This window comes from Flavobacterium sp. 1355 (assembly GCF_017833415.1).
GTDB lineage: Bacteria > Bacteroidota > Bacteroidia > Flavobacteriales > Flavobacteriaceae > Flavobacterium.
Genome location: NZ_JAFICC010000013.1, coordinates 115,344 through 171,337, shown reverse-complemented (window position 1 = coordinate 171,337; position 55,994 = coordinate 115,344). Strand labels below are relative to the sequence as shown.

The 55,994-nt window shown below is 33.6% G+C and carries 43 protein-coding genes and 4 pseudogenes (1 of these 47 only partly in view); 23 read left to right on the top strand and 24 right to left on the bottom strand.

Annotated elements, in window-relative coordinates; genetic code table 11:
* Positions 1 to 879: 879 nt before the first annotated feature.
* From JOD96_RS17625 to JOD96_RS17615, 3 genes are all read left to right on the top strand, one after another.
* On the top strand, positions 880 to 7,032 hold the full coding sequence (locus JOD96_RS17625) for a fibronectin type III domain-containing protein (protein ID WP_209565544.1): 6,153 nt from the start codon (positions 880 to 882) through the stop codon (positions 7,030 to 7,032).
* Between the two features lie 64 nt (positions 7,033 to 7,096).
* Positions 7,097 to 11,149 carry a DUF6443 domain-containing protein gene (locus tag JOD96_RS17620; RefSeq protein WP_209565543.1) on the top strand — a complete coding sequence of 1,351 codons (4,053 nt, stop codon included), beginning with the start codon at positions 7,097 to 7,099 and terminating at the stop codon, positions 11,147 to 11,149.
* A gap of 3 nt (positions 11,150 to 11,152) precedes the next feature.
* Positions 11,153 to 11,551 (top strand): hypothetical protein, encoded by a 399-nt coding sequence (locus tag JOD96_RS17615; protein WP_209565542.1) that lies wholly within the window; start codon positions 11,153 to 11,155, stop codon positions 11,549 to 11,551.
* Positions 11,552 to 12,358: 807 nt separating this feature from the next.
* Here the strand turns inward: JOD96_RS17615 and JOD96_RS17610 are convergent.
* Complete coding sequence (locus JOD96_RS17610) at positions 12,359 to 13,009, bottom strand: endonuclease III domain-containing protein (protein WP_209565541.1); 651 nt, start codon at positions 13,007 to 13,009, stop codon at positions 12,359 to 12,361.
* A 272-nt stretch (positions 13,010 to 13,281) separates the two neighbouring features.
* Between JOD96_RS17610 and bcp the strand changes: the two genes are divergently transcribed.
* Entirely contained in the window at positions 13,282 to 13,734 is a 453-nt protein-coding gene (gene bcp / locus JOD96_RS17605) for a thioredoxin-dependent thiol peroxidase (RefSeq protein WP_209565540.1), read from the top strand.
* A 208-nt stretch (positions 13,735 to 13,942) separates the two neighbouring features.
* Here bcp and JOD96_RS17600 read toward each other — a convergent pair whose 3' ends face one another.
* Positions 13,943 to 15,403, bottom strand: coding sequence for a TonB-dependent receptor (locus tag JOD96_RS17600; RefSeq protein WP_209565539.1), 1,461 nt, complete (start codon positions 15,401 to 15,403; stop codon positions 13,943 to 13,945).
* Positions 15,404 to 15,493: 90 nt separating this feature from the next.
* Here JOD96_RS17600 and JOD96_RS17595 point away from each other — a divergent pair, with 90 nt between their 5' ends.
* Genes JOD96_RS17595 through JOD96_RS17585 form a run of 3 tightly spaced genes read left to right on the top strand, consistent with a single transcriptional unit; the run spans position 15,494 to position 17,248 of the window.
* On the top strand, positions 15,494 to 16,258 hold the full coding sequence (locus tag JOD96_RS17595) for an MBL fold metallo-hydrolase (protein ID WP_209565538.1): 765 nt from the start codon (positions 15,494 to 15,496) through the stop codon (positions 16,256 to 16,258).
* 13 nt (positions 16,259 to 16,271) lie between these two features.
* Positions 16,272 to 16,775 (top strand): hypothetical protein, encoded by a 504-nt coding sequence (locus JOD96_RS17590; protein WP_209565537.1) that lies wholly within the window; start codon positions 16,272 to 16,274, stop codon positions 16,773 to 16,775.
* A 44-nt stretch (positions 16,776 to 16,819) separates the two neighbouring features.
* The gene (locus tag JOD96_RS17585; RefSeq protein ID WP_209565536.1) at positions 16,820 to 17,248 is read left to right on the top strand and encodes a hypothetical protein; all 429 of its coding nucleotides are present in this window, start codon (positions 16,820 to 16,822) and stop codon (positions 17,246 to 17,248) included.
* Between the two features lie 108 nt (positions 17,249 to 17,356).
* Here the strand turns inward: JOD96_RS17585 and JOD96_RS17580 are convergent, their stop codons facing one another.
* From JOD96_RS17580 to JOD96_RS17555, 6 genes are all read right to left on the bottom strand, one after another.
* Positions 17,357 to 17,926 (bottom strand): cysteine hydrolase family protein, encoded by a 570-nt coding sequence (locus JOD96_RS17580; RefSeq protein WP_209565535.1) that lies wholly within the window; start codon positions 17,924 to 17,926, stop codon positions 17,357 to 17,359.
* Between the two features lie 81 nt (positions 17,927 to 18,007).
* Entirely contained in the window at positions 18,008 to 18,592 is a 585-nt protein-coding gene (locus JOD96_RS17575) for a hypothetical protein (protein ID WP_209565534.1), read from the bottom strand.
* Positions 18,593 to 18,626: 34 nt separating this feature from the next.
* On the bottom strand, positions 18,627 to 19,271 hold the full coding sequence (locus JOD96_RS17570; RefSeq protein ID WP_209565533.1) for an alpha/beta hydrolase: 645 nt from the start codon (positions 19,269 to 19,271) through the stop codon (positions 18,627 to 18,629).
* A 121-nt stretch (positions 19,272 to 19,392) separates the two neighbouring features.
* Positions 19,393 to 19,719, bottom strand: coding sequence for a hypothetical protein (locus JOD96_RS17565; RefSeq protein ID WP_209565532.1), 327 nt, complete (start codon positions 19,717 to 19,719; stop codon positions 19,393 to 19,395).
* Between the two features lie 4 nt (positions 19,720 to 19,723).
* Positions 19,724 to 20,974 (bottom strand): dihydroorotase, encoded by a 1,251-nt coding sequence (locus JOD96_RS17560; protein WP_209565531.1) that lies wholly within the window; start codon positions 20,972 to 20,974, stop codon positions 19,724 to 19,726.
* A gap of 75 nt (positions 20,975 to 21,049) precedes the next feature.
* Complete coding sequence (locus JOD96_RS17555) at positions 21,050 to 22,978, bottom strand: BatA domain-containing protein (RefSeq protein WP_209565530.1); 1,929 nt, start codon at positions 22,976 to 22,978, stop codon at positions 21,050 to 21,052.
* 278 nt (positions 22,979 to 23,256) lie between these two features.
* On the opposite strand from JOD96_RS17555, the gene JOD96_RS17550 reads away from it, so the two are divergent.
* Complete coding sequence (locus tag JOD96_RS17550; protein ID WP_209565529.1) at positions 23,257 to 24,375, top strand: lactonase family protein; 1,119 nt, start codon at positions 23,257 to 23,259, stop codon at positions 24,373 to 24,375.
* A gap of 170 nt (positions 24,376 to 24,545) precedes the next feature.
* Here the strand turns inward: JOD96_RS17550 and JOD96_RS17545 are convergent, their stop codons facing one another.
* Positions 24,546 to 25,898, bottom strand: coding sequence for a DEAD/DEAH box helicase (locus tag JOD96_RS17545; RefSeq protein WP_209565528.1), 1,353 nt, complete (start codon positions 25,896 to 25,898; stop codon positions 24,546 to 24,548).
* 271 nt (positions 25,899 to 26,169) lie between these two features.
* Positions 26,170 to 26,427 (bottom strand): helix-turn-helix domain-containing protein, encoded by a 258-nt coding sequence (locus tag JOD96_RS17540; RefSeq protein ID WP_245188441.1) that lies wholly within the window; start codon positions 26,425 to 26,427, stop codon positions 26,170 to 26,172.
* Positions 26,428 to 26,483: 56 nt separating this feature from the next.
* Between JOD96_RS17540 and JOD96_RS17535 the strand changes: the two genes are divergently transcribed.
* Positions 26,484 to 26,663, top strand: a complete 180-nt coding sequence (locus JOD96_RS17535) for a SymE family type I addiction module toxin (protein WP_209565527.1) — start codon at positions 26,484 to 26,486, stop codon at positions 26,661 to 26,663.
* Positions 26,664 to 26,667: 4 nt separating this feature from the next.
* Here JOD96_RS17535 and JOD96_RS17530 read toward each other — a convergent pair whose 3' ends face one another.
* From JOD96_RS17530 to JOD96_RS22575, 3 genes and pseudogenes are all read right to left on the bottom strand, one after another.
* On the bottom strand, positions 26,668 to 27,432 hold the full coding sequence (locus tag JOD96_RS17530) for a TIGR02757 family protein (RefSeq protein ID WP_209565526.1): 765 nt from the start codon (positions 27,430 to 27,432) through the stop codon (positions 26,668 to 26,670).
* A 113-nt stretch (positions 27,433 to 27,545) separates the two neighbouring features.
* Positions 27,546 to 27,995, bottom strand: a pseudogene (locus JOD96_RS22580) (ABC transporter ATP-binding protein); the annotation flags it as partial.
* 216 nt (positions 27,996 to 28,211) lie between these two features.
* Positions 28,212 to 28,424 (bottom strand): annotated as a pseudogene (locus JOD96_RS22575) (ATP-binding cassette domain-containing protein); the annotation flags it as partial.
* 168 nt (positions 28,425 to 28,592) lie between these two features.
* Here JOD96_RS22575 and JOD96_RS17520 point away from each other — a divergent pair.
* Entirely contained in the window at positions 28,593 to 28,889 is a 297-nt protein-coding gene (locus tag JOD96_RS17520; RefSeq protein WP_209565524.1) for a hypothetical protein, read from the top strand.
* Here JOD96_RS17520 and JOD96_RS17515 read toward each other — a convergent pair.
* From JOD96_RS17515 to JOD96_RS17490, 6 genes are all read right to left on the bottom strand, one after another.
* Entirely contained in the window at positions 28,886 to 29,188 is a 303-nt protein-coding gene (locus tag JOD96_RS17515) for a DUF6787 family protein (protein WP_209565523.1), read from the bottom strand. The two genes, JOD96_RS17520 and JOD96_RS17515, sit on opposite strands and share 4 nt — an antisense overlap.
* A 32-nt stretch (positions 29,189 to 29,220) precedes the next feature.
* Entirely contained in the window at positions 29,221 to 29,658 is a 438-nt protein-coding gene (locus JOD96_RS17510) for a DUF6146 family protein (protein WP_209565522.1), read from the bottom strand.
* Between the two features lie 139 nt (positions 29,659 to 29,797).
* Entirely contained in the window at positions 29,798 to 30,361 is a 564-nt protein-coding gene (locus JOD96_RS17505; protein ID WP_209565521.1) for a DUF937 domain-containing protein, read from the bottom strand.
* A gap of 103 nt (positions 30,362 to 30,464) precedes the next feature.
* Entirely contained in the window at positions 30,465 to 31,415 is a 951-nt protein-coding gene (locus tag JOD96_RS17500; RefSeq protein ID WP_209565520.1) for a D-2-hydroxyacid dehydrogenase, read from the bottom strand.
* A 223-nt stretch (positions 31,416 to 31,638) separates the two neighbouring features.
* Entirely contained in the window at positions 31,639 to 32,709 is a 1,071-nt protein-coding gene (serC, locus tag JOD96_RS17495; RefSeq protein WP_209565519.1) for a 3-phosphoserine/phosphohydroxythreonine transaminase, read from the bottom strand.
* Between the two features lie 92 nt (positions 32,710 to 32,801).
* Complete coding sequence (locus tag JOD96_RS17490; RefSeq protein WP_209565518.1) at positions 32,802 to 33,863, bottom strand: acyl-CoA reductase; 1,062 nt, start codon at positions 33,861 to 33,863, stop codon at positions 32,802 to 32,804.
* A gap of 157 nt (positions 33,864 to 34,020) precedes the next feature.
* On the opposite strand from JOD96_RS17490, the gene JOD96_RS17485 reads away from it, so the two are divergent.
* Positions 34,021 to 34,371: a 4Fe-4S dicluster domain-containing protein gene (locus JOD96_RS17485; RefSeq protein WP_209565517.1), complete on the top strand. Its 351-nt coding sequence runs from the start codon at positions 34,021 to 34,023 to the stop codon at positions 34,369 to 34,371.
* 170 nt (positions 34,372 to 34,541) lie between these two features.
* The gene (locus JOD96_RS17480; protein WP_209565516.1) at positions 34,542 to 35,705 is read left to right on the top strand and encodes a hypothetical protein; all 1,164 of its coding nucleotides are present in this window, start codon (positions 34,542 to 34,544) and stop codon (positions 35,703 to 35,705) included.
* An 80-nt stretch (positions 35,706 to 35,785) separates the two neighbouring features.
* Here the strand turns inward: JOD96_RS17480 and JOD96_RS17475 are convergent, their stop codons facing one another.
* Both JOD96_RS17475 and JOD96_RS17470 read right to left on the bottom strand, forming a co-directional pair.
* Positions 35,786 to 36,532 (bottom strand): class I SAM-dependent DNA methyltransferase, encoded by a 747-nt coding sequence (locus JOD96_RS17475; RefSeq protein ID WP_209565515.1) that lies wholly within the window; start codon positions 36,530 to 36,532, stop codon positions 35,786 to 35,788.
* Between the two features lie 82 nt (positions 36,533 to 36,614).
* A complete protein-coding gene (locus tag JOD96_RS17470) occupies positions 36,615 to 39,455 on the bottom strand; it encodes a TonB-dependent receptor (RefSeq protein WP_209565514.1) in 2,841 nt (946 codons plus the stop codon).
* Positions 39,456 to 39,780: 325 nt separating this feature from the next.
* Between JOD96_RS17470 and ychF the strand changes: the two genes are divergently transcribed.
* The 10 genes and pseudogenes from ychF to JOD96_RS17425 all read left to right on the top strand — a co-directional run bounded on the left by ychF (position 39,781) and on the right by JOD96_RS17425 (position 51,360).
* On the top strand, positions 39,781 to 40,875 hold the full coding sequence (gene ychF / locus JOD96_RS17465; RefSeq protein ID WP_209565513.1) for a redox-regulated ATPase YchF: 1,095 nt from the start codon (positions 39,781 to 39,783) through the stop codon (positions 40,873 to 40,875).
* Between the two features lie 332 nt (positions 40,876 to 41,207).
* Positions 41,208 to 41,885, top strand: a complete 678-nt coding sequence (locus JOD96_RS17460; protein WP_209565512.1) for a TIGR02117 family protein — start codon at positions 41,208 to 41,210, stop codon at positions 41,883 to 41,885.
* Positions 41,854 to 42,570, top strand: a complete 717-nt coding sequence (locus JOD96_RS17455) for a hypothetical protein (RefSeq protein WP_209565511.1) — start codon at positions 41,854 to 41,856, stop codon at positions 42,568 to 42,570. The genes JOD96_RS17460 and JOD96_RS17455 overlap by 32 nt, the downstream gene beginning before the upstream one ends.
* A 94-nt stretch (positions 42,571 to 42,664) precedes the next feature.
* A complete protein-coding gene (locus JOD96_RS17450; RefSeq protein ID WP_209565510.1) occupies positions 42,665 to 43,585 on the top strand; it encodes a YihY/virulence factor BrkB family protein in 921 nt (306 codons plus the stop codon).
* Positions 43,586 to 43,691: 106 nt separating this feature from the next.
* Entirely contained in the window at positions 43,692 to 44,216 is a 525-nt protein-coding gene (locus tag JOD96_RS17445) for an NADPH-dependent FMN reductase (RefSeq protein ID WP_209565509.1), read from the top strand.
* Between the two features lie 4 nt (positions 44,217 to 44,220).
* A complete protein-coding gene (locus JOD96_RS17440) occupies positions 44,221 to 45,201 on the top strand; it encodes a transglutaminase domain-containing protein (RefSeq protein ID WP_209565508.1) in 981 nt (326 codons plus the stop codon).
* 78 nt (positions 45,202 to 45,279) lie between these two features.
* Positions 45,280 to 46,454: pseudogene (gene pncB, locus JOD96_RS17435) on the top strand (nicotinate phosphoribosyltransferase).
* A gap of 163 nt (positions 46,455 to 46,617) precedes the next feature.
* Entirely contained in the window at positions 46,618 to 48,486 is a 1,869-nt protein-coding gene (locus tag JOD96_RS17430; RefSeq protein ID WP_209565507.1) for a DNA topoisomerase IV subunit B, read from the top strand.
* A 2-nt stretch (positions 48,487 to 48,488) separates the two neighbouring features.
* A complete protein-coding gene (locus tag JOD96_RS22545) occupies positions 48,489 to 48,617 on the top strand; it encodes a hypothetical protein (protein ID WP_262898525.1) in 129 nt (42 codons plus the stop codon).
* Positions 48,618 to 48,639: 22 nt separating this feature from the next.
* A complete protein-coding gene (locus JOD96_RS17425) occupies positions 48,640 to 51,360 on the top strand; it encodes a DNA gyrase/topoisomerase IV subunit A (RefSeq protein WP_209565506.1) in 2,721 nt (906 codons plus the stop codon).
* 62 nt (positions 51,361 to 51,422) lie between these two features.
* On the opposite strand, the pseudogene JOD96_RS17420 reads toward JOD96_RS17425, so the two are convergent.
* Positions 51,423 to 52,127, bottom strand: a pseudogene (locus tag JOD96_RS17420) (AAA family ATPase); the annotation flags it as partial.
* Between JOD96_RS17420 and JOD96_RS17415 the strand changes: the two are divergent.
* Positions 52,085 to 53,851, top strand: coding sequence for a type VI secretion system baseplate subunit TssF (locus JOD96_RS17415; RefSeq protein WP_209565505.1), 1,767 nt, complete (start codon positions 52,085 to 52,087; stop codon positions 53,849 to 53,851). The pseudogene JOD96_RS17420 and the gene JOD96_RS17415 overlap by 43 nt on opposite strands.
* A 32-nt stretch (positions 53,852 to 53,883) precedes the next feature.
* Here the strand turns inward: JOD96_RS17415 and JOD96_RS17410 are convergent, their stop codons facing one another.
* Both JOD96_RS17410 and JOD96_RS17405 read right to left on the bottom strand, forming a co-directional pair.
* On the bottom strand, positions 53,884 to 54,510 hold the full coding sequence (locus tag JOD96_RS17410; protein ID WP_209565504.1) for a PolC-type DNA polymerase III: 627 nt from the start codon (positions 54,508 to 54,510) through the stop codon (positions 53,884 to 53,886).
* 1 nt (position 54,511) lies between these two features.
* On the bottom strand, positions 54,512 to 55,994 hold the 3' portion of the coding sequence (locus JOD96_RS17405) for a DUF294 nucleotidyltransferase-like domain-containing protein (RefSeq protein ID WP_209565503.1). Its footprint extends 440 nt past the window's final position; the window shows 1,483 of its 1,923 coding nt (coding positions 441-1,923); its start codon lies off the right edge, out of view; it ends in the stop codon at positions 54,512 to 54,514.

The window sequence follows — 55,994 nt, the reverse complement described above, 5'->3', positions numbered from 1 at the left end:
ATAGTGTAGTCTTTTTGTGTACGCTTTATATAGCGTAATTCTTGATCTTTTTCCATAATGATACTTTTTGTGTATCGCTATTTCAGGACTAGACAAATTACTAACAAAAAAAGCTGTTTACAATTAGTAAACAGCTTTTTTTGATATAATAAAATTTGAATTTTAAGCGTAATACAAATAGGTTCCTGCACCTAAAACCAATTAATTCGAAGATTTACAGGTTTATTTGATATTCTAAATATACCAGTTTTGAACGGAAGCGAATTTCTAGAGAAAAAAGGTGGAAAATCTGAAGGGAATTCCTGTGATTATCGATTCAACGTACACTTTAACTGCCGCACAGCATCTATTTATGATCCACTGTGTAGAAATTATGACAAAAACCAGGCTCTATTGAGTTGACTACTGTATTGAAAAAAAATAGAAGAGCGGTAACTGAATTATAAAGACGATACTGATCACTTTTCTTATTGAGGATAGTTTAACTCACAAAAATGCACAACTACTATAGAACATGGTTGTCACCAAGAACCTTATATACAATAGTTATCATTACACATATTTCTTTTTTACCACAATCCAAATTTTTAGCCTATACAAAAACTTATCTATTAGGTTTTAATTTGTTAATCTTTAGATACTTATGGTATGTTTTTTTTACTTTGTGAATTAAATGTATTTAGATGAAAGAAAAAGAGTAATATTGTGTTAATTTTTTGAATATTTAATACTTATTTAACCTATAAAATTAATTATTTTTTAATAAAATGATAAAATTTATGATTTGTCTTTTGTCTTTTGATTCTCTGTTAATTATACCGAGGTTAATACTAAATGCTGATTATTTAACAATAATTTTTGCTAATAAAAAATAAAAATATGAAGCAACTCTTTTTCTTTTTTTTCTTCCCACTATTATGTTTAGGCCAGATAAATGAATCGAATAAATTGCCAACATTAGTGCCTACAAGCCCTAAAAGTTTTGAATTTTTAAAATTTACTGAAACACCAGTTAGTAAGTATACGGGCGTCCCTGAAATTTCAATACCTATTTATAATCTTGAACCCAAAGGACTTACTATTCCCATTAAACTAAATTATCATTCTAATGGATTCAAAGTCGAGGAGGAAGCAGGATCTACAGGTTTGGGCTGGACATTAAACGCAAGCTGGAGTATCATACAGCAAGTAGAAGGATTTGATGATTTTGCATCACTAACAAGGAATCGTACCATGCCAAATTTTGCTAATATTATTGATGTGCAATGTAATGGTTCATGTCCTGCTTCAGGTAGCTCTGTTGTAAGTAATTGTGATATTTTTTTGCTTGGTCTTAGTGGTACGCCTCCAGGTACAGGAGAAACACCAACTGCATATCTTTTTGGAGATAATAACTATGTTAATACTTTAGTTGTTGGTCAAAAAGATTTTCAGCCTGATATTTTTAGTTTTACTGTTCCCGGATATTCAGGAAAATTTATTCTAGATTGGAAAAACAATAAATTTGAAAGTCTTACTGATAATAAAGTTAGAATCACCGCTTTTAATTATAATGGTGTAGATGCTCCTACCAACTTTGCTATTTTAGTTCCGGATGGGCATGTTTTTACTTTTACTTTAAAAGAACAAACAATAATTGATCAAAACACCTCACAACAAGAAGCTTGGCCTCAGGGGGCTTCAACAATAGCTCCGGATATAGCTGGTACTGTTTCATCTCGAGCATATCAGCTTACACAAATAGTTACAAATAAAGGAGATACTGTATATTTAGATTATACGACTACAAATCCAATTAAAAATTACCCAAGTGTTTCACAATCTAAGGTTTTTTATGATGCACAAATGGGATCTACACCATTTCCAAATGAAATGAGTGACACATTTACCAGTTATTCTTATACTAGTCAGGCTTATTCTTATCTAAATAAAATAACATTTACTAATGGTGTATTATTATTTAATTATTCGGACAGAATTGATTTAGTCGGATCAAAAAAATTAGATAATATTGAATTGCGTAAAACAGCAGGCGGAAGTATAATTAAAAAATTTGATTTTAGTTATGATTATTTTATTGGTCACACATCGGGAACCAATTCTGATTCCTTTTTAACTAGTTCTATTTCAACGATTAAAACGCCTCAGGAGCTCACACACCGATTAAGATTATTGTCTGTTAAAGAAGCAGGGCAGAATCCTTATGTTTTTGACTATAATACTGAAGCATTACCGAAAAAAACTTCATATGCAAAGGACTATTGGGGAAATTACAATGGTGTATTGACCAATAATTCGAATTTTATTGATATTTATAAATTTAATATTGCCAGAGAACAGATACAATATTATGCTTATAAAGATAATGTTAATAGTAGTGTACTTCAATATGCAAAAGCGGCTGTTTTAAACAAAATAACATATCCTACGGGCGGTTTTACCACTTTTGATTATGAATTAAACTCATTTTCAAATATTAAAGTCCCAAGTGTAAACCAGGGAATTCCAAAAAGTTTTAGATTATCAACCGTACAAAATACGTCATTAAATTTGGATCAGGTTGTTTTGATAGAAGGGGGAAATACAATCTTTAAAGTTTCAGGAATGCTTAGTACAATAGGATGTTATCCGACATATCCTGAGGCTTACTCAAGTTGTTTTTTTAAAGTCATTCATTTTAAAAAGGAATTAATGGACTATATAAAAAACAATGTTTCTTATAATGCACATTTAAATTCTTACGGTCTAAAATATGTTCTTGCTGTTGACTTAGATTTTCTTGACGAAAATCCGTCAAATCCACAACTTTATAATACTTATGTGGATAATGAAGGTGGTAAAATAGGGAAAACAGTTAATGTAAATGCTGATGAATTTTCATCAAACATTACCTATAATTTATCTGAAGGTATTGCATATTTTATGGTAAGTGGAGGTTGTGGAAACAATGGTTCTAGTACGACAAATTCAAGTCAGGCAACTTTTAATATTTCCTATAATGATTATAAACCAATTTTGGAAACAGAGAGTGTTGGCGCTGGAATCAGGGTAAAGGAAATTATCAATTATTCGCAGTACTATACAAAGGCTACAAAAAAAAGCTATTCTTATCAAGGCGGAAAATTGATGGGAGGAATGAACTATTTTAATAAAGTTTGGATACCAAATTATGGATGGATCAATATACAGGTTAATCAATCTATAGGATATAAATTAATTTTAAACTCCAGAAACTTTACAGCTCCTTCTGGTAATGGGCAGGGACGATTTGTCGGTTATGATAGTGTCGATGAATCGAATATTAATTTTGATAATGCAAACGCTGTTGAACAAAATGGTAGAATTAGAGAATATTTCGTCAATAATCCTGAGATAGGCAGTACGGTACAGGGATTTTATGCAGAGCTTCGTATGCCTATTATTCAAAATGATAAAGATAATGGATTACTCAGTAAGCAGGAAATTTATGATAAAGATAATAATTTACTGAAAGAAATATCGAATGGTTATGGATTTGTTAAGCTAAATTGTTTCAGTGGAATGAAATGCATACTCCGTGAGAAAAAGTATTACACATCCGGCAATATGTATGGGGTTTATGCCAATTACACAGTTGGTGTCTATCCGATAAGAGGTTCTTACTCGCCACTTCTTGTAAGTACAGAGAAAACATATTACGGTTCGGAATCTGTAACGATAAGAACAGATTATACTTATAATGCTTATAATCAAATGACATACAGCAAGTCAAACAATAGTAAAAATGACCTTATTGAAACTTTAAGCATGTATCCTAAAGATTTTCCTAGTAACTCTTTAAATAATACAGCTCTTTTGATGGCAGATAAAAATGTTCTTTCACCGGTACTATCAAAACAAACAAAGAAAAATAATATTGTAGTTTCAAACGAAGAGTTCGAATATTTCTTTAGAAGTGGTTCAAACAATCCGGCAATTCCAAACATCTTTACCTTGAGTAAATACAAAAATGCAAAAGGCTCCAGTCCACTAGAACAAAAGATTAGTTATAATTCCTATGACAGTTTTTTTAACCTGACAGAGGTTTCGAAAGAATCTGATTACAATTCTTATATATGGGGATATAATGGACAATATCCTATTGCTAAAATTGAAAATTCGCAATATAGTAATATTACGCCCAGTTTAATCACTGCTGTCCAAACAGCCTCTAATACTGGTACGGAAGCACAATTATTAACAGCTTTAGATAATCTAAGAGCTGCTCTTCCATTGGCTTTGGTTACTACTTATACTTATTTACCACTGATTGGAGTAAGTACAATAACTGATCCTAAAGGAAATAAAACAACCTATAGTTATGATAATTTAAATAGATTACAATTCATAAAAGACAAGGATTTAAATGTCCTGCAGAGGTATTGTTATAATTTTATAGGACAACAAACGGATTGTACAATAGGATCGGGCGTACAAATGATTTATAAAAATGCTTTTAAGAGTACCACTTTTACAAAACAATCCTGTGCTGTGGGTTATAAAGGATCGACTTATACCTATACTGTTCCAGCTGGAATATATGCTTCAACAATCTCGCAAGCAGATGCAGATAATCAAGCAAATACAGAGGTAACAGCACATGGACAAAATTTTGTTAATGCAAATGGTACCTGTATATTAATTATTCCGGCACCAACAGGATTAACATTTATAGGTGCTACAGCTTCGTCAGTAAACTTTTCATGGACAGCTGTTACGGGATCTACGGCATATAAGATTTATAAAAATGGTATTTATTCAAGTACAGTTAATGCTCCTGTAACTACAGGTTCAGTATCAGGACTGACTGCTTCAACAGTTTATTCTATTCAGGTTTTAGCTACTAATGGTATAGATGATAGTAGTTTATCAGCTTCTGTTTCTATGACTACATTACCATCAACACCTTTAGGATTAGTCTTTAATAGTGCCACGGCTTCGTCAATAAATTTTTCATGGACAGCGGTTTCAGGTGCTACCAGTTATAAAGTTTATAAAGATGGAACTTATGTTAGCAGTGTTGCTGCTCCAGCAACTATAGGATCTTTATCAGGACTAACAGCTTCAACATCTTACGGTGTTCAGATATTGGCTACAAATGCTTCGGGAGATGGCTCTTTATCTAGCTCCGTTTATATGAGTACATTGCCGTCAGCTCCTACAGGACTTGTCTTTACAAGCTCTACCTCGACCTCAATAAGCTTCACATGGACAACTGTTGCAGGAGCTACGGGCTATAAAATTTACAAAGACGGAACTTATGTGAGCAGTGTCAATGCATCAACAACTGTAGGGTCTTTATCAGGATTAACAGCTTCAACATTTTACAGTGTTCAGATACTGGCTACAAATGCTTCAGGAGATGGCCCGTTATCTGGTGCTGTTACTATGACCACATTGCCGTCAGCTCCTACAGGACTTGTCTTTACAAGTGCTACCTCGACCTCATTAAATTTTTCGTGGACAGCTGTAACAGGGGCTACGAGTTATAAAATATATAGAGATGGTGTATATGTGAGTTCTGTAACCAGTCCCGAATCTTCAGGGGTTATATCGGGATTATTGGCCTCAACAAACTATAGTATTCAAATAGTAGCTACAAATGCTTCAGGTGATGGAGCTTACTCAGCAACTGTTTCTATGAGTACAGCACCATCAGCACCTAAAGGATTAACTTTGACTAGTGCTACTGTTTCATCATTAAACTTCTCATGGACACCAGTTTCAGGAGCTGTTGGATATAAAATATACAAGGATGGAGTATATAATACTTCAGTGACAACAACTACGGGAAATTTATCAGGCTTGACGATCGGAACCAGTTATAATATTCAGATTCTTGCCTACAATGCATCTGGCAATGGCGACTTATCTTCTCCTAAGTTAATGTCAACAATAGTAGCAGCACCAACCTCTCTTGGCTTAACAAATTATAATACTTCGTCATTAAGTCTTATATGGTCTTCTGTTTCAGGAGCTACGGAATATAGAATTTATAAAAATGGAAGTTATGTTAACAGTGTTGCAGCACCAATAACCATAGGCTCTTTATCAGGGCTGACTGCTGCAACAACATATGGTATACAGGTAAAGGCGGCTAATGCTTCAGGAGAAGGTGCATTTTCTTCTCTTGTTTCAATGGCTACAGCTCCTACAGCGCCACTAGGATTGGTATTTAATAATGCTACATCTACTTCGGTAGGCTTTTATTGGACAGCTGTCACAGGAGCTACAGGATATAAAATTTATAAGGATAATGTTTATATTAGCTCTGTTTCCGCACCAACTAATACAGGCTCTTTGACCGGGCTGACAGCTTCAACATCTTATAATGTTCAGGTAAGAGCGTACACTGAGAATAGCAATAGTGACTTTTCACCTACAGTATCAATGTTAACTTTGCCTGCGGTCCCAACAGGGCTTAACTTTGTTAGTTCAGGAATTTCATCTCTAAATTTTTCCTGGTCTGCGGTTGCCGGGGCAATCGGATATAAAATATATAAAAACGGAGTATTTACGGCTAATGTTAGCAATACTACTGGATCTTTATCAGGATTAGCAGCTGCAACAGCCTATTCTATTCAGATTCTCGCTTATAATACAACTGGTGATGGTGTTTTGTCTTCTCCTGTTACAATGACGACGAGCTCGGCGATGTTAGGATTTTATAAAACTTCTGGTGTATATCCTGCCAATGGAGGAGCGGGACTAAACGGTATCATAGTAAATACTTTAATTCACACACTTTATGTTTACACTGTAGTTCAGTCTGCTTCAGCATCATCGGGCTCAGGAAGTGGCTATGTTAATATAAACGGAACTACTATAGGTGCAGGAGCTGCTTTTACGCAATATGGACAAAATTTTATATCCAATAATTATGTTATGGTTACTAGTGGTTCAACTGTTCCCGCATCTGGAAGTTATGGGGGAGCTACAGGCTCTCAAATGATTTTAGCTTATTCTTTATATCCGGGAGGAGGTTTGACTTACTGGTCAACAGCAAATAATTGATAATCAAAAATTTATTTATCAATTTGTTATTAAACCAGAGTAAAAAAACATTTAAAATCATAAAATGAAAAAACATCTATATATATTATTTCTATTCATATTAAGTACTATAAGTGTCGGAGCACAGCAGTTTAGTGATGAAAATTTTGTTTATTCTGAAACTCCACAAAAGGCAGTGCAGAGCAGTGACTATAATTTGTTGCCTAAAACGGACATACAAAAAAATATAACTTATTTTGATGGCTTAGGTCGCCCAAAGCAGACTATTGGTATCAATAAAGGTCCTAATAAAGTAAATACAAATTTATTAGATTGGAATAATAACTGGGTTTTAGGAAACAGTGTGATCTCCTTTTTTACACAAAATGGAGGATTGACAGAAAATATTAGAATAAATGGACAGAATCCGTTTGGTAAAATTGACAGATTATGGAGATGTATCAATGATGCAGCAAGTGACGCAGATGGTGGATGGAATACATCTTTAATTCCGGTTGATAAAACCCAAGCGTATCAATATGCTGTTTGGGTAAAACGGACAGGAGGACAAAATGGAATCACTTATCACGGTACACAAAATGTGGTAAATCTTGATGGCAGCGCTAATTCCAATCCTTATTTTTGGTATGGTAATTTGCCAGCTTTAGATACATGGTATCTAATGGTGGGTATGATCCATCCGGCAACTTATGCAGGAGGTTATTCGGGTGTAAGTGGTGTTTATGATATGGCTGGTAATAAAGTATTAAATGGAACTGACTTCAAATGGGGTAGCACAACTACAGATGCCTATTTCAGAAGTTATTTATATTACTCAACTGATCTTGGAGTAAGTCAGTATTTCTATAATCCTTTGTTACAAAAGATTGATGGTAATCAAGCGAGTATCTCCGGAATAATCAAAGGATTTGAATTCAGCGATATTATAACACACATAGGATATGATAATTATGGCAGACAATCTCAGGATTATCTGCCTTACGCAATATCGAGTACTGATGGTTTAATACAAACCAATGCCGTCGCAAATACATTAAGTTATTACAATACGCCCAAATATGAAAATACTTTAAATCCTTTTAGTGAAAAATCCTTTGAAGTTTCTCCATTAAATCGTATACTTAAACAAGCTTCCCCTGGAAATAATTGGAAAACACAATCAACTTTAGGCCATGAAATTAAGTTAAATTATCGAACCAATACTTCAGGAGAAGTAAAACTATTTATTGCTGTGAGTGCTGATCGTCTGCCTGATTTAGGTCTTTATGAGACATCTATAACACAAACAACTGCTTATGGCGTTGGGCAGCTCTATAAAACAATCACAAAAGATGAAAATTGGGTATCAGGTTTAGATAAAACAACTGAAGAATTTAAAGATAAAGACGGAAATCTAGTTTTAAAAAGAACTTATAATAACCAGGATCCTCATGATACCTATTATGTATATGATGAATATGGAAACCTATGTTATGTATTACCACCTTTAGCAAATGGAGCTTTTGATGACACGACACTCAACTTATTATGCTACCGTTATAAATATGATTACCGTAACCGCTTAGTAGAGAAAAAACTTCCTGGTAAAGAATGGGAATATATCATCTATGATAAGTTAGATAGGCCAATTTTAATTCAGGACAGTAACCTTAGATCAGTTAATAAATGGCTTTTAACCAAATACGATGCTTTAAACAGGCCTGTTTATACAGGGGAATATACGAGTGCCTTAAATCGTAAAGCAGTACAGGATTTGGCGAATGGTAGTATAGCAGTTACGTCAGAACAACTGCAAGGTGCTACAATTATTGGTGATATGACCGCATATTATAGCAATACTGCTTTTCCTAACAATAATTTTAATTTGAATATTATTAATTATTATGACAATTATAGTTTTGATCTAGTAGGACCATTACCATCAGCTGTTATTTCTTATGGCATTGTGCCAGTAAACAGTGTAAAAGGATTGCCAACAGGAAGTAAGGTGAGAGTTTTAGGAACAACTAAATGGATTACCAATATAATTTATTACGATACTAAAGGCAGACCAATTTATAGTTACAATTATAATGACTATCTCGAAATTACAAATGCACTAAAAAGTAAGCTTGATTTTACGGGACAGGTAACAGAGACAACAAGTACTCATACAAAGGCAATGGTTACAACAACTGTTATAGACCAATTTGTTTATGATCATATGGGAAGATTCTTAACACAAAAACAAAAAATAAACTCACAGCCTGAAGAAGTTATTGTATTCAATTGTTATGATGATCTGGGACAATTGGTAAACAAATCAGTAGGAGGAAAAACAAGTCAAAATCGTTTACAAAATGTAGATTACAGTTATAACATAAGAGGATGGCTAAAAACAATAAACGATGTAAATGTGATAGGTACAGATTTGTTTGCTTTTAAGATTAATTATGATCTCCCATCAGTAGGTACACCCTTATATAATGGTAACATTAGCCAAACATTTTGGAGAACAGCAAATACTGACAGTTCTATAAGAAATTATAATTATGGCTATGATGCTTTAAATCGAATCACTTCTGCCGAAGATAATCTTGGATTCTATAATGAAAATCCAACGTATGATAAAAACGGTAATATAAAAACATTATTCAGAAATGGGAATACTATTCCCGGAAGTGCTACTTTTGGAACAATTGACAACCTGACATATAGTTACGATTCCGGAAATAGGTTACAAAAAGTTGAAGATAATACAGCAAACAATGAAGGTTTTAAAAACGGAAGTAATACGATTACAGAATATACATATGATGCAAATGGTAATATGAAAACTGATGCCAACAAAGGTATAACAGCTATGACATATAATTATCTGAATCTTCCAAACCAAATAACTTTGACAAGTGGCAGTATTAATTATGTGTATGATGCCACCGGTGTAAAACAGAGAAAAGTGGTAGGAACAATAACGACAGATTATTCAAATGGTTACCAATATGAAAATAATGTATTGCAATATTTTCCTCAGCCAGAGGGATATGTGGCTCATAATGCAGGGATTTTTAATTATATATACCAATACAAAGATCATTTAGGGAATATTCGTCTTAGCTATGGTGATTCGAACAACGATGGTACGGTTTACAGTTCTGAAATTATAGAAGAAAGTAATTATTATCCTTTTGGGTTAAAACATTCAGGTTATAATGGAGTAACAGTCTTAGGAAAAGGAAATAGTACGGGTCAAAAGTATAAGTACAATGGGAAAGAACTGCAGGACGAGAGTATTGGCGGAAATCAATTGAATTTGTATGACTATGGAGCAAGAAATTATGACCCTGCAATTGGTCGATGGATGAATATTGACCCGAATGCTGATAATTATGTACCAGTATCTCCGTATAACTATGTTTTAAATAATCCAAATTTGTTTGTAGACCCAGATGGTAAAGATGTCTATATTTACTACATTGGACCACGAAGAACATGGTACAACCATGCTACATATTATATTAATGGGCATACAGCATTAGGGGCAAGACCTACAGGATACCATAATACAGCATATGGAAATTTGAGTGGTTCAGCGACAAGAGAAGAGTCTCCTGATTCTTATTATAATGAATATGGTCTTTCTAGATATATTAATGAACGAAAAACTATTATGGATTATGCAAAAAGTGGCGATGTGGTAATTCGTATGAGAGTTAAGTTACCAAAAGATGTTGAAGAAATTATAGCTAGCTTTATAGCAAACGAAGCAGGAAATGGTAGGGACCAAGGAGGTCTTTGGTGTACAGGAAGAGCGAAAAATATATTAATGGTATCGCTAATTGAGGCAGGTTATTCGGAAGATGAAGCTGATGCCTTGATTGATAAATTGATGTGGTACAATAGTCCTGAATTCCCTACTGCAGGTGAAATGTTGGACGCTGGCTTTGTAGGTGCTGATTATTATTTTAAAAATGATGAAAATAAAGTTACACACTTAAACTTTGATTTTGGTAAAACAGCTCAAAATGAAGAAGATTCAAAAAAGAAAGCTACTGGATTGTCTAATCTAATATCTGATTTCACCAATTTATCTGCGGGAACATATAAATGGAATGGAAAATCTTGGGCAAAACAATAGTATATGAAAAAAAGAATGATATTAAAGAAATCGTTAATAACTATTATTACAGTAATTCTTGTTTTTATAGGATATAAGCAATATGAAGTTGAAACTTATATAAATAAACAAAAAGAAATATACGGTATATTAAAAGAAAAGAAAAGAAAACATTATCTACCATTTGTTGTTTACTTTTTAAGCGGCGAAATTAATAATACACGAAATTATCGAGCAGAATCGAAAGTATTTTTTATGGCATATGATATTGTTAATGTTACATCTGCGTATACTGATAAAGATTTTGATAGTTATATGGTTTATTGCTATTTTTCTAAGGAAGAAATCGATAAATATTACAATAAGAGGAAGAAAAAAGATTCGTTGAAAATACATTTACGTTCTTCTATAAAAAACATATAATTAATTGAAATTAAAACCATTCATTAATCGTGGCTTTTTCTTTTTTAGTATTTTTAAAGTGTATGAAACTGTTAAATAGAATTCAAGTTAGCCTGTATATACTAGAAAACTCAATAGAATAGAAAAATAGTATTCAGAACATTCTCCTTCCCTGTGTCTTCTATTTCAATACTAAATATCGAGATTGTCAGTGTTAGATTACCTCCCATACTATAAATTCTGTACCTGTTTCAACCGATATCATCAATGTTTTAAGCTAAAATTTTCTAATTTTTGAAACTTCCCAGACCAGTGTCTCATTTTAGGACACTTATTTAGCCATCCAGAAAAATATTTTTGAAAAAAGAGTGCCAAAAAGCTACTTTTTGAGATTCGTTAGCATTTATTGTAAAGATGCTTGACTAACCTCCCTTGTATGGTATTTCTTTATCTACCCAATAACGAGGTACTAATCAACCACAAAAATGAGATATAAGAATTTAAAGAAATTTATAGGGTTTTGTTGAAGAAGAGGAGCTTTAAAAGCCTACACTGTTTTAAAATATGGAAGATTTTTAAATTAAATTTCTATTTATGAAAAGAAAGTTTCACAGTATAGACTTGTATAACGATTAGTAAAATTGATTTTGATGTTTTACCAAGTTTTGAAGATGGTTAATAGCGATAGAGAGATATATTATGGAATTTCTAACAACGGAATGATTAATAGCAATTAATTGCTCCTAAAAGGTCAAGAAAAAAATATATCTAAATACTTTCCCAATTATTTAAAATTAATTAAAAAGAAACTTCTACTGGCTAAGAAATCTAAAATTTGCTCATTTCTTCAATAATAGATTTCTTGCCAATAGTTCTTGTGATAATATCTTTTTCTAAGCTCCAGCCCCTTGCAGGAGAATATTCACGTCCGTACCAAATAATCTGAAGATGTAAATCATTCCATAAATCTCTTGGAAATAATCTTTTAGCATCTTTTTCAGTTTGAACCACATTTTTCCCGTTCGAAAGATTCCATCTGTACATTAATCTATGAATGTGTGTGTCAACCGGAAAAGCAGGAACACCAAAAGCCTGTGACATTACCACGCTTGCAGTTTTGTGACCAACAGCAGGTAATTCTTCAAGCGCCTCAAAACTTTGCGGAACCAGACCATTATGTTTCTCGATCAATATCTCAGACAAACCATGAATACCTTTAGATTTCATTGGTGACAAACCACACGGACGAATAATTTCCTTAATTTCTTCCACCGACATTTTAACCATATCATACGGATTATCAGCTTTTGCAAACAATAACGGTGTAATCTGGTTTACACGAACATCTGTACATTGTGCGGATAGTAAAACAGCGATTAATAGCGTATAAGGATCTTTATGGTCAAGAGGGACAGGTATAGTAGGATAGAGTTCTTTTAACGTATTTATAACAAATTGTACGCGAGCTTCTTTATTCATTTCCGTAATTTTAATCCCGTAAAAATAGTATAATTTTAATGATGTGCCTAATCCAGCTTTTCGTTTCAACTCCTCATTGTGTTAGTTACATTTTTAAGCACAAAAAAGAGCTTCCGTTGGTCGCTTTTTTAGTGCAAAAAATATAGACCACCACAATTCCGGGGTTTCCACTTCAATCTGGGGCATAAAAAGTTAGAAGTTTAAGTAGTTATAAGTTACGAGATTAAAATCCACAATCTAAAATCTACAATCTAAAATCTAAAATAAAAAGAATGACAACATTAAAGACAGGCGACAAAGCACCAAACTTCTCAGGAACAGATCAGGACGGGAAAACACACAAACTGGCAGATTACGCAGGAAAGAAATTAGTCGTTTTCTTTTATCCAAAAGCAAGTACACCAGGATGTACCGCAGAAGCATGTGATCTAAGAGATAATTTTGAGCGTTTTAAAGCCAATAATTATGAACTTTTGGGAGTAAGCGCCGACAGTCAGAAAGCGCAGGGTAAATTCAAAGACAAATACGAATTTCCATTTCCTTTACTGGCGGATGAAGACAAATCAGTCATCAATGCATTTGGTGTTTGGGGACCCAAAAAATTTATGGGAAGAGAATACGACGGAATCCACAGAACAACATTCGTAATTGACGAAAAAGGAATTATTGAAGAAGTTATAGAAAAAGTAAAAACCAAAGAACACGCATCTCAGATTTTGAAATAAATGTTTGTTTCAGGTTTCAAGTTTCAGGTTTCAAATCACGTTGTAGAGATTTCATTATACTGAAGTCACCCTGAGCGAAGTCGAAGGGCTTCAAAGTTAAAAGGGCTTCGACTTCGCTCAGCCTGACAAACGTGAAACCTGGAACCTGAAACGTGAAACTTGAAACCTGAAACCTGAAACAAAAAAAAGTCCCTTTTCGGGACTTTTTTTAATTCGTTTGATTTAATACCTTTTCCGGGTGATAACCAAAAAGATGATGTTCCTTTATAATTTCTGCAATACCCGGCGGAAGCATTGGTTCCCAGCCTGGTTTGCCCTGATTGATCATTTTTAGGATTTCGCGAGAGAAAACTTCCAGGTTATTCGGATCATAATCAGCCACATCAACCACTTTTCCATTAAACTTAAAGAATTTGTATAATTCTTTCATTCTCGGATGTACTTTTAAGTTGCTTGAATTCATCAGGACACCGTTTTCATCTAACATCGGATATAAGAAAACTTTCATGTCGCGGTAGAATAATTTTCCAAACGCTTCCAGAATTCCACCACTTAAATGACGGTAATATTTCTCATCAAAAATGTCAACAAGGTTATTCACACCCATTGCCAGTCCCATTCTTGCTTTGGTATAATTAGCAAAATACTCAACCACCTTATAATACTCCTGAAAATTAGAAATCATAACCGTCTGACCAAGTGAACAAAGCAATTCGGCTCTGTCCATAAAGTCACGTTCATCAATTTCACCATCCGAACGTAAGTTTGAAAGCGTAATTTCAAAAACGACCAAAGTATTGTCTTTTTCAACCTTATTTTCTTCGAGAAACATTTTTAATGATTTCTCATACATATCCATATTTACTTTCGTAACCGGACGAAAACTTCCTCTCAAAGCCAAAAGATTCTTTTTGTATAAAATCGCAGCCGGAAGAATATTTTTTCCCTCAGGATTAAACATTACCGCATCCGTCATTCCGTTTTTAACCAATTGTAAACTCATCAGTCGGTTATCAACATCTGCAAAACGCGGACCTGAGAAGTTGATAGTATCAATTTCGAGCTGGTCTTTGTCTAAGTGGTCGTATAAATAGCGAAGTAATCGTTTTGGATCGTTGTATTTGTAAAAAGCACCGTAAATTAAGTTTACACCTAAAATTCCGAGTGTTTCCTGTTGTAGTCTGGCGTCAGTTTCCTTAAAACGAATGTGAAGAATAATTTCGTTATAAGCTTCGTCTGGTTCAATCTGGTAGCGGATACCAACCCAGCCGTGACCTTTAAATTGTTTTGCAAAATCTATTGTGGCTACAGTATTGGCGTAACTAAAAAAAAGCTTGTTAGGGTGTTTTTCACGGCTCAGACGTTCTTCAATCAATTCCCCTTCAAAGGTCAGCATTTTTTTGAGACGGTTTTCAGTCACATATCTTCCGTCACCCTCAATTCCGTAAACAGCATCACTAAAATCTTTGTCATAGGCAGACATAGCTTTTGCAATTGTTCCCGATGAACCTCCGGATCTGAAAAAATGCCTAACTGTTTCCTGCCCAGCACCAATTTCAGCAAATGTTCCGTAAATATTCTCGTTTAAATTAATGCGTAACGCTTTGTCTTTTATAGAAGGAATCTGTTCGATGACCTTGTCACCTTTGAGTTTTATTTCTGTACCCATTTTATTTTAAATAGATTTGTTACAAAGTTAGCAAATTAGGCTTCTAATGAAAGAGAAATAATCCTATTTTTGTAAAAAAATTAACTCCAATTGAAGATCTATTTTTTAGGCACAGGCACTTCCCAAGGCATCCCGATTATAGGGATCGATCATCCTGTTTGCAAAAGCACTGACCCTAAGGACAAAAGACTCCGCGTATCCATTTGGATTACCTGGGACGAACACTCATATGTCATTGATTGCGGGCCTGATTTCAGGCAGCAAATGCTGTCATGCGGATGCAGAAAACTGGATGCCATTTTATTCACACATGAACATGCAGATCATACAGCCGGATTAGATGATATCAGACCGTTTAATTTTAGACAGGGTGAAATTCCTGTTTATGCACATACACGTGTTATAGATAATCTCAAACGTCGTTTTGACTATGTTTTTGAAACTGTAAATAAATATCCCGGCGCTCCAAGTGTAAAAACAATCGAAGTAAAAAACAATGAACCTTTTGCCATTGGTGACAAAACAGCCATTCCCGTAAATGTTATGCACGGAGATCTGCAGGTTTTTGGATACAGAATTGATGATTTTGCTTATCTCACAGATGTAAAAACAATAAATGAAACCGAGACAAATAAACTTAAAAACCTAAAAGTTTTGGTTGTAAATGCATTGCGTGTTGAGCCGCATGATACCCATTTTAACTTACAGGAAGCTTTAGATTTTATCAATTTGGTAAAACCGGAAAAAGCATATTTAACCCACATAAGTCATGTTTTAGGTTTTCACGAAGAAGTTCAGAAACAGCTTCCTGAAAATGTTTTTCTGGCTTACGATAATTTAGAAATTACAATTTAATTATACTACAAAAATGAAAAAGTCCTTAATGCTCTACCTTTTTATCCTGGCGATATTAATGAATGTTTTTACATATATGTTTTACAGCCGTGAGGTAAAATTTGGAGAAGAAAGATATGAGAAAACAACCAAAAAATTAAGAGACAGTATTAATTTAGTTTCGGCAAAACTGGCAGAATCTGATTATTTTTCTTTAGAGCATAATGAAAATGCACAGAATTATTTTGACAATAGTGCTACCGGAGGAAAAATTATTCAATATGAAAAACTGATACCGGTTGTAACAGAAAAATTGCTGGATTTAAACTCTAATCCAAACGGAAATCCTTACACTGGACAGGACAAAATTGAGGATAAAAAATTTATCATTAACAAAGTAAAAATTCTCAACCACAGATGGATTATTGCAGATTACAGTAATGGCGAATTATGGGGAGAAGTCTTGTTGAAATACTTTGTCAATGATGACGAAAGTATTACTTTTGAAGTAAATCAATCCTTGTTATACCAAAAATAAGAAAGATTTTTCCTATTTTTGAAAGAAATAAAAAAATAGGAAAAATGAAAAAGGTATTTTTATTCTCGATTATAATTGGTCTTGCTGTTTCTTGCAGTACAAAGAATGCTCAGGAAACCAAAACAGCAAAAGAAACAAAAACAGAAAAAGTAATGGTCGGCGGAGATGTTGACAGTCACGGCTGCAAAGGCTCTGCAGGTTATAGCTGGTCTGTAATTAAAAACAAATGCATCCGAATTTTTGAAGGTACAAAACTATCACACGCAGAAGAAAACGGAAAAGCATACACAACAGCCGCTTACGTAGTTTTTGAAGGAAACAAAGCCGAGCTTTTTCTTGACACTCAAAAAGAATCGATTATTTTAGAAAGAAAATCAGAAGGTGATTCCTGGGTAAAAGCTGATTTAGAACTAATTCCATGGAAAGGTTATGTGCTAAAAAAAGGAGGGAAGATAATTTATACAGGACAATAGTTTAATCCTTAAAAAGATAATTTGTCACTGTTGACAATCTGGAAAATAAAAATGAGATGTAATCTGGTAATCACCATTTACATCTCATTTTTTTGTTTTTATTAGAAACTAAACTATTTCTTTTATAAAATCACTTGTAACCACTTTTGCAAACTCTTCATTTAAACTTGCCAAAGCAGTCTGATGAATTATTTCTGCCGAAAAGTTTTCTCCATTTAAGCCTTTTTTATTAAAGGTTGCAGTAGCATCAGAAACCAAATACGTATTATATCCAAAGTTTCCTGCCATTCTTGTAGTTGTAGAGACGCAGTGATCTGTAGTTAAACCTACAATAACAACATTTTTAATTTTTGCATTATCTAATAACTCTTTTAAGTTCGTTCCGATAAAAGAGCTGTTTACATTTTTTTTGATAATAATTTCCCCTTCAATCGGTTTTACAACATCCTGAAATTCATTTCCCGGATTCGTTTCATTTAGAATTGAATTTGGATTTGAAGAACAATGCTGAATATGAAAAAGAGGTAGTTTTTTATTCCTCCAGATTTCCAGAAGCTCTCCGGCTTTTTGCTCTGCATTAACATTATTTCGGTCTCCGCCCCAATATTCGGTTTCAGTAAAACCTTTTTGAATGTCAATTAAAATTAATGCCGGATTATCAAGTTTTGTGATATTCATTTTTTATTTTGATAAATATTTTTTAAAAACGTATGTACGATTGAAACGAAATTAAAAGTAAATTTCCATTGTTATTTATTTTTAATTAAAGCAGTTTTTTTCATAATCTACCATAAATTCAACCAACTTTTTTTCGTTAGTTATTTTGATTTCATCGTTTTTTATTTTGTTTAGTAAAATTTCACAATCAGTAATTTTTGAAATCATTTCACTTTTAGTAATTAGTCTACTAAAACCATTTGGAATTAATTTTGTGATTCCTTCTTGATTTGGTTTTTTGATTAAAAATACTCTGTATATGGTAAAATATGGACTTTGTTTTGTTTCTTCTCTTACTAATTTGTAATAAAGTTTTAATTTATTTGAGTAAAATCTTTCGGCAAAAATGGTATTGTCTACATTATCGTATGTTTTAATTTCCTTGCCCATATTAATTTTAAAAGATTTTAGATCAGCAGGATAATAATCTTTAGATACACCTTTGTCAATAACTGTAATTTTCTCTTGAATAGATAATATTTTGTTATTTTTAAAGATCATATTACCTTTAATTAAAATTTGAACATTTGTAGAATCATTTTCTTTGTTAACAATTTGACCATAATAGGTTTGAGAAAAACATATTGATAATTGTAACATTAAAAATATTGATAAAAATAACTTCATAATTTTGATATTCTTTTAAGTATCGTTTGTAGAATTATCCAGCCAGCCAATTCTTAAAATCAAAGAAATTTTGCGGCGCTACACCATGACCAACAGGATATTCTTTATAAGTAACAGGAATATTTAATTTCTCTAATACAGCAGGAGTTTTTCTTGCCCATTCGACAGGAATAACCTGATCTACAGTTCCGTGAGAAGCAAATATTTTTAGGTTTTTAAAGTCATTTTTCTCAAATCCCTCTTTAATAATTTCATTATTAAAATAACCACTCATTGCCACAACTCTCTGCACTTTTTCAGGATAAGAAAGAGCAACAGAATAACTCAAAATAGAACCCTGACTAAAGCCAACCAAAGTAATATTATTGGCATCAACAGGATAATTTGCAGCCAATTCATCGATAAATTTGGCAATTAGATCACGTGAAGTTTTGGCTTGTTCGTTATCTGAAAATTTGTTTTGGTCAGCGTCAAAATTGATGGCATACCAGGCATAAGCTCCATATTGCAAATCATAAGGCGCTCGTGCAGAAATGATATAATAATTATCCGGAAGTTCAGTTGCAAACGAAAATAAATCAGCCTCGTTGCTTCCGTAGCCGTGTAATAAAAGTAAAACAGGATTTTTTTCTAAAATAAATTTTGGTTCCTGTATTTTATATTCTAAAGATAGATTCATCGGAGAGTTATACGTTTTGAGTTATAAGTTATAAGTTTTCTTTGAAGTCGAATTTTGTCAAAGTTTAAAAATTTTGACAAAGTTATTGGAATTTGGAGCTTAAAAAATTGGAATTTAAATTTTATCCGATGGATTTAAACCATTTTTGAAAAAGATTACCAACTAACGGAATTGGTCTCATTTGCCCCTGAATGGCAGTAAAAATAGCATACGTCCATAAAATAGAAACGCAGATCCACATCGGGAATGTTATAAAAAAACTGTCAAAATTGCTGGTCAGTGCTCCAAAAGAAATAAAAGTCAGCGATAAGCCTAAAGCCTGACGAATATGAAAAGAAGCAAAACTATTTTTGTTTTCAGAATTCATAGACATTGCAATCAATACACCAACGATTAGAATATAACTGGTAATTGCGATTGACTTTCCTTCTTCGATTGTATTATTCATTTTATTATTTTGTAACAAGTTGATTTTGATTTAAAATTCCATAAACAGAACCTTTGATTTCAGTTCCTAAAAAAGCAGAATTTTTAGATTTAGAAAGAATATTTTCTTTCATGAAAGTTGATTTTCCTTCCGGAGTAAAAAACGTAAGGTTTGCTTTTGCGCCTTCTTCAATTGTATTGTTTTCAAGACCAAAAACAGCCCTTCCAGAGGTTAGTTTTGCAACTATGGTTTCTACAGGTAAAACCGTCAACAAAGCACCAAAAGCAGTTTCTAAGCCAATAGTACCATTTTTGGCAGTATCAAATTCCATTTTTTTGAATTCGATATCAATCGGGTTGTGGTCTGACGTGATCATGTCGATAGTTCCGTCAGCAATTCCGTTTAATAAAGCCTGTCTGTCTACTTCGGTACGTAATGGCGGTGTTACTTTGAAACGTGTATCAAAACCATCTAATTTTTCATCTGTTAAGACTAAATGATGTACAGCAACACTGCAGGTTACATTTAGATCTTTTGCTTTGGCTTCTCTAATCAACTGAACCGATTTTGCTGTCGAAATAGTCGGGATATGAAGTTTACCGCCTGTATATTCCAGTAAAAATAAATTTCTTGAAATTTGCAGTTCTTCTGCCAGATTCGGAATTCCTTTTAGCCCTAATCGTGTGGAAACAATTCCCTCGTTTGCTACACCGTTTCCTTTAATATTTGGGTCCTGAGAATAAGCAATTACCAATCCATCAAAATCCTGAACGTACTGCAAGGCGATTTTAAGAATATTAGCATTATCGATGCTTTTATTATAATCCCCAAAAGCAATCGCTCCGGCTTTTTTCATATCAAAAAGTTCTGCCATATCTTTTCCTTCGCTCGCTTTTGTCAGGGCACCGATTGGAAAGATTTCTGTTGCAAAACCATTTGCTTTATTTTTTACAAAATTTACCTGAGACTGATTGTCGATAACCGGGAAGGAATTTGGCTGCAGGCCAATCGCAGTAAAACCGCTTTTTGCCGCAACATTTAATCCGTTTGCAATAGTTTCCCGATCTTCGTAACCTGGCTCGCCAAAAGAGACACTGCTGTCAAACCAGCCTTGTGAGACATGAAGATCGTCGAATCTTACTACTGTAGCATCATCGTTTGGAAGTGAAACTCCTATTTTTTCTATTAAACCATCTGCAATTAAAAGATCTACGGTTTGATTATGAAACGAACTTTTTGAGTCGATAATTTTGGCGCTTTTGATGATTAATTTCATATGTAGATAAATTTATTTTGTATTGAAACCGTAAAATGATTTTGCAAAAAGTAAAATATTATGAGATCCCGGATTTTACTTTACAAACTTTATAATAGCCATTTCTAGAGCTAAAAATAACAGTGCAAAGATAACAAACCATTTCCAAATCTGGCTGTCAGTTCGTTCTGTTTGTAAGGTGTTAAAAATAGTCGAAATGCTGTCGGCCGTTTTAAAATCCGAAACCAGGTTTGTATTTACCTGACTTAAATCACTTTCACTTCTTTTGTAATTAAAACTCAGGTTTTCTACCCAGTTCTTTTTGTCAAAAACGCTATAATTTCCTGCTGTTTCGGGAAAATCATTAAATGTTAATTTGACTTTATTGTTTAATATTTGTTGAATAGGTATAAAAAAATCGTCGTTTCCTTTTACTTCCAGAATTGCATCTTTTGTCAGTAAGACATCAACAAAATACGGATTGTTGTCGCCAATTGTCAAAGCATTTACACCGGTTTTCTGATTGTTCTGACCAATTTTATAAAAAAGAGGAACAATCAATGGAGATTGCTGAAAATTAGAGTTTGATGAATTGACCGGAGCTGTAAAAACCGTAACTGAAGAAGCTGGGTTTTGAATTCCGCTTACAAATGGAGTTTGGTCTTCATAAGACAAAACTGCAGGATAAGGACTGGAAACATCAAATGATCTGGCTGTTTTTGGATATTGAAAATTGGTGATTTTATTCTCGAATACACCAGAAAATAAAGGATGGTCAAAGTTTATTTTGGTAATTTGTTTGCTGGCACTCTGCAGGTTTTTAAATTGAATTTTGCCAAAATTGCCTAAAAAAGAATTCAGGTTTGTAACCGAACTTTTTTCAGAAGGAATAATAACCAAATTTCCGCCTTTTGATACAAACGCTTTCAAAGTTGTTTGCAATGCCTGTGGAACTTCTTCCAATTCATTCAGAATAATAGTATTCTGTTTCTCTAAACTGTTATAATCTAAACCGCTAAGGGTATAATTATTATAATTGAATTCTCCTGAGGTGTAAATTCGGGATAAAAAATTACTTTTTTCAGGTTCACCAATGCTAATTATATTGGTCTTTTTTGTTTTTGAAATACTGAAATAAAGTCTGTTGTCATAACTTAAACCATTGTCATCAATAGTTACATAGCCATGAAAAGCTTCTTTTGGAATGGTAAAATTGATTTTCTTTTTCTTTGTATCAAAATTAATTATGGTTTTGGCAATCAATTTATTCTGATTGTAAAGTGCCATAGAAACCGGTTTGAAATCTTCACCATAAGCAGCTAAATCTACACCAATTTCATAAAAATTTTCCAGAGTCTGGTTAATATAAACGCTGTCAATGGCAATGTTGTTTTTTTGTTCAGCTTCGGGAATTATAAAGTATGGTTTATCTTCAGCATCAATGTTTTTAATATCTGTTTCAGGCAGGCCAATAGCATCGGTAATAATTACTATATCTTTTTTATGAGCAGATTTATGCGCTTTTATTTTTGCAATAATAGAAGAAAGCTCAAAAGGAGTTGCACTGTATTGCAGGTTCTGCAGGGCACTTTTAGAAGATTTAATATCTGTGTTCCAGAAGTTTTCGGTATTGGTCAATAATGAAAACTGTGCGGTTTCGGGTGTATTTTCTAATAATTCCTGAACAGCTCGTTTTAATAATTCACCTTTTTTTCCTTTGGCCTGCATACTAAATGAATTGTCCAGAATAACATACATTTCGTTTGCGGCATTTTTACTGTCTTTTGCTTCAAAAAACGGCTGGGCAAAAGCCAAAACAGCGAAAGTTAGCAATAACAAACGTGTCGCTAATAATAAGCGTTTTTTTATTTTAGAACTCTTTCGGGTTTGTATGGAAAGTTCTTTTAAGAAACGAACATTGGTAAAATAAGAAGTTTTGAAACGTCTTAATTGAAATAAGTGAACCAAAACAGGAACAATCAATAAAAACAGAAAATATAGAATTTCGGGATGTTTAAAATGCATTCTGGCCTCGATTTACTTCACTAGTTTGATTTTTCGTGAAGATACTGGTCAAAAATACAAATTTGTTTTTTTATTTGAACCATATAAATTATTTAAGTTGATGTTTGCATAATGAGTTTAATCAGAACATTCAAACAGAAGAGATTTATGTAATGGATGTTGTTTATAAATCATGGAGAGGTTTAAAAAATGTAACTTTTCAAAATCCATTTGTAACAAAAAAGCTGTAATCACATAAGATTATTGCCTATTTTAGCATATTCAAATAAATAGTAAATATGAAAAAAATACGTATAGTTTTGTTCTCAGCTTTGGCTTTTACGACTTCACAAGCGCAGAGCAAGTTTAATTTGTTGGTTGGGACGTATACGAATACGTGCCAGAGCAACGGAATTTATGTTTATGAATTTGATGCAGTTTCAGGCTCTTTTACCTTAAAAAATTCTACTGAAAATGAGAATGTTTTGAGCCCGAGTTACTTGTCGGTATCTGCAGATAATAAATTTATCTATGCCGTAAATGAAAACGGAACTCAAAGTACGGTAAGTGCTTTTGGTTATAATTCTGCAAAAGGAAAACTTACTTTTTTGAATAAAAATAACTCTTTGGGAGCTGACCCTTGTCATTTGATCAACGATGATAAAAACGTAATTGTTGCCAATTATTCTGGTGGAAGTATTGCTGTATTTAAGAAAAATGCAGACGGAAGCATTACCGAAGCACAGCAGTTAATTCAGCATGAAGGTAAGGGGCCAAACGAAGCGCGTCAGGAAAAAGCACACGTACATATGGTTGTTTTTTCTCCGGATAAAAAGTTTGTTTTGTCAAATGATTTGGGACAGGATAAAGTTTTTATTTACAAGTATAATGCAAGTGCCAAACACGAAATGCTGACTTTGAAAAGTACTGTTGATGTAAAAAAAGGGAGCGGACCAAGACACCTGACATTTAGTAAAGATGGAAAATTTGTTTACCTGCTTCAGGAACTCGACGGAACTCTGACAACATTTTCGTATGACAAGACTGGAAAATTGAAACTTTTGAAAGAAACTAATATTATTCCGAAAGATTTTAAAGGAGCAAACAGTTCTGCAGCCATAAAAATTTCGCCTGACGGAAAGTTTTTATATGTTTCTGACCGTGGAGACGTCAATATGATTTCGGTTTATAAAATTGCTAAAACAGGCGGTTTAGAATTGGTAGAACAGGTGAGTACCCAAGGAAAAGGTCCAAGGGATTTTGCCATAGACCCGTCAGGAAATTATCTTTTGGCAGGACACCAATATACTAATAATATAATTATTTTTAAAAGGGATAAAATAACAGGAAAGCTTAAGGACACCGGTAAGAAAATCGAGTTGTGTTCTCCTGTAGGATTGCTTTTTACGAAAATTTAGGTTTTTTTCTAAGGTTCTAAGACTCTAAGGTTCTAAGATACTAAGCTGCTAAGGCTCTAAGATAAAAGCCCAAAGTTACAATCATACTTTGATTGTGCCTTTGGGCTTTTTTATAGTATCTCAAGACTTAGTACCTTAGGAACTTAGAGTCTTAGCATCTAAAAAAAAATCTACTTATTAGAATCTTTTTTCTTTTTATCTCTGGTTTTAAGCATATTTCTGTTGACAGAACCGTGGGTTTTCTTTTTGGTTTTTGAAGGTCCTCCAAGATTGATTTTTTTGTTCTTTTTTGATTTTTCGTGAAAAGCACCATCGCCATCCAGTTTCACCTTTTTCATTAAAAATTTTACAGGCTGACGGTCTTTTTCTGGTTCGATTAGTTTTTCGGAGATTTCAACTCCTTCCGGGAAATCAGTAATAGCAAGTTCCGTGTTCATTAAGATTTCGGCCTGAATTTTAAATTCTTCCTCACGTGGTGTTACAAAACTAATTGCAGTACCTGTTGCATCTGCACGACCGGTACGTCCAATTCTGTGCATGTACAATTCGGGTAATTCCGGAAGTTCGAAGTTAATGACATGCGAAATATCCGAAATATCCAAACCTCTCGCCATAATATCTGTCGTAATCAGTCCGCGTAAATTTCCTTCCTGAAATTCTGCCATAGTACTCAAACGGTAATTTTGAGATTTATTGGAGTGAATTACCCCAAACTGACCTTCAAAATCTTCCTCAATACGTGTGTGCAGCATATCTGAAATCTTTTTATTGTTTACAAAAACCAAAACACGTTCCATGCTTTCGTTTGTCTGCAATAAATGTTTCAGTAAATTGACTTTAGTATTAAAGTTTGGAACATTATAGGTGATCTGCGTAATTTTTTCAAGCGGTGTTCCCGAAGCCGCAAGGGTAACTTCTTCCGGAAAATCAAAATAATCGTTCAGGATATCATCAACCTCATCCGTCATTGTTGCTGAGAATAAGATATTCTGACGTTTGGTTTTCATCATTGCCAAAAGTGCCGTCAGTTGTGAGCGGAAACCAAGATTCAGCATTTCATCAAACTCATCAATAACTAATTTTTGAGTTTCATCAAAACGAACTACTGCGTCAAGAGCCAAATCCATTGTTCTTCCGGGAGTTCCTACCAGGATATCAATTCCTTCGTAAATTGCTTTTTTCTGTGTATTGATGTTTACTCCACCAAATATACCCAGTGTTTTCACAGACATGTATTTGGTTAGTTTTTCAACTTCTTCTACAACCTGAACTACTAATTCGCGGGTTGGCACAAGAATTACAATTTTAGGAGTATTGGTATTTGTAAATTTGTATAATTTTAAAAGAGGCAATAAATAGGCAAATGTTTTACCGGTACCGGTTTGCGCAATTCCCATCATATCACGTCCTGACATAATCACAGAAAAGGATTTTTCCTGAATTGGAGTTGGGGTTACAAATCCTAATTCGTCGATTGCTTTTTGTAATGATTTTGGAAGATTGAATTTTTCGAAAGTGCTCATTTGCATTAAATTTTTTGCAAATGTACGTTAAATTAGCGGTTTTTTTGTTAGATTTCTATTTTTGGTAACGATCTGTCACCCTGAGCGGAGTCGAAGGGCGCTCCAATTGCAACGTAAGCTTCTCCCGAAGTCTCGGGACGCTCAGCCTGACATACATTGTGTTTAAATATTAAAAGCCTTAAAATGCCAAGTCCAAAAAGTGCAAAATCGAACTTTCTTACTTGAAAATTAATAAAATTTTGTAAATCTTAATGGTTTGAATTTCAGGTTGTCAAGATAAATCAACCAGCTTAGATAAGGAAATTTCTAATGCACTTGCAATTTCAAGTAAAGTATAAAGTGTTGGATTTACTTTTCCGTTTTCAAGTTTTTCAATTGCCTGACGATCTTTATTACAAGCTCTTGCCAGATCGGACTGGCTCCAACCTTTCTGCTCTCTGAGTTTAATGATTCGCAGACCAATATCTTTTTTTAGTTTATCTCTCGTCACAAAGACAAATGTCATACTATCTGCTAATAAATTTGTCATACAAAAAGTTGACAAATTCATTTATAGTTTTATATTTGTCATATAATTGTATTACAATGGCGAATCCAAGAAAACTTAAAATTCATAAGAAATACCAAGCCAGGGTTTATGGCAACACAACTATTCCTGAAATAAGACTTGAAGGAAAATGGCTTGAAAAGCTTGGTTTTAGCGAGGGTGAGATGATAATCGTGCAAGAAGAAAAAGACAAATTGATAATTACCAAAGTAATTTAAGTTTTTAAAATCCTTCAAAAACGCCAAGTCCAAAAAGTGCAAAATCATATTTTACAGGATCTTGGGCATCCATTTCACGAAGTTTTTTGTCTAATTCGTTCAGCGCTTTTGCGTCATTTTGCTTTCGGGTTAAAATACCAAGTTTGCGCGCTACGTTGCCGGAATGTACGTCTAGCGGGCAAGATAGTGCTGCGGGTGAAATTGTTTTCCAGATTCCTAAATCTACTCCTTTTGCATCCTGACGCACCATCCATCGCAAATACATATTGATTCTTTTGGCGGCAGAATTGTTTAAAGGATCTGAAATATGTTTTTGAGTTCGTGGCAGATGATCGATCTCAAAAAATATTTTTTTGAATTCATGAATGCTTTTCTGTAAACTGTCTTTTTCCTGATTTTTTGCAAATAGGGCTTCAAGGCCGTTATGGTTTTTGTAAACGTGCTGTAAGCCTTTTATAAAACCTCCAAAATCTTTTCCGTTGAAAGTACGGTGCACAAAGTTTTCCAGACGTGCCAAATCTTCCTCAGAATGGGACATGACAAAATCGAAGGGTGTATTTCCCATCAGTTCCATCATGGTGTGGGAATTTTTAATAATCATTTTACGATTTCCCCAGGCAATGGTTGCGCTGAGAAACCCGGCAATTTCGATATCTTCTTTTTGAGAAAATAAATGCGGAATCTGTACCGGATCACTTTCTATAAAATCCTGATTATTATATTGGATGACTTTTTCGTCAAGAAATTCTTTGAGTTCTTTTTGGGTCATGGTAAAAATGAGAGTTCTTAAAATATGTAAAGCCCTAGCCCTGATAGAAGCGGTATCCTTTTTGTTTTTTCTTTAAAAACAAAAAGATACAAGCGGATAGCAGGAAATAGCTCCTAATTACTAATTATACCATCTACCATTATTAATTTTCTGTCGGCCATGTTGGCTAATTCCTCGTTGTGGGTTACGATTACAAATGTTTGCCCAAATTCGTCACGAAGCTGAAAAAATAACTGATGTAGATTTTCGGCAGATTGTGTGTCAAGGTTTCCTGACGGTTCATCGGCAAAAATTACATCTGGTTTGTTGATTAACGCTCTGGCTACGGCCACACGCTGTTGTTCTCCGCCCGAAAGTTCGTTTGGTTTATGGTTAATCCTGTGTGATAATCCTAAATATTGTAAAAGTCTTTTTGCTTCTTTTTCTGTTTCGGCTTTTGGTTTGTTGGCCATAAATGCAGGAATGCAGACATTTTCTAAAGCTGTAAATTCGGGAAGCAATTGATGAAACTGAAAAATGAATCCGAGATTTAAGTTCCTGAAATTGGATAAGATTTTGTCTTTTTTGCTTTTCTTTTTGAAATACGATGTATAATATGCGATAGCTGAAATTAACGGTAAAAGAATAACCGCTATAGTAACCTGACCTATAATATCATTCTCAATTGTGTGTCTGAAGAACAATATAAATACAGCAAGTAGAATACAATAGGCTAAAAGTGTCAAGGTTATAATCTTAAATATTTTTTCCTGTTTTGAGTTGTCTGTTTCTAAATCCTGTAGTTTTAATACATTTTCACCATTGATGGTTAGAGAGGATTCGGGGTTTCTTTCTGGTTTGTCTAATGTTCCCAGAATTTGTAAAAGTGTTGTTTTTCCTGCTCCCGAAGCGCCAACGATTGAAACAATTTCTCCTTTTTTGATATGCAGATTCACTCCTTTTAGAACTTCAAGCTGATCGTAGAATTTATGTATATTTTTTGCGTGTATCATTTATGAAACTGTTTTTACAAAGAAACAAAGATTCTCCCAAAATCGTAATGTCTTGTAACAGAATTTTAGGAACAATATTTGATTTGTTTATCAGTAATTAATAAAAATGTGAAACTACTGATTTGTAATGTGTTGCTATTTTGAAAAAATAGTGCTAAATTTATTTATATGAAAGAAGATGTAATTACAAAAGATGACATGATTCAAAAGCTCCTTTTGGGTTTGCTTTTTGATGGTATTGGAATGATTTCATTCTCGATTCCATTTTTGGGTGAATTTTCAGATGTGATCTGGGCACCTATTGCAGCTCTTATTATGGGCAGAATGTACAAAGGAAGGGTAGGGAAAGTAGCAGGTGTTCTGACTTTTCTTGAAGAAATTATTCCGTTTACAGATATTGTTCCGTCATTTACACTTACGTGGATTTATACTTATTTCATTCAAAATCCGACGAGAAAAATTTAATCTTTAAACAGAAATCCCAGTCCCATACTTTTGAGCATTCTTTTTTCGAAAGCCCAAAAGAAACGATATTGCCCAAAAATAGTTCCTATTGCAACCAGTAAAACCTGGTAAATAGGGAATATAATGATTAGTCTGATTAGGGTAAACCATCCTCCAAAATCCTCTTTGGTAATTCCTAGCCACTCACAAAAGGGTTTAGACAGCCATGCAGATGCCGATCCTGTAATGGCAAATACAACAAATATGATAATGAATTGGAAATTTGAGGTAATCCCCCAACGTTGCTTTAATTTATTCATTTTTATTTATAATGATTACAAATATAACAACATTATCGAGAAGGGACATATCCCCAAAGTTTTTGTTTGTAAGTATTTTGAAAATAAATCATGTAATTGTAGATAAGATAATTTACTTCATATCCGTATTTAATTGTAGGATTGTAGTTAATGCTCATTTCGTATAGATTTGGGTCATAGCGGTTAGGCTGTAAAACACGGCTATTCCATTCTGTTATATATTGATTGTTTTTGTTTTCCAGATAAGAAAGCGAATGATAATTGCGTGGATAGGCTCTGGACATGAGCCAGGTGCTAAAACCATTATCAATAATTATAACCTCATATTCCAAAGAATCATTGGCAATTCTGACCGTATCGTTTAAAGCTACATTTTTTGCAGGCTGATTTGCTTCTGCAATATTTTTAGAAGTCGTAGAACAGGCAATAATAACAAACAAAAGGATTAATATAAAAACACTATTTCTCATCTTATAAATTTACAAAATAAATAAGTCAGGAGTTTTATTTTTAACATTTTTTGAGGAAGGTTCAAAGGGACAAAGGTTCGAAGGAACAGAGAAAAACCTTTGTGCCTTTGAACCTTAGTGCCTTAGAACCTAAAAAAAACTATTTTCTTCCGAAAATTTTGCCGATAAAGCCAGAAATTCCGCCTTTGCTTTTTGTAACTACCAAAACATCAGCAACATCTACTTTTCCGTCATTATTTTGATCGAGACCAAACTGCATTCCGTATTTTGAAATGGTATCCATAATGCCAGACGCCTGCCCGCTGTTTCCCGAAATTGCTGAAATGATATCAGAAATCTGAAAACTGCTGTCGTTTGGGTCTTTTGCTTTATTTACTAAAGAATTTAATATCTGAGGTATCATGCCGGAAGCAACTCCGGAGGAAGCTTCACTGCTTAATCCAAATTTTTCACCAAGATTTCCTTTTAACTGTTGCGTAATTTGTTGTACGACAGGATTAGAATTGTCTATTGGAGTACTTCCGTTAAATAAACCTGCTAATTGTTCTGCACCACCTTCTGAAGCAATTTTTTGTAATCCTGAAAAGATTGAATTGTTTGCTTCATTTATTACGCCTTCATTATGCTCGTTCGGAACGGCATCATTATTTACAACAGCCGAGTTTCCGTACTGTTGTACTAATTGTGTTAATTGTTCAAACATGGTTTTTAAAGTTTAAATTAAACAACAAATCTAAATAAAAAAAGAAAGGGATTTACTACAAATTTGTAATAAATCCCTTTAAAGATAGATATTATTTTCTTACTTAGCTTAACAAAGTAATAATTTGTGATGCCAGTTCAGTTCCGATTCTGTCTTGTGCTTCTCCTGTTGCAGCTCCAATGTGAGGAGTCAGTGAGATTTTAGTGTGCATTAAAATTGCCATTTCCGGTTTTGGTTCGCTTTCAAAAACGTCTAATCCTGCAAAAGCAACTTTTCCTGAATCTAAAGCTTTTACTAAAGCTACTTCATCAATTACACCACCACGTGCACAGTTAACGATTCCAACACCATCTTTCATGATTTCAAATTCTTTCTCGCCGATGATGTAACCATCCTGAGCAGGAACGTGAAGAGTGATGAAATCTGCTTCTTTAAATAAAGATTCCAAAGATTGAGAAACGATTGTAGTTGTGATTGATTGTCCGTCGAAGAATTCAACTTTTACATCTACTTGCGGAATAAAACTATCAGCAGCAATAACTTTCATTCCTAAGCCAAGTGCCATTTTAGCAGTAGCCTGACCGATACGGCCAATACCAACGATTCCAAGAGTTTTTCCTCTTAACTCAGTTCCATTAGCATAAGCTTTTTTCAAACCTTCAAAGTTAGAATCTCCTTCAAGAGGCATATTTCTGTTAGAATCATGTAAAAAACGAACACCGGAAAACAAATGTCCAAATACCAATTCGGCAACAGATTCTGATGATGAAGCAGGAGTATTGATTACATGAATTCCTTTGCTTTTTGCGTAATCAACATCAATGTTGTCCATACCAACACCGCCACGGCCAATAATTTTGATTCCAGGGCATGCATCGATGATATCTTTACGAACTTTAGTAGCACTGCGTACTAAAATTACACTTACATTGTTTTCATTGATAAAGTTAGCTACTTGTTCCTGAGCTACTTTTGTTGTTATAACTTCAAATCCGCCTTTTTCTAAAGCTAGAATTCCACTTTTTGAAATTCCGTCATTCGCTAATACTTTCATTTTGGTTTATTTGTTTATTTGGTTAATCCTTAAATCATAGGATTCATTAATTAACATATGTGATATTTTTTCTTTTGTTTAGGAGCTAATCCCGCTATCCGCTACAATCTTTTTTATTTTTAAAGAAAAAATAAAAAAGGATTTCCACTTCTATCGGGGCTAAAAATCCCGTATTCATTACAGATTTCATGTGAACCGAAAACTGATACTGTGACTTGAAAAACTAAACTTTAGATTCCAGTGCTTTCATTACATCAACTAAAACCTGAACGCTTTCGATCGGCATAGCATTGTAAATAGAAGCTCTGTAACCACCAACTGAGCGATGCCCAGGCAATCCTGAAATTCCTGCTTCTTTCCATAAAGCATCAAAAGTTGCTGTATGGTCCGGATTTGTCAATAAGAAAGTAACATTCATATTAGAACGATCTTCAACCGCTGCAGCTCCTTTAAACAAAGGATTTCTGTCGATTTCAGCATAAAGTAAATCTGCTTTTGCGTTGTTTAATTTTTCAACAGCAGCAACTCCGCCTTTTTCTTTAATCCATTGCAATGTCAAAAGAGAAACATATACTGCAAAAACAGAAGGCGTATTGTACATACTCTCTGCCTTAATATGTTTTGCATAATCTAACATGCTTGGGATAGTTCTTCCGCTTTTCTCCAAAATTTCTTCTTTTACTACAACTAGTGTAGTTCCTGCAGGTCCCATGTTTTTTTGGGCTCCGGCATAAATTAAATCGAATTTGGAGAAATCTAATACGCGTGAAAAAATATCAGAACTCATGTCACAAACAACAGGAATATTTGTTGTTGGAAATTCTTTCATTTGAGTTCCAAAAATGGTATTGTTACTTGTGCAGTGAAAATAATCTGCGTCACTTGGTATGGTGTATCCTTTTGGGATATGTGTATAATTATCATCTTTTGAAGAAGCTACGACAACAGTTTCTCCAAAAAGTTTAGCTTCTTTGATAGCTGCAGTTGCCCACGTGCCTGAATCTAAATAAGCTGCTTTTCCGTTTTCTTTCATTAAATTATAGGGAGCCATTAAGAATGCTGTACTGGCACCACCCTGTAAAAATAAAGCCTGATAACCTTTTCCTTCTAATCCTAATAATTGTAAAGCAAGCGAACGTGCTTCATCCATAACTGCAACAAAATCTTTACTTCTGTGCGAAATTTCAAGAATAGAAAGTCCTGAATCATTAAAATTTAAGATGGCTTTTGAAGCTTTCTCAAAAACTTCTTGTGGTAAAATACTTGGTCCTGCGCTGTAGTTGTGTTTTTTCATGGTTGTTGTTAATAGTCGAAATTTTAAAGACGCAAATTTCGGCAATAGGAGCTGAAAAAGCGATAAATTATTCGAAATAATTAAACATTTTTTTACTTTGTTGTTAACAAAAACGTTATAGTATCAACGTTATCTGCATAATCCCACAATTGAGGATTTTGGGTTTGTCCGAAAGGAATACTGTTTTCTGTAAAATCAGTACTTACAATACATTGAATTTGTTCTGCATCCGTTTTAAGACGATTTTTTAAATCTTCTGGGCTTTCGTAAAATTCATAAAAAACGCTCGAAATAGGAGAGGCATAGCTGGTATCTTCTTTTAAAGTCAGAAAACCATTATCGAGAAGTTTAAAATTACTCATTAAAAATACGGCCTTGTTATAATCATAGTTATTAGCATATTTTTCATAATGAATAACGTCCTGATATTTGAAAATGCCTTCAAAAAAAACATCAAAAGAATATCCTTTTGGAACAAAAAGCTTTGAGACATTTCGGCATCCTAAGCCAAAATACCTGAAAATATCCTCGCCAAGAGCTTCTAATTGTTCTTTTGATTCTTTTCCGTTTAAGACAGCAGCAGAATTTCTGTTTTTTCGAATAATAGAAGGTTTGTCTTTAAAATAATATTCAAAATAGCGTGATGTATTATTGCTTCCTGTTGCAATCACAGCATCAAAGTTTTCCAGTTTTCCTTCCACGAAGGTGATCTTATTATTAAATTCAGGATTGACTGCAATGATGTATTTTGCTAAAAAAGGCAATAAGTGCTGATCATTAGATGACGTTTTTACAAGTGCATTGTGTCCGGTAATTAAAACAGAAAGAAAATCATGAAATCCCACCAGTGGAATATTCCCGGCTAAAATCAGCGCAACATTTTTTGGTTTTACTTCGGTAAAATCATAATTTGAAATCCATTTGGTAATGTTTTCTTCTGTTAAGGCATTTGCCCAGGATTGTATAGCAAAATATACCTGTTCAGGAGTATACCACCCATTATGAGATTGTGATAAATAAATCAGTTTTTCGAAATCATCAAAAAATAAATCGTTATGCAGGACGTCCGATTTTCTGATTGTATTGTTTTCGGAAAATTGTTTTAAAAATTTACCTAATTCAACAAAAACACTTTTTTTTGTTTCTAATGTCATAATGTTTGTTTATGAAGAGTTTTGATTGTAATTTTGCACAAAAATAAGTTTTTTTGGCGGGAAGCGGTAAGCTTTATGCAATAAGCTTTAATTTTTGAAAAATAATATTTTAGAAATAGCTTAAAGCTTGGTGCTTAAAGCATAAATTAAGATAAACATGGCGATAATTATAACCGACGAATGTATAAACTGTGGTGCTTGTGAACCTGAGTGCCCAAATACAGCAATTTATGAAGGAGCGGATGATTGGAGATATAAGGATGGAACTAGTCTTTCCGGTAAAGTGATTTTACCTGACGGAACTGAAGTTGATGCTGATGACGCACAAACTCCAATTTCTGATGAAGTATATTATATTGTTCCTGGAAAATGTACCGAGTGTAAAGGTTTTCATGACGAGCCTCAATGCGCGGCAGTTTGCCCTGTAGATTGTTGTGTACCTGATGATAATCATGTTGAAGATGAGGAAACTCTGCTTCAGCGCCAGGCATTTTTGCATAATGAATAAAGATGTTTTTAAATAAAAATAAGAAAAATCCTAAGCAAAAAGCTTAGGATTTTTTTTTATAAGCCAATTTCTTATTTTAATGTTCGTTCTGTTGGTATATAATAATTAAATTCACTTAATTTGATATTGTTTTTTTTAACAATGTGTGATAATTATTAAAAAAATAGCCTATGAAGAAATTAATACTTTTATTTTTTGTATTCTTTAGCGCCACTATTTTTGCTCAGGACACAGAATATTCTATCGTCGTTAAAGATATTGAAACACAACTACCTATAGAAAATGCAACGGTAGTAATCATGAAAACCAAACAAATCTTAATAAGCAATCAGGAAGGCAAAGTTACTTTTGTTGTAAACGGAGCTTCGAATGTTCAGGTTTCTGAAACTAATTACGAAAATTTAACCGTTCGCTGGGCAGCTTTAAAAGAAAATGAGTTTGTAGTTTACTTAAAAAATAAAAACAATAAACTCGACGAAATTGTTGTCTCTACAGAAGTCCCTCAAAAAATACTTCAGAAAATTGTTTCTAATTCAATGAAGAATTTAGCAATGCCTTATCGCTTAAAAGTATATGTTAGGGAATTTTTTATGCTTGATAACAAATATTCTTATTATAATGACGGTCTTGTAAATTTTCAGTTTGCAGTCAATCAGAAAAAAGTTTCGACAACACTTTTAGTCGAACAAAATCGCTCCTATGGTTTATTAGAAAAAGATGTTAGTTCTGATTTAAAAGGATATAACCTGAATGATATAATGGAAAATTATACGAATCTTAAGTATTTTGAACCATTGCTGGATCCAAAAGCAAAAAAGGAATATGATTTTATTATCAGAGGGCATGCAACAAATAAGGATTATTATGTAATGACTATAACGCCTCTGAATAAATCTAAGAAAGCAGTAGATAATTTTGAAATTATTTATGATCCTGAGAAAAAATTAATTTTTGAATTCAGTATCAACGTTTTGCCGGGAACAATTGCAGAAAGTATTGACAAAACAGCCGTTGGTGCTAAAAATATTACAAGGTCGGTAGTAAAGGTAAATTACAGACTGGATGGTTTAGATTATTATGTGTTGAGTTCAAACGAAGAAATTGCTTATGATCTTATTTTAAAAGATCAGGTAAAAAATATTCAGGTTCGCAATAATTTTATAACAACAAATTTTAGTAAACAAAAATTCACTTATAATGATAGTGATGTTTTTAAAGACAAAACACTTTTTAATAAACAGAATAAAATATTAACCAATTACTGGAATATCTCCGGATTTACGGCTACTGAAGAAGAAAAAAGCCTGATTAATGCTTTAGAATTTAAAATGTAATTTTTTGCATCTTCGTATATATAAACCTGAGGTTTGATAAACTATATAAAAAATCCTGAGTTAATAAACTCAGGATTTTTTTATGAAATTTTCTTAGCAACAATCACATAAGTGTCGTACGCATAGGTTTTTCGATCAATCGTTTTTATTATTTTGAAATTGTTCAGATACAGGAAAAGTTCAATTTCGTTGAGCGTAAATACCCGGACAGTTGAAAAATCATTTTCTATAATTTCTTTTTGACCATCTATAAAACTGTAATATCTGGCCGTCCATTCCAACATAAAATTTTCCAAAGAGTTATTGGTATCCCAATGACTTTCTCTAATATATTTTACATTTTCATATTCTGCTTCGTGTAATATCAGCGGATTTTCCTTAGTAAAAGGAATAAACCGGTTTGCATCTATAAAATCAAAAATCAGAACTCCATTGTCAGTTAGATTTTTATAAACAGATTCAAAAGTTCTATTGATGTCATCGTTGCTAATTAGATAACTTGTAGATCTTCCGGTGATTAAAATGGAATCAACAGGTTCATCCAGTTTAAAATCCCGCATGTCTCCTTGTTTAAAAGAACAGTTTTTGTTGCGTTCTATGGCAATTGCAATCATATCATCGCTATAGTCAAGACCTTGATAATTTTGCTTGTTTTCGTCGAATCGCTTTGCGAGATTTCCCGTTCCGCTACCGATCTCAAGGATAGTTATGCCATTATTTTCCTTAATTAAATGATTGTAAAAAGCATATTCTTCGTCATAATTGACAAAAGTCTGATACATGGCATCGTAAATCGCTGCCATTTTTCCATCATATAGATTTGCCATAATACTGATTTTTAAAATATAAAGTTATAAAAAAATGGGTTATCCTGAGACAACCCATTTTCGTTTATCAAACAAGTTAAACTTAGAATTTATAGTTTAAAGATAAATTAAACATAGTTCCTAACTGACTAAAATGGAATCCATCATAAGTCATTCTTGAATAACGTTGGTTAAATGTAAGCAAATTTGATTGTTGTTGTTTTAAATTTGGATCTGCAAGTAATGCAGTTCCGGCTTCATTTTCTGCTACGAATTTCCATTCAGGCATAACATTAAATAAGTTATTTACATTTAATGCAATAGTTAATTTCTCAGTAGCATTAAAGTTAACTCCCAGATCAGTAACAATTTTAGGGATAAACTCCGTTTTTAAGTTTGCTGCTAAATATTCAGGAGAACCAACTGGTGCATTTGGATCATTTGTAGCTAAACCATCCTGGTTAAAAGTAGTTTTTCCAAAATAAGTATTGTTAAGTGAAAATGCGAATTTACCAATTTCGTAGTTTATCCCAAGAATCCATTTTGAGTCAGGTCTTGAAGTAAAAGTCAGCGAATTAAGGATTTCGCCAAATGAATTATTTGTTACAGGAGAAATTCTTTTATTTTCTAGAGTAATATTTCCAGATACATTAAATCCTAATTTGCCTTCTCCAATTCCGACATTGTTATAACCTATAACTACATCTAAACCAGAAGTTCTTGAATCAAATGAATTAGAAAACCAGGCTACATCTCCAAATTGAGTATCTTGTCTGTCTCCCAAAACAATTCTGTCTTCAACTTTAATATTGTAATAATCTATTGTAAAATTGAAATTTTGAAATGGTTTGGCACCAACTCCCACTGTAATATTAGTTGATTTCTCAGCATCCAATCGTGGAATTCCCAATTGACGCGCCTGAGGAGAAACGTTATTTATAATCCCACTAATTTGAATTCCTTGCCCCGCTACAAAAGAATATTGTGATTTTTGAGTGTAAATTTGGTGTAAAGTAGGCGCTCTAAAACCCGTTGATAGAGATCCTCTCAAGGTAACTTTGTCCTCAAGAAATTTATATCTTGTACTCGCTTTCCAGACCGTTGCGCCTCCAAAATCACTATATTCTTCATGACGAACCGTTCCGTTTATTAAAAAGTCTTTTGTAATATCAAAAGCTACGTCAAGATAAACACCCACATTATATCTGTTCCATTTTCCTGAATTTTCAGGTCTGTTTCCTGCAAAAGAGTCAGCACCTGTTCCTTCCCAAGAAGCTTTATCTCCTTCTATTACGGTGAAGTATTCTGATCTGAATTCGGTACCAAACCCAATGCTTATTTGGTCTGAAAGAATTTTAGATACATCTATGTTTCCAACAATATGATTAAAAGAAGTTCCTCCTGGTTTAAACGAAATTGGGCTATTTTCTCTGTACACAGGAGTCTCAACAGGCAGTCCGGTGTCAGGATCTATGGTAGTAGTAACAATATCTGTAGATCTGTTTACCGAATTATTTACTGTATAAACTTGTTTGTTACCTCCAACAGTTATACTTCCATCGGTATTCCAGCCATTCTTAACAGTTTTAAAACCTAAAGTCCCATTATAGTCTGTTAAGTCACCTTCAAAAGTTGGCCCGTATCCATCATAAGAAGGATTGGCATCATTTCCGTTTCCGAAGAAATCATTAAGGTAAGGATCACCCGATAAAGGTCTCCAATACGGTGTTCTGAAGTTGGCAAATGAATTTACCTTTTTGTAGACATAAGCAGCATTATAATATAAGCTTGTATTGTCACTAATTTCATTTCCACCATTAATTAAAAACTTAGCAGCGGCCGTTTCTGGCGAACCATTAACGTTTCTTGCATCAGGATGTCTTTTTAAATAATCATTAACAACCTGTATTCCGGCAGTATTATCAGCTCTGATAGATGCTGGTGTAGCTCCATTTACCCAGTTATCAGGATTTTCCGGATCAACATATACAAAATCGGCATACTCTCCACCTGCAAGCGGTTCATTATCCGGGCCTAAATTATTTGTTCCGCCATCTACTGTTCCGGCTCTGTTGGCTAATTTTACTTTAGAAAAATCGATAGTATAGTTTAGAAAACCTTTTTCTCCAACCGTCGTTCCTTGGTTTAAACTTACTCCAAGCATTTCTCCATCTCCTTCAGAAGTAATTCCGCTTCTTAATGTTACAGATCCTGCATTATTGTTTTTCTTTAAAATAATGTTCATAACCCCAGCAATGGCATCAGAACCATATTGAGCAGAAGCACCATCACGAAGAATCTCAACTCTCTCGATCGCATCTGTTGGAATTGCAGAAATATCTGCGCCCGTTTCTCCACGTCCCGGAGAGGTTTGTACATATAATAAAGAACTTAAGTTTTTACGTTTACCATTAATAAGGATCAAAGTTCTGCTTGGCCCCATATTTCTAATCTCGTACGGATCCAGTAATGAAGTGGCGTCATTAACAGGAGTTTGTACAGTATTAAAGGACGGGATCTTATATTGCAGTGCCTTATCAAATGTGGCTTGCCCTGTCGAAGTTAAATCTTTAGACGACAGTATGTCAATTGGTAAAGCGCTGGTTGTATTACTTCTGGCAGCGGCTCTGGATCCTGTAACAACAACTTCATCAAGATTTTGTCCGCCTTCTTCCGATAAGGAAACATCGAGTACAGAGTTGTCTGCCAATCTTGTTATACTGACGTAACCCAAATAGGAATAAATTAATGAAGCACCTTCTTTTACAGTAATCTTGTAGGAACCATCGATATCGGTTGATGTTCCATTGTTGGTTCCCTTTTCAATAATGTTTACCCCAGGAAGTGGATTTCCCGAGTTGTCTTTTACTACACCCGAAATTTGCTTTTGGGCAAAAATAAAGAGGGAATTAAATAATAAAAATAAAATTGCAATTTTTCTCATGTTAACTAGTTTTGGTTAAAAAATTTGTGTGGTTTGTTAAATTTGTCATAAAAATAACATTATTTTAACAAAAGAGAATCAAAAAGTTTTATTTTTTTTAAGAAAAATACTAAAAAAACATATATTGACATTTTTTGTACACTTACGAGGTATTAAATCATATATTTGCAAAATTTTAATGCCAAAAGGTATCATTTTGACAAAATAGAAGGCATCTTAAAAAGTAATATAAATACGACTAATCGAAAGCTAAGTGTTTGATGTGTAATACAGTGATTACGGGGCTTGAGCGGTTGAAAATAATAAAAAAACAAATTATCTTCAGATGAAAGCAGGAATTGTAGGATTACCAAATGTTGGAAAATCAACATTATTTAATTGTTTATCTAATGCAAAAGCGCAGAGTGCCAACTTTCCGTTTTGTACAATCGAACCTAATATAGGTGTAGTAAACGTTCCCGATCCGAGAATCAATAAATTAGAAGAATTGGTAAAGCCAGAACGCGTACAAATGGCAACTGTTGATATCGTAGATATCGCAGGTTTGGTAAAAGGAGCAAGTAAAGGTGAAGGTCTTGGAAACCAGTTTTTAGGAAACATTAGAGAGTGTAATGCTATCATTCACGTTTTGCGTTGTTTTGACAATGATAATATTGTACATGTTGACGGAAACGTAAACCCAATACGTGACAAAGAAACAATTGATATTGAATTGCAGTTGAAAGACCTGGAAACTGTAGAAAAACGTTTGGAAAAAGTAAATCGTGCTGCTAAAACAGGAAATAAAGAAGCGCAAACAGAAAAAGCACTTTTAGACAGAATTAGAGAGGCATTATTACAAGCAAAATCAGCTCGTACTATTACTCCTCAAAATAATGACGAAGAGGTTTTAATGGAATCTTTTCAATTAATTACAGCAAAACCAGTTTTATACGTTTGTAATGTTGACGAAAATTCAGCAGTTAACGGAAACAAATATGTAGATCAGGTTCGTGAATTAGTAAAAGACGAAGATGCTGAAGTTATTATTCTTTCTGTAGGAGCAGAAGCTGATATTACAGAATTAGAAAGCTACGAAGAGCGTCAGGTCTTCTTAGAAGATATGGGATTAACTGAGCCAGGAGCATCAGTTCTTATTCGTGCAGCTTACAAATTATTAAAACAACAAACTTACTTTACCGCTGGTGTAAAAGAAGTGCGTGCCTGGACAATCAACATTGGGGCAACAGCGCCACAGGCTGCCGGAGTAATCCACACAGATTTTGAAAAAGGTTTTATTCGTGCAGAAGTTATTTCATACGAAGATTACGTTCAATACGGTTCTGAAGCAAAAGCAAAAGAAGCAGGAAAATTCAAAGTAGAAGGAAAAGAATATGTTGTAAAAGATGGTGATGTAATGCATTTCCGTTTTAACGTATAGTTTTTTTAGAAAATAGAATAAGGAAGAACGAGAATAAACAAAAAACTGCTGGAGAAATTCAGCAGTTTTTTGTTTTTAAAGCTATTGTCATTAAAGGACAGGCCCACTTTGTCATCCTGAGGAACGAAGGATCACAAGTGTAACTCTACAAAGTTTTGGCGATTCCTTTGCGGAATTTTTGGTGTGATCCTTCGTTCCTCAGGATGACAAAAATGAGAAACTTGCCCGATCTGCAAAATCTGCGTGAAATAATTTTAAGTGTTAAAAATTTTTGGCTCAAAAATTGGTTACAGAAAACTACCAATACCTAATCCAAAAACAAACCAATTAAAATGCTAAAAAAAACTTTCAAATTTCTGGGCTGGACTATTTTCGGAATTTTCAGTTTTCTTGTTTTATATGTCCTGTCAGTTTACCTAATCTCAAAAATTACTGTTAATTCTGATATCACTCAGGTCGAAGAACAAGATGGTATTCCTATATACATTCTTTCAAATGGTGTTCACACAGATATCGTAGTGCCCGTTAAAAATGAAATCAAAGACTGGAGAAACGAAATTCAATTCAGTCAGACAAAATCAAAAGATTCTTTAATGAATTATATTGCCTTTGGCTGGGGTGACAAAGGATTTTATCTTTACACACCAGAATGGTCAGATTTAAAAGCAAGTACCGCTTTAAAAGCAGCATTTGGTGTTAGTTCATCGGCTATGCATACCACATTTTTTAAGCAATTGCATGAAAGTAAAGACTGCAAACGCATTTTGATTTCAAAAGAAGACTATAAAAATCTGGTTACTTATATTTCAGAAAGTTTCAGTGATCCAATTCATCCGCAATGGATTGAAGGCCACAGTTATGGGAAAAAAGATGCTTTCTACGAGGCAAAAGGAAGTTACAGCTTTTTTTATACCTGCAATACCTGGGCAAATAATGCATTAAAATCCGCAAATCAAAAAGCAAGTTTATGGACGGTTTATGATAAAGGGATATTTTGCCATTATGAATGATTTTGGCATTATGCAAAAAGCAATTTTAATTTTAGCCGTTATAACATTAATTATTTCATGTAAAAAAGCGGATTCTCCAGCTTGTGGCGACTGCATTGATTTATATTTTGAAAGCCCACAACCAAATAATGATTCGGAATTAGATCATTTTCCTAATAAATTCAGAGGATTATATAGGAATGATGATTCAACTTTTATTAGAATTGAAGAGGATAAAATTTTGAAAGAAAATTTTATAATTTTTAAATTCCATAAGTTAAAAATGGATTCTCTAAAATCGGAATATATTATTATTGAAGGGAAATTAGTAACCAAGGACACTAATGATAAATTTGATATGGATCTAAAGGGTGATTCAATAAAATTGTCTCAGAGATTAGTTGATACTCTTTTTAGGTTTTCATATTTTCAAAAGGCAAAACGTATTGATGGGCAGTTAGTTTTAAGTACAAAAGATTCGATTTTTTGGAATATTCAATTTCTGTCAGTAGAAAAGAATACGCTTAAATTTAAGAATCTTTATGAAGCAAAAGACCTGAAAAAGCTTGATTCTGTAACAATGGTAAAGGGAAAGATGTTAGATTCGATTTCTTTTTTGATTAAGCCAACGAGAAGGGAATTTCGAAAGATTTTAAAAATAAAAAATCTAGGATTTGATAGCGAGTATAAAAAGATTTCTCAATAATCACATGGCAAAAATGTAAAATTCAATTAAAAAGCAAGAATTTAAAATTTTGATTTAATGCGTAAATTTGAGCGTATTTCAAAAAAGACGGCGAATGAAAATCAAAAATATCTTTTCCAAAGCATGGTTTCTATTAAAGAATACTTTTTTAGAATTCAACGATGACAATGCGATTAAACTGAGTGCTGCATTATCGTATTATACCATATTTGCATTGCCTCCTTTGTTGATTATTATCATTACTATTTGCGGATTCTTTTTTGGAGAAGATGCGGTAACAGGCCAATTATACGGACAAATAAACGGAATGGTAGGTAATAGTGCAGCGATCCAAATTCAGGAAGCTATAAAAAATGTGCAATTGTCTGGTGATAATATGTTCGCAACCGTCTTTGGAATCGTGATGCTGCTAATAGGAGCCTCGGGAGTTTTTGCCGAAATACAAAGTTCAATTAATTTTATTTGGGGATTACGTGCCAAGCCAGATAAAGGAGTTAAAAAATTTATTCAGAATCGGTTAATGTCTTTCTCGATGATTGCTTCTGTAGGTTTTTTAATGCTGGTAAGTCTTTTGGTTAATACAACATTAGATTTAGTCAGCGCACGTTTAAAGATATACTTTCCGGAAAGTACCGTTTATTTATTTTACATCGTAAATGTTATAATTGTTCTGGCTAGTATTACACTTCTTTTTACCATAATTTTCAGAACCCTTCCAGATGGAAAAATAAGATGGAAAGATGCTTTTATAGGATCTGGCGTTACTGCGGTGCTTTTTATGATTGGTAAATTTGCAATCGGTTTTTACCTTGGAAGTTCTACTGTAGCTTCAGTTTACGGCGCTGCGGGATCTGTGATAATTATTTTGGTCTGGGTGTATTATTCGGCAATTATTCTGTATTTTGGAGCAGAATTTACCAAAGTATATGCAAAATCTTACGGTGGTAAAATTTATCCAAACGAATACTCAGTTGAGATTCAAAAGGAGATTTATGAAATCGAGAATAATACTTAGCCACAGATCAAAAAGATTTTTATAAGGGAATTAAAATTTTAATTTTGAGCATCTTAAAAAATCTATGGCAAGAACTTTGCTGTCAACAAAATTAAAATACCACAATATGAAAATAATTGCCTTTGGAGGAAGTAACAGCCAGCATTCTATCAATAAAAAACTAGCAACTTATGCAGCAAATTTATTTGAAAATGCCGACGTTGAAGTTTTAGATTTAAATGATTATGCAATGCCATTGTTCAGTGTTGATATTGAAAAAGAAATTGGGCAGCATGAAACAGCAAAATCGTTTTTAAGCAAATTAGATACTGCCGATATTTTGGTTGTTTCTTTAGCAGAAAATAATTCAAATTATTCTACAGCCTTCAAAAATATTTTCGACTGGAGTTCAAGAATTACCAAAGAAGTTTTTCGTCAGAAACCAATGCTGCTTTTGGCAACTTCTCCGGGGGGCAGAGGTGGAGCTTCAGTTTTAGAAATTGCAAATAACGCTTTGCCAAGATACGGCGCGCAGATAAAAGCTACTTTTTCTTTACCGGCCTTTAATGCAAATTTTGATGTCGAGAAAAATCAAATTTCAAATCCAGAGTTAGATAAAGAATTAAAAGATATAATAAAAGCCAGTTTCTAAGTCAATGACAATAAAAAATACCACAATAATTTGTCTTTTTCTGAATCTCTTTTTTTTGCATGCTGCTTTTTCGCAAAAGTATAACGCTGTTGATAAGATAGTATTAAAATATCCAAAACAGTTTGACACAACAGAAAAATTAGCAGAAAGAATCCAGAAAGATTTTACTTCAGACTATGATAAAGCGCGAGCAATTTACAGTTGGATTGCCTTCAATGTAAAATACGATTTAGCCACTTATCTAAATCCGCCAAGGGCAAAAGGATTCAGCTATTCCACAGAACAGGAAAAACAAAAGAAATTGCAACAGCTCAATGAAAGAGAACTAAATAAGGTTTTTAAGTCTCAAAAAGCTGTTTGTGAGGGTTTTACTATTTTGTATAGTCATGTCGCTTCTTTAGTCGGTTTGAAATGCGAGATTGTAAGAGGAGATTCTAAAACCAGACTAAATGATATTGGGAGAGAAGAGACTTCATCAAATCATGCCTGGAACATGGTGCTGATTGACGGTAAATGGCGATTGGTTGATGTCACCTGGGGAGAAGGATATTTTGATCAGAGTAAAGGAAAATTGACCAAAGATTTTACACCTATATACTTTGATATGGCTCCCAAGTATTTTTTTGCCAAACATTTTCCCGATTCGGGTACTTTTCTGGGAGAAAGATTAAGTAAAGATGATTTTCTGAACAGTCCATTAATTTACAATAATACAATCGAAGGTGATCATGAAATTGTCGAACCAAAATCGGGTTTAATTGAAGTTAAAAATGGCGAAAAGGTTACATTCAGAATTAAAAATATCTCCAAAACAGATCAGTTTTTTTATGTCAATAAAAAAAACCAGGCGGTAAAAGTTGAAAATCCAAAAGAAAAAAGAGGCGGTTTAGAATTTGAAGTGACATTCGATAAAAATATTGGTCAGTTTATTACATTTTATTTAGGCGAGAGCAGTCTTGTTTCTTTTAAAGTCATCCAGAAATAAAACAACTGTCAGGCCGTTTTATTCTTTTGCTGAATTGGTGTATCTTTAAGTTTTGTAAAATTAACAGCAAAACAGGTTATGGAAACAACTTTCCTAAAATCGATTTTAGATAACGACTTCTACAAATTCACAATGCAGCATGCCGTAATTAAGCTTTTCCCTAAGGCAAAAGTTCGTTATGGTTTTATCAATCGTGGAAAACATGTCTTTCCTCCCGGATTTGCTGATTTGCTCCGAAAATCGGTTAATGCAATGGCTGATCTACGATTGACTAAAGAAGAAAAACGTTATTTAGCACATTACTGCCATTATCTTGATCCCACCTATCTTGATTTTTTGCAAGGATATAGTTTTGATCCATCAGAAGTAGAAATCAAACAGCACGGCTCAGACATAGAAGTTACAGTTGAAGGTTTCTGGTACCGGACCATTTTATGGGAAGTTCCGTTAATGGCCTTGATTTCAGAACTTTTTTATAAAACAAATCATTTATTCCGTTTAAATGATGAAGCAATTAAAAGCCTGACCAAAGAAAAAATTGACAAGTACAACAAACTTGAAGTTTCGATTTTAGAATTCGGGACAAGACGCCGCCATTCTTACGATGTGCATGTTTTGGTAAACGAAACTTTAAATAGCTTTGGCGGTGAAAGTTTTATCGGTACGAGCAATGTGCATTTTGCAATGGTCAATAATAAACGCCCTCTGGGAACACATGCACACGAGTGGTTTATGTTTCATGCAGCGCAATACGGTTTTAAAATGGCTAATTCAATTAGTCTGGAACATTGGACAAAAGTTTATGGTGGTGATCTTGGAATTGCTCTAACAGACACTTACACAACAGATATATTTTTCAGTCAGTTTGATAAAAAATACTCCAAACTTTTTGACGGTGTCCGTCACGACAGCGGAGATCGATTGAATTTGCCCAGAAAGTGATTTCGCATTATACTAAAATGGGAATTGATCCAAAATCAAAAGCTATAGTTTTCTCCGATTCACTCCATTATGATAAAGTAAAAGCAATCACAGACTTCTGCAAAGACAAAATAAAAATGTCTTTTGGAATCGGAACAAATTTCACCAATGATGTTGGGCTTCCTGCAATGAATATGGTGATTAAACTAACCGACACAAAACCCGATAATACACATTGGCAGGGCGTTGTAAAACTTTCTGATGAAAAAAATAAAAATACGGGAACTCCCGAAATGATTGCTTTGGCCAAAGAAGTTTTAGGAATCAAATAGTATATTTTTTTGTTTTGCAGCTCATTTTTGATGCTTTTAATGTTGATATTATTTTAAAATCAATTTAAATAAAATTCAAAGCTGTTATTATTCGTAACAAAAAATAAATACGCTTTTATTTTTTAGCGAGAAATGGTACATTAGCCGAAAATCCAATTCATTTATGCTAGAGCAAAATCAATATAACGAAGATAATATCCGATCACTCGACTGGAAAGAGCATATCCGTATGCGTCCGGGAATGTATATCGGAAAATTAGGAGACGGATCTTCGCCGGATGACGGTATTTATATTCTTTTAAAAGAGGTTTTAGACAACTGTATTGATGAGTTCGTTATGGGCTCAGGAAAAACAATCGAAGTAACCATTAAAGATAAAACGGTTTCTGTTCGGGATTACGGACGAGGAATTCCGTTAGGAAAAGTAGTCGATGTAGTTTCGAAAATGAACACAGGAGGAAAGTATGATTCTAAAGCTTTCCAGAAATCAGTTGGTTTAAACGGTGTGGGAACAAAAGCGGTTAATGCTTTGTCCAACTATTTCCGTGTAGAATCTGTTCGTGATGAAAAACAAAAAGCGGCAGAATTTTCTGGAGGAAATTTAGTTTTAGAAGAAGATGTGATTGAAACCACAAAGCGAAAAGGAACAAAAGTAACTTTCACGCCAGACGAAACCATCTTCAAAAACTACAAATTCCGTATGGAATATGTAATTAAAATGGTTAAAAACTATTGCTACCTAAACAATGGTTTAACGATTATTTTTAACGGAGAAAAATACATTTCTGAAAATGGACTTCGTGATTTATTAGAAGAAACCATTAGCGAAGATGATTTAGAATATCCGATTATTCACTTGAAAGATCATGATATTGAGATCGCTTTAACGCACAGTAAAACGCAATACAGCGAAGAATATCACTCTTTTGTAAACGGACAGAATACGACTCAGGGAGGTACGCATTTAGCAGCCTATCGTGAAGCAATCGTAAAAACCATTCGTGAGTTTTACAACAAAAATTTCGAAGCATCAGACGTTCGTAAATCGATTGTAAGTGCGATTAGTATTAAAGTGATGGAACCGGTTTTTGAGTCTCAGACCAAAACCAAATTAGGTTCTACCGATATGGGTTCTGATGACGGAACTCCGGCAGTTTCTGTACGTACTTTTGTAAATGATTTTGTTAAAAACAAACTTGACAATTATTTACATAAAAATCCGCCAACTGCAGAAGCCTTATTGCGTAAGATCCTGCAGGCAGAACGCGAGCGTAAAGAATTATCAGGAATTAGAAAACTGGCAACAGACCGTGCAAAAAAAGCCAATCTTCATAATAAAAAATTAAGAGATTGCCGTGCGCATCTTCCGGATACAAAAAACCCAAGAAACTTAGAAAGTACACTTTTTATTACCGAGGGAGATTCGGCTTCCGGATCTATTACAAAATCGCGTGACGTAAATACACAAGCTGTTTTTAGTTTGCGAGGTAAACCTTTGAACTCCTACGGGATGAGTAAAAAAATCGTGTATGAGAACGAAGAATTTAATTTATTGCAAGCCGCTTTGGATATTGAAGATGGATTGGAAAAATTGCGTTATAACAACATCGTAATCGCAACAGATGCCGATGTCGACGGAATGCACATTCGTTTACTACTGATTACTTTCTTCTTGCAGTTTTTTCCTGAATTAATTAAAGAAGGACATTTGTACATTTTGCAAACGCCTCTTTTCAGGGTTCGTAATAAGAAAGAAACGATTTATTGTTATTCTGAGGAAGAAAGGAGAGATGCTATAGAGAAATTGAAACCAAAACCGGAAATTACCCGATTTAAAGGTTTGGGAGAGATTTCGCCTGATGAGTTTAAAAACTTCATTGGAGAAACCATTCGCCTTGACCCAATTATGATGGATAAGAACACTTCGATTGAGCAGTTATTATCTTTCTATATGGGAAAAAACACACCGGACAGACAAGAGTTTATTATCAAGAACCTGAAGGTAGAATTGGATACGATTGAAGAAATATAAAGATGGAGAAGAAAAAATTGATGTACGCAGCAATTGTATTTATGGTAAGTTTTGTTTTAACGTATACTTTGATTAAAAAGTATAAAAATCAGCAAAATAAAGAAGCAGTTGAAAAAATTAAGGTAAAATAAAATAATATCGGAATCAAAATAAATGAAAGACGAAGAAGACGATAACATAATTCCAAACGACGGCGAGAATAATTCAGATGACAACCCGATTGAAAACAATCTGGATGGCGATGAAGATGAAATTATCGACGTAGACGCTAAACATTTTGAGGGACAGCATTTTTACGAAAATGAGGAAGAAGAAGGCGAAGACGTTATTACGAAAGTAACCGGAATGTACAAAGACTGGTTTCTGGATTATGCTTCATACGTAATTCTGGAGCGTGCAGTTCCTGCTATCGAAGACGGATTTAAACCAGTTCAGCGTCGTATTATGCACTCCTTAAAAGAGTTGGATGATGGTCGTTATAATAAAGTTGCCAATGTAGTAGGTCACACTATGCAATATCACCCACACGGAGATGCGAGTATTGGTGACGCTATGGTGCAAATTGGACAAAAGGATTTATTGATTGACTGCCAGGGAAACTGGGGAAATATTCTAACAGGTGACGGAGCAGCAGCTTCCCGTTACATCGAGGCACGTTTATCTAAATTTGCTTTGGAAGTTTTGTATTCACCAAAAATTACAGATTGGGGTGTTTCGTATGACGGTCGCCGTGCAGAACCAAACAATCTTCCGGTAAAATTTCCATTGCTTTTGGCACAAGGAGCAGAAGGTATTGCGGTTGGTTTATCGACGAAAGTTTTGCCTCATAATTTCAATGAATTAATCGATGCTTCGATTAAAATATTAAAAGGAAAACCTTTTACGCTTTATCCTGATTTCATGACTGCCGGTATTGCAGACGTTTCCAACTATAATGACGGAATGCGTGGCGGGCGTGTGCGTGTGCGCGCTAAGATTTCGCAATTAGATAAAAATACATTAGTAATAACGCAGATTCCGTTTTCTACGAATACTTCGACTTTGATTGACAGTATTTTGAAAGCCAATGACAAAGGTAAAATCAAAATCAAGAAGATTGAAGATAATACTGCGGCTGATGTTGAAATTCTGATTCATCTTTTCCCGGGTGTTTCTCCCGATAAAACAATTGATGCTTTATTTGCTTTTACTGCCTGCGAAACTTCTGTAGCGCCTTTAGGATGCGTAATCGAAGATAATAAGCCGTTGTTTATCGGAGTTTCTGAAATGTTGAAAATATCAACACACAGAACAGTTGATTTACTTCGTCAGGAATTAGAAATTCATTTAGAAGAGTTAAAAAATAAATGGCATTTCTCTACTTTGGAGAAAATCTTCATTCGTGAAGAAATGTATATTGATTTTAAATTATATTCTGATAGAGAATCTCTTTATACCTATTTGTATGACCGCTTTGAGCCTTTCAAAAAATCATTTGTCAGAGAAATCAATGACGACGATTTACAGCGATTGACTCAGATTCCGATGATTCGTATTACTCGTTTTGACTCTGATAAAGCAGATGATTTTATAGCGAAGTTAGAAGACGAAATGAAGGAAGTAGAGCATAACTTAGCGCATTTAACTGATTTTGCTATTGCTTACTTTACCAAATTAAAAGAGAAATACGGAAAAGGTCGTGAACGTCAAACGGAGCTTCGTGTCTTTGATAATGTTGAGGCTACAAAAGTAGTTTTGCGTAACACAAAACTTTTTGTAAACCGCGAAGAAGGATTTGTTGGAACCAGTTTAAAAAAGGACGAATATGTAGCCGATTGTTCTGATATTGATGATGTAATTGTGTTTTTACGCGATGGTAAAATGATGATTACAAAGGTAGATGCCAAAACATTCATTGGAAAAGATATCATACATGTTGCTGTTTTTGATAAAAGTGATAAGCGTACGATTTATAATATGATTTACCGTGACGGGAAATCAGGGCCTTCTTATATTAAGCGTTTTAATGTTTCGGGAGTAACAAGAGACAAATCTTATGATTTGACTAATGGAAGCAATGGTTCTCAGGTAGTTTATTTTTCTCATAATCCGAATGGAGAGGCCGAAGTAGTTACTATTTTATTGCGCCAGATCGGAACTATCAAAAAATTGAAATTTGATATTGATTTTGCTGCTTTGGCAATTAAAGGCCGTGCATCAAAAGGAAATTTGGTTACAAAGTACCCAATCAAGAAAATTGAATTAAAAGAAAAAGGAATTTCTACCTTATTGCCTAGAAAAGTTTGGTTTGATGATACCGTAAAACGACTAAATGTTGATGGACGAGGCGAATTATTGGGCGAGTTTAAACCAAACGATAAGATATTAGTAATAAGCCAGACAGGAAAGCTTAAAGTGATTATTCCCGAATTATCGACTCATTTTGATGAGGATATGATCGTTTTGGAAAAATGGAAACCTAAAAAGCCAATTTCTGCGATTTATTATGACGGTGAAAAAGAGCGTTATTTCTTAAAACGTTTCTTAGTTGAAACAGAAAATAAGGAAGAAAGTTTTATTACAGACCATCCAAATTCGCAGTTAGAAATTGTGTCTACAGATTATCGCCCTGTTGCACAATTAATTTTTGCAAAAGTAAAAGGAGTTCAAAAAGAGGATCTGCATATAGATGTTGAAGACTTTATAGCTGTAAAAGGTTTTAAAGCGCTTGGAAACCAACTTACGACTGATAAAATAAAACAGGTTAATTTATTAGACCCGCTTCCATATGAAGAACCTGTTGAAGAAATTCCTGAAAAACCGGAATTGCCAGAAGATGATGCGGTTGAAACAGAATTGGACGACGATGGTCAGATAGGTTTGGTTTTAGAATAAAGTAAATAAAAAAACCGCTGGGATTTAATTCTTAGCGGTTTGTTTATTTATAATTTTAAAGTTTAATTTTCAACAGAAAGCATTTTTTGTTTAATCCATTTAACTTCATTATTTTCGATAATTATCAAGACAGCATCACCATCTTTAAGTTCCCCGGAAATTATTTTTTTTGCCAAAGGTCTTCTCAAATGACTTCTTATAATGCTTTTAATTGGTCTTGCGCCGTATTTGGCATTAAATCCGCTCTGGGCAAGATAAACTTTAGCTTCAATTGGAATTTCAACATTAATATTTATATTCTTTAATAAATCCATAAATTCCTTTTTAAGATGGATTTCAAATATCTTAAGAGCATTTTCCTTACTGATAGGTGCAAAAGGTACAATTTCAGTTAACCGGCCTAAGAACTCAGGTCTGAAATAGTTACCCATAATTTCCATTAAAGAAGTTGAACTTGGAATTTCACCGTTATTGAAAGTGCTTACAATATGATCAGCTCCAATATTTGAAGTGAAAAGAATAATAGCATTCGAAAAATCACCTTCTTTTCCCAATCTATCATGCAATTTTCCTTCATCCATAATTTGAAGGAAAACATCAAAAACCGAAGGATGTGCCTTTTCAATTTCATCAAACAGAACAATAGAGTAGGGTTTTTGCCTAATTTTGTTTACTAAGAGGCCACCTTCCTCGTATCCAACATAACCAGGAGGTGCACCAGGAAATGGAAACCTCGTTTGATCCTGTAGTATCAATGCTGCTGAATGCATTATCGTATGAATTAGAAAAGGTAGCGCATGAACTGGAAGATTCAAAAACACGAGTAGTAGAAAGAGTATTAGAAATTATGTTTCCCGAAGTTGCTTCGGGTGCTAAGCCTGCCAGAACAATCGTTCATGCTTTGCCAATAGAGAACAATTTAAAGATTTCCTTGCAAAATCAAATGAAGGTAAACAGAAGGATTCATAATATTTACAATCCGTTGGACCCTATAATGAAAGAAGTTGCTTTTTCACCAACTTTAGAAGTTAAATTGTCTTCTTGTGAGGTAAAATTTATGGCCTACGAAAGAAATCTATACAAAATCTCTAATCTTTTTTATAAAGATACTGTTCATGATTATAAGGAAACTTTACGATCTGGAGAAGTTGTTTTGGGTATTAAATTGCTAGGCGAAAATGTATTAGACCTAGAAGATTTAATGCTATATATTGATATCAAAAATACGCATCAAAAAGAGATGTTTCATTATTATTTAAAACAAATGAAATGTTTTCATGATGATATAGAAATAAAGGTAGAGGAAGGATACAATGTATCTATAAGCAATCTGGATATCGAAAATATAATCAATCGCAATTATACACACCTAAGTGAAATAATGCAGGAAGTAAACGAGTACTATTTTGATAATTTTTATACACTAAAAGGCGTTTTAAAATATAAGGAAATAAAAAATTACAGACCTGAATATATTCATTTAAACGAAATTACCAAAGATGATGGCGATACTATTATTTGGATAAAAATGGTTTTTCCTGAATCACTTGTTCCTCAAATAATAGATAACATTTCTTTTACGGCAAATTGTTTTCCTGCCATTAATAAAAAGCATCATAGTACAGGAAAGACATTCGGAACTTTTTTGTCTTACGTTTCTCTTGATACTGCCAATGATATTTATCTTGATGTTGATTCGGTTATAGATTCATCAAATTATCAGTACGAAATAAAAGAGTTTAAAGATGGCGTTCTGGACGAAGGAAATGCTGTATTGAGAACGGGAGGAGTCTCAAGATTTGATTCTAGGAGTGCTTCTGAATTACTTCAAAATGTTTTAGATTTATTAAAAGATGAAAGCTCTTCATTTTCTGGCTTAGGGAAAGATTTTATGAATAGTTCTCTGGTTGAAATCAATCAGCTTTTAGCTTCTGTAGAACAGCAGGCAAAAGAAAGAAGTTTTTCTAAAAATAATGATCCTTATTTAATGATTAAACCTAAAGATAATGAAACTGCTGGTAAATCATTTACGATAAGTTATTGGTCAACTTGTGCTGAAGAAGGGAATGATATAAAAGCAGGAACTATTTTAGACGCAAAAGAGGATTTATTTTTTATAAGTCAGACGGTTACATTGATGACAAATACTACTGGAGGATTAAACAAACAAAATAACAAAGACAGAATTCTAGCCTACAGAAATGCACTATTGACACGTGGCAGAATTGTAACTTTTGCGGATATTAAGGCTTTTGGATTTAACCATTTTAAAAATTCAATTGAAGATATTAAAACAGAGAAAGGCACAAGAAAAGAAATATCTGTAAAAGCAGGCTTTAGCAGAACGGTCGATATTTATATTAAAACCAATCCTGCAGAGAAAAAACATCTTTCTAGTGCCGAATGGGAATATTTATGTGATAGTTTTATGAAACATCTTAAAAACAGGTCTTCAAATGTGTTTCCGTATCGATTGTTTATAGAAGATTAGTTTTTATGAAAGCCTGTTTCAAAATCAGGCTTTTACTTAAACAAAGAATTCAAGTTAACTGGTTTTTTCTCTTTTAGTTTCTTTACAATTTTTAAAAATGCAATTGCAGTAATATAAGCATCTCCCAAAGCAGTATGTCTGTCTTTTTTAGAAATATCAAATTTATCGGCAAGATCATCGAGCGTATAATGATCTTTTCTTTCAAATAAATGCGATTTTATTAAAGTCCTTTTGTATAAATGCGCCGTATCTAAAGTTTTGTTTGTTAGTACAGGCAAACCATTTCTCTCTAAAGCTTTATTAATCATTGTTATGTCAAAAATTGTGTGATGTGCAATAATTATAGAATCTCCTAAAAAATCTAAAAATTGCTGCAAAGCTTCTGACTCACCAGGACGTTGAATAATAAAAGCTCTTAAAATACCATGAATTTGTGCTGTCGATTTATCGTAATGATCTTGTTCAATATAAACTTCAAAACTATCCTGAACAGCAATCACCCCATTTTGCAAAGACAAAGCCCCAATACATAAAATTCGGTCATTTTCGTAATCAAAACCCGTTGTTTCTGTATCCAGAACAACAAATCTGGTTTCCTCGACAGAAATCGTTTCATCGAATAGACTTTCTTCTTTTTTCCACAAATTGAATAATCCCATTTTATACCAGATTTGAAATATTAAAACGAACCGAAATAAGTTCCTGAAGTTCTTTAATAGTTTTAAAAGTACGTTTTAATTTAATTTTTTCCATTTTTGATAAAGATTCCAATGCTATGAATTGTCCAGAATCATTATGTAAAAGACCTTGTTTAGTCCTGAATTTTAATAAAGCCTTAAAGGAATAAGAGCACGATAAGTACAATTCCCTATTGTTGGGTTCCAGCTCCGCCAATTTTTCAAAACGTTCTGCGGTGTTGCTTATGGATTTTACAGAATGTGATAAAATCAACACCCTTGCAGCATCAGTAAGAGGCATTAATGCCCTTCTTTTAATATCAAAGTTATCTTTGTTTGCACCATCCTGTTCAACTAAAAACTGTCTAAAAAAGCCAGTAGGAGAAGGGCTTTGCAAAGCACCGCTTACTAAGTGGACATAAAAGACAGGATTTGCTTTTACAGTTTCAAAAATGTAATCCGAAAGGCTGTTGGTGATTTCAGCATCTCCATAAGTTAAGCTATAATCAAAAAATATAAAAGATAGTAAAACTTCATTTTTTCCCGGATTTGTAATCCAATGGTGTACCTGATTTTTCCATTCATCAAGACTCATACACCATTTTGTATTTGAGGCCATCATTTCGGCAGGACAATAATCATAGCCAATATCAAAAAGACCTTTGTTGACAAGTTTGGCGAACTTTAAAAAATAAATTCGGGTTTCGTCTCTAAATACCTCATTTACATTTTCGTAAACAATCGCATTATCCTGATCGGTGTGCAGCATTTGTTCTCCTCTTCCCTGACTTCCAAGTGCCAGCCATGCAAATTTTACAGGCGGGGGACTGCTCATTTTTTCCAGACAAATCTCAATGACACGAGTCGTACAGGCTTCATTAAGTTCTGTTATGATTTTAGAAATCAAAGTCATCGGAATATTTTGATCCAAATATCCCTGAAGCAATTGCATAATACGGTTTCGGATAGGCTTTATTTCCTTTGTTTTTTTAGCTCTTTTCAAGGCTTTGATTAAAACTGCCGGATTATTTCCCAAAGCTACCATTACATCATGTTTAGACAAAATCCCCACAGCTTTGGTGTTAACTGTACCGTCTTTGGTGAGACATAAATGACTGATATTACTTTTCATCATTGCCATTTGTGCCTCTGTAACCGTCATTTTTTTAGAATAAGTAATAACAGGTTTTGTCATGATAGTTTCTGCAGTTGTGGTAATGGGAAAATCTCCTGTGACAATTTTATTACGAAGATCTTTATCTGTCAAAATTCCAATTGGCAGCATTTCATCCACAATTAAAATTGCACCGACTTTCTTTTTGCTCATAATCCTGGCAATTTCCTTAACGGTTGTTGATGGACTGCAAGTCACTATTTTTTTTGAATATTTTATTGGGGCTAAATCAAAAGAATCATTGTTTGAATGACGATTCTCATTCAATAAATCATCATCACCATACAGTTTA

Bases quoted from the DNA above. Each gene is read 5' to 3' on its own strand.
- JOD96_RS17430 (WP_209565507.1), top strand. From the start codon at position 46,618: ATGCTAGAGCAAAATCAATATAACGAAGATAATATCCGATCACTCGAC.
- JOD96_RS17425 (WP_209565506.1), top strand. From the start codon at position 48,640: ATGAAAGACGAAGAAGACGATAACATAATTCCAAACGACGGCGAGAAT.
- JOD96_RS17625 (WP_209565544.1), top strand. From the start codon at position 880: ATGAAGCAACTCTTTTTCTTTTTTTTCTTCCCACTATTATGTTTAGGC.
- JOD96_RS17455 (WP_209565511.1), top strand. From the start codon at position 41,854: ATGATAAAGGGATATTTTGCCATTATGAATGATTTTGGCATTATGCAA.
- serC (WP_209565519.1), bottom strand. From the start codon at position 32,709: ATGAAAAAACACAACTACAGCGCAGGACCAAGTATTTTACCACAAGAA.
- JOD96_RS17410 (WP_209565504.1), bottom strand. From the start codon at position 54,510: ATGGGATTATTCAATTTGTGGAAAAAAGAAGAAAGTCTATTCGATGAA.
- JOD96_RS17440 (WP_209565508.1), top strand. From the start codon at position 44,221: ATGACAATAAAAAATACCACAATAATTTGTCTTTTTCTGAATCTCTTT.
- JOD96_RS17470 (WP_209565514.1), bottom strand. From the start codon at position 39,455: ATGAGAAAAATTGCAATTTTATTTTTATTATTTAATTCCCTCTTTATT.
- JOD96_RS17615 (WP_209565542.1), top strand. From the start codon at position 11,153: ATGAAAAAAAGAATGATATTAAAGAAATCGTTAATAACTATTATTACA.
- JOD96_RS17550 (WP_209565529.1), top strand. From the start codon at position 23,257: ATGAAAAAAATACGTATAGTTTTGTTCTCAGCTTTGGCTTTTACGACT.
- JOD96_RS17500 (WP_209565520.1), bottom strand. From the start codon at position 31,415: ATGAAAGTATTAGCGAATGACGGAATTTCAAAAAGTGGAATTCTAGCT.
- JOD96_RS17590 (WP_209565537.1), top strand. From the start codon at position 16,272: ATGAAAAAGTCCTTAATGCTCTACCTTTTTATCCTGGCGATATTAATG.
- JOD96_RS17520 (WP_209565524.1), top strand. From the start codon at position 28,593: ATGAAAGAAGATGTAATTACAAAAGATGACATGATTCAAAAGCTCCTT.
- JOD96_RS17490 (WP_209565518.1), bottom strand. From the start codon at position 33,863: ATGACATTAGAAACAAAAAAAAGTGTTTTTGTTGAATTAGGTAAATTT.
- JOD96_RS17530 (WP_209565526.1), bottom strand. From the start codon at position 27,432: ATGACCCAAAAAGAACTCAAAGAATTTCTTGACGAAAAAGTCATCCAA.
- JOD96_RS17450 (WP_209565510.1), top strand. From the start codon at position 42,665: ATGAAAATCAAAAATATCTTTTCCAAAGCATGGTTTCTATTAAAGAAT.
- JOD96_RS17415 (WP_209565505.1), top strand. From the start codon at position 52,085: ATGGAAACCTCGTTTGATCCTGTAGTATCAATGCTGCTGAATGCATTA.
- JOD96_RS17545 (WP_209565528.1), bottom strand. From the start codon at position 25,898: ATGAGCACTTTCGAAAAATTCAATCTTCCAAAATCATTACAAAAAGCA.
- JOD96_RS17570 (WP_209565533.1), bottom strand. From the start codon at position 19,271: ATGAATCTATCTTTAGAATATAAAATACAGGAACCAAAATTTATTTTA.
- JOD96_RS17505 (WP_209565521.1), bottom strand. From the start codon at position 30,361: ATGTTTGAACAATTAACACAATTAGTACAACAGTACGGAAACTCGGCT.
- JOD96_RS17575 (WP_209565534.1), bottom strand. From the start codon at position 18,592: ATGAAGTTATTTTTATCAATATTTTTAATGTTACAATTATCAATATGT.
- JOD96_RS17540 (WP_245188441.1), bottom strand. From the start codon at position 26,427: ATGACAAATTTATTAGCAGATAGTATGACATTTGTCTTTGTGACGAGA.
- JOD96_RS17535 (WP_209565527.1), top strand. From the start codon at position 26,484: ATGGCGAATCCAAGAAAACTTAAAATTCATAAGAAATACCAAGCCAGG.
- JOD96_RS17510 (WP_209565522.1), bottom strand. From the start codon at position 29,658: ATGAGAAATAGTGTTTTTATATTAATCCTTTTGTTTGTTATTATTGCC.
- JOD96_RS17560 (WP_209565531.1), bottom strand. From the start codon at position 20,974: ATGAAATTAATCATCAAAAGCGCCAAAATTATCGACTCAAAAAGTTCG.
- JOD96_RS17480 (WP_209565516.1), top strand. From the start codon at position 34,542: ATGAAGAAATTAATACTTTTATTTTTTGTATTCTTTAGCGCCACTATT.
- JOD96_RS17585 (WP_209565536.1), top strand. From the start codon at position 16,820: ATGAAAAAGGTATTTTTATTCTCGATTATAATTGGTCTTGCTGTTTCT.
- JOD96_RS17515 (WP_209565523.1), bottom strand. From the start codon at position 29,188: ATGAATAAATTAAAGCAACGTTGGGGGATTACCTCAAATTTCCAATTC.
- JOD96_RS17620 (WP_209565543.1), top strand. From the start codon at position 7,097: ATGAAAAAACATCTATATATATTATTTCTATTCATATTAAGTACTATA.
- JOD96_RS17555 (WP_209565530.1), bottom strand. From the start codon at position 22,978: ATGCATTTTAAACATCCCGAAATTCTATATTTTCTGTTTTTATTGATT.
- JOD96_RS17475 (WP_209565515.1), bottom strand. From the start codon at position 36,532: ATGGCAAATCTATATGATGGAAAAATGGCAGCGATTTACGATGCCATG.
- ychF (WP_209565513.1), top strand. From the start codon at position 39,781: ATGAAAGCAGGAATTGTAGGATTACCAAATGTTGGAAAATCAACATTA.
- JOD96_RS17445 (WP_209565509.1), top strand. From the start codon at position 43,692: ATGAAAATAATTGCCTTTGGAGGAAGTAACAGCCAGCATTCTATCAAT.
- JOD96_RS17565 (WP_209565532.1), bottom strand. From the start codon at position 19,719: ATGAATAATACAATCGAAGAAGGAAAGTCAATCGCAATTACCAGTTAT.
- JOD96_RS17580 (WP_209565535.1), bottom strand. From the start codon at position 17,926: ATGAATATCACAAAACTTGATAATCCGGCATTAATTTTAATTGACATT.
- bcp (WP_209565540.1), top strand. From the start codon at position 13,282: ATGACAACATTAAAGACAGGCGACAAAGCACCAAACTTCTCAGGAACA.
- JOD96_RS17600 (WP_209565539.1), bottom strand. From the start codon at position 15,403: ATGGGTACAGAAATAAAACTCAAAGGTGACAAGGTCATCGAACAGATT.
- JOD96_RS17460 (WP_209565512.1), top strand. From the start codon at position 41,208: ATGCTAAAAAAAACTTTCAAATTTCTGGGCTGGACTATTTTCGGAATT.
- JOD96_RS17485 (WP_209565517.1), top strand. From the start codon at position 34,021: ATGGCGATAATTATAACCGACGAATGTATAAACTGTGGTGCTTGTGAA.
- JOD96_RS17610 (WP_209565541.1), bottom strand. From the start codon at position 13,009: ATGAATAAAGAAGCTCGCGTACAATTTGTTATAAATACGTTAAAAGAA.
- JOD96_RS22545 (WP_262898525.1), top strand. From the start codon at position 48,489: ATGGAGAAGAAAAAATTGATGTACGCAGCAATTGTATTTATGGTAAGT.